The 55,370-nt window shown below is 69.2% G+C and carries 58 protein-coding genes, 1 tRNA gene and 1 other RNA gene (2 of these 60 only partly in view); 25 read left to right on the forward strand and 35 right to left on the reverse strand.

Translation table 11 applies throughout. The features are described 5' to 3' along the window. On the forward strand, positions 1-168 hold the end of the coding sequence (locus tag LQ938_RS09150; RefSeq protein ID WP_223720909.1) for a bleomycin resistance protein. The gene continues 219 nt to the left of window position 1, outside the view; 168 of the gene's 387 nt are visible here — the last part of the coding sequence; the start codon falls outside the window, past its left edge; it ends in the stop codon at positions 166-168. A gap of 27 nt (positions 169-195) precedes the next feature. Here LQ938_RS09150 and gltX read toward each other — a convergent pair whose 3' ends face one another. Further along, positions 196-1,710 carry a glutamate--tRNA ligase gene (gene gltX, locus LQ938_RS09155; protein WP_223720908.1) on the reverse strand — a complete coding sequence of 505 codons (1,515 nt, stop codon included), beginning with the start codon at positions 1,708-1,710 and terminating at the stop codon, positions 196-198. A gap of 65 nt (positions 1,711-1,775) precedes the next feature. Beyond that, complete coding sequence (locus LQ938_RS09160; RefSeq protein WP_223720907.1) at positions 1,776-2,723, reverse strand: LysR family transcriptional regulator; 948 nt, start codon at positions 2,721-2,723, stop codon at positions 1,776-1,778. Between the two features lie 81 nt (positions 2,724-2,804). Between LQ938_RS09160 and LQ938_RS09165 the strand changes: the two genes are divergently transcribed. Further along, the gene (locus LQ938_RS09165; RefSeq protein WP_223720906.1) at positions 2,805-3,863 is read left to right on the forward strand and encodes an aminotransferase class V-fold PLP-dependent enzyme; all 1,059 of its coding nucleotides are present in this window, start codon (positions 2,805-2,807) and stop codon (positions 3,861-3,863) included. On the opposite strand, the gene LQ938_RS09170 is transcribed toward LQ938_RS09165, so the two are convergent. From LQ938_RS09170 to LQ938_RS09190, 5 genes are all read right to left on the reverse strand, one after another. Continuing rightward, a complete protein-coding gene (locus tag LQ938_RS09170; RefSeq protein WP_223721614.1) occupies positions 3,832-5,088 on the reverse strand; it encodes an MFS transporter in 1,257 nt (418 codons plus the stop codon). The genes LQ938_RS09165 and LQ938_RS09170 overlap by 32 nt on opposite strands. Before the next feature lie 5 nt (positions 5,089-5,093). Further along, positions 5,094-5,861, reverse strand: a complete 768-nt coding sequence (locus LQ938_RS09175; protein ID WP_223720905.1) for a fumarylacetoacetate hydrolase family protein — start codon at positions 5,859-5,861, stop codon at positions 5,094-5,096. A gap of 266 nt (positions 5,862-6,127) precedes the next feature. Continuing rightward, entirely contained in the window at positions 6,128-7,234 is a 1,107-nt protein-coding gene (locus LQ938_RS09180; protein WP_223720904.1) for a branched-chain amino acid aminotransferase, read from the reverse strand. Positions 7,235-7,303: 69 nt separating this feature from the next. Then, positions 7,304-8,356 (reverse strand): 3-isopropylmalate dehydrogenase, encoded by a 1,053-nt coding sequence (locus tag LQ938_RS09185; protein WP_223720903.1) that lies wholly within the window; start codon positions 8,354-8,356, stop codon positions 7,304-7,306. Between the two features lie 50 nt (positions 8,357-8,406). Then, entirely contained in the window at positions 8,407-9,939 is a 1,533-nt protein-coding gene (locus LQ938_RS09190; protein WP_223720902.1) for an MFS transporter, read from the reverse strand. Between the two features lie 64 nt (positions 9,940-10,003). Here LQ938_RS09190 and LQ938_RS09195 point away from each other — a divergent pair, with 64 nt between their 5' ends. Next, on the forward strand, positions 10,004-10,549 hold the full coding sequence (locus LQ938_RS09195) for a TetR/AcrR family transcriptional regulator (protein ID WP_223720901.1): 546 nt from the start codon (positions 10,004-10,006) through the stop codon (positions 10,547-10,549). Between the two features lie 58 nt (positions 10,550-10,607). On the opposite strand, the gene serA is transcribed toward LQ938_RS09195, so the two are convergent. The 9 genes from serA to otsA all read right to left on the reverse strand — a co-directional run bounded on the left by serA (position 10,608) and on the right by otsA (position 20,839). Continuing rightward, positions 10,608-12,212: a phosphoglycerate dehydrogenase gene (gene serA / locus LQ938_RS09200; RefSeq protein ID WP_223720900.1), complete on the reverse strand. Its 1,605-nt coding sequence runs from the start codon at positions 12,210-12,212 to the stop codon at positions 10,608-10,610. A gap of 139 nt (positions 12,213-12,351) precedes the next feature. Continuing rightward, complete coding sequence (locus tag LQ938_RS09205) at positions 12,352-12,705, reverse strand: bacitracin resistance protein (protein ID WP_223720899.1); 354 nt, start codon at positions 12,703-12,705, stop codon at positions 12,352-12,354. Next, complete coding sequence (locus LQ938_RS09210; protein ID WP_223720898.1) at positions 12,705-13,280, reverse strand: DNA polymerase III subunit gamma/tau; 576 nt, start codon at positions 13,278-13,280, stop codon at positions 12,705-12,707. The genes LQ938_RS09205 and LQ938_RS09210 overlap by 1 nt, the downstream gene beginning before the upstream one ends. Positions 13,281-13,408: 128 nt before the next feature. Then, positions 13,409-14,434 (reverse strand): ketol-acid reductoisomerase, encoded by a 1,026-nt coding sequence (gene ilvC, locus LQ938_RS09215; RefSeq protein WP_223720897.1) that lies wholly within the window; start codon positions 14,432-14,434, stop codon positions 13,409-13,411. Between the two features lie 86 nt (positions 14,435-14,520). After that, positions 14,521-15,030, reverse strand: a complete 510-nt coding sequence (gene ilvN / locus LQ938_RS09220; RefSeq protein WP_223720896.1) for an acetolactate synthase small subunit — start codon at positions 15,028-15,030, stop codon at positions 14,521-14,523. 1 nt (position 15,031) lies between these two features. Next, positions 15,032-16,834 (reverse strand): acetolactate synthase large subunit, encoded by a 1,803-nt coding sequence (locus tag LQ938_RS09225; protein ID WP_223720895.1) that lies wholly within the window; start codon positions 16,832-16,834, stop codon positions 15,032-15,034. 45 nt (positions 16,835-16,879) lie between these two features. Next, the gene (gene ilvD / locus LQ938_RS09230; protein ID WP_223720894.1) at positions 16,880-18,586 is read right to left on the reverse strand and encodes a dihydroxy-acid dehydratase; all 1,707 of its coding nucleotides are present in this window, start codon (positions 18,584-18,586) and stop codon (positions 16,880-16,882) included. A 73-nt stretch (positions 18,587-18,659) separates the two neighbouring features. Continuing rightward, positions 18,660-19,430: a trehalose-phosphatase gene (gene otsB, locus LQ938_RS09235; RefSeq protein ID WP_223720893.1), complete on the reverse strand. Its 771-nt coding sequence runs from the start codon at positions 19,428-19,430 to the stop codon at positions 18,660-18,662. Next, positions 19,427-20,839 (reverse strand): alpha,alpha-trehalose-phosphate synthase (UDP-forming), encoded by a 1,413-nt coding sequence (gene otsA / locus LQ938_RS09240; protein WP_223720892.1) that lies wholly within the window; start codon positions 20,837-20,839, stop codon positions 19,427-19,429. Before otsA ends, otsB begins: the two co-directional genes overlap by 4 nt. A gap of 114 nt (positions 20,840-20,953) precedes the next feature. Here otsA and LQ938_RS09245 point away from each other — a divergent pair, with 114 nt between their 5' ends. Then, the gene (locus LQ938_RS09245) at positions 20,954-21,211 is read left to right on the forward strand and encodes a hypothetical protein (protein WP_223720891.1); all 258 of its coding nucleotides are present in this window, start codon (positions 20,954-20,956) and stop codon (positions 21,209-21,211) included. A gap of 66 nt (positions 21,212-21,277) precedes the next feature. Beyond that, positions 21,278-21,763, forward strand: a complete 486-nt coding sequence (locus tag LQ938_RS09250) for a hypothetical protein (RefSeq protein ID WP_223720890.1) — start codon at positions 21,278-21,280, stop codon at positions 21,761-21,763. A gap of 53 nt (positions 21,764-21,816) precedes the next feature. Here LQ938_RS09250 and LQ938_RS09255 read toward each other — a convergent pair whose 3' ends face one another. From LQ938_RS09255 to LQ938_RS09265, 3 genes are read right to left on the reverse strand one after another with little or no spacing between them, the layout of a single operon-like run. Further along, on the reverse strand, positions 21,817-23,001 hold the full coding sequence (locus LQ938_RS09255) for an acetyl-CoA C-acetyltransferase (RefSeq protein WP_223720889.1): 1,185 nt from the start codon (positions 22,999-23,001) through the stop codon (positions 21,817-21,819). After that, the gene (locus tag LQ938_RS09260) at positions 22,998-23,651 is read right to left on the reverse strand and encodes a CoA transferase subunit B (RefSeq protein ID WP_223720888.1); all 654 of its coding nucleotides are present in this window, start codon (positions 23,649-23,651) and stop codon (positions 22,998-23,000) included. The genes LQ938_RS09255 and LQ938_RS09260 overlap by 4 nt, the downstream gene beginning before the upstream one ends. Before the next feature lie 2 nt (positions 23,652-23,653). Further along, complete coding sequence (locus LQ938_RS09265; protein WP_223720887.1) at positions 23,654-24,433, reverse strand: CoA transferase subunit A; 780 nt, start codon at positions 24,431-24,433, stop codon at positions 23,654-23,656. Between the two features lie 110 nt (positions 24,434-24,543). Between LQ938_RS09265 and LQ938_RS09270 the strand changes: the two genes are divergently transcribed. Then, entirely contained in the window at positions 24,544-25,326 is a 783-nt protein-coding gene (locus tag LQ938_RS09270) for an IclR family transcriptional regulator (protein ID WP_223720886.1), read from the forward strand. 27 nt (positions 25,327-25,353) lie between these two features. Here LQ938_RS09270 and LQ938_RS09275 read toward each other — a convergent pair whose 3' ends face one another. Further along, positions 25,354-26,241, reverse strand: coding sequence for an alpha/beta hydrolase (locus tag LQ938_RS09275; protein WP_223720885.1), 888 nt, complete (start codon positions 26,239-26,241; stop codon positions 25,354-25,356). After that, positions 26,238-26,990 (reverse strand): 3-hydroxybutyrate dehydrogenase, encoded by a 753-nt coding sequence (locus LQ938_RS09280; RefSeq protein ID WP_223720884.1) that lies wholly within the window; start codon positions 26,988-26,990, stop codon positions 26,238-26,240. The genes LQ938_RS09275 and LQ938_RS09280 overlap by 4 nt, the downstream gene beginning before the upstream one ends. A gap of 71 nt (positions 26,991-27,061) precedes the next feature. Between LQ938_RS09280 and LQ938_RS09285 the strand changes: the two genes are divergently transcribed. The 6 genes from LQ938_RS09285 to LQ938_RS09310 all read left to right on the forward strand — a co-directional run bounded on the left by LQ938_RS09285 (position 27,062) and on the right by LQ938_RS09310 (position 31,338). Further along, entirely contained in the window at positions 27,062-27,496 is a 435-nt protein-coding gene (locus LQ938_RS09285; RefSeq protein ID WP_223720883.1) for a MarR family winged helix-turn-helix transcriptional regulator, read from the forward strand. Continuing rightward, positions 27,493-28,722 carry an MFS transporter gene (locus LQ938_RS09290; protein ID WP_223720882.1) on the forward strand — a complete coding sequence of 410 codons (1,230 nt, stop codon included), beginning with the start codon at positions 27,493-27,495 and terminating at the stop codon, positions 28,720-28,722. The genes LQ938_RS09285 and LQ938_RS09290 overlap by 4 nt, the downstream gene beginning before the upstream one ends. Before the next feature lie 177 nt (positions 28,723-28,899). Next, entirely contained in the window at positions 28,900-29,493 is a 594-nt protein-coding gene (locus tag LQ938_RS09295) for a sulfite oxidase-like oxidoreductase (protein WP_223720881.1), read from the forward strand. Beyond that, entirely contained in the window at positions 29,490-30,215 is a 726-nt protein-coding gene (locus LQ938_RS09300; protein WP_223720880.1) for a ferredoxin reductase, read from the forward strand. Before LQ938_RS09295 ends, LQ938_RS09300 begins: the two co-directional genes overlap by 4 nt. Next, positions 30,212-30,538 (forward strand): DUF6510 family protein, encoded by a 327-nt coding sequence (locus LQ938_RS09305; RefSeq protein WP_223720879.1) that lies wholly within the window; start codon positions 30,212-30,214, stop codon positions 30,536-30,538. Before LQ938_RS09300 ends, LQ938_RS09305 begins: the two co-directional genes overlap by 4 nt. Further along, a complete protein-coding gene (locus LQ938_RS09310) occupies positions 30,535-31,338 on the forward strand; it encodes an SDR family NAD(P)-dependent oxidoreductase (RefSeq protein ID WP_223720878.1) in 804 nt (267 codons plus the stop codon). Before LQ938_RS09305 ends, LQ938_RS09310 begins: the two co-directional genes overlap by 4 nt. Positions 31,339-31,405: 67 nt before the next feature. Here the strand turns inward: LQ938_RS09310 and LQ938_RS09315 are convergent, their stop codons facing one another. The 3 genes from LQ938_RS09315 to LQ938_RS15465 form a co-directional block, all read right to left on the reverse strand. Further along, entirely contained in the window at positions 31,406-33,922 is a 2,517-nt protein-coding gene (locus LQ938_RS09315; RefSeq protein ID WP_223720865.1) for an MMPL family transporter, read from the reverse strand. A gap of 122 nt (positions 33,923-34,044) precedes the next feature. Further along, positions 34,045-35,442, reverse strand: coding sequence for a DUF2252 domain-containing protein (locus LQ938_RS09320; RefSeq protein WP_223720864.1), 1,398 nt, complete (start codon positions 35,440-35,442; stop codon positions 34,045-34,047). 40 nt (positions 35,443-35,482) lie between these two features. Beyond that, positions 35,483-35,605 carry a hypothetical protein gene (locus tag LQ938_RS15465; RefSeq protein ID WP_263317281.1) on the reverse strand — a complete coding sequence of 41 codons (123 nt, stop codon included), beginning with the start codon at positions 35,603-35,605 and terminating at the stop codon, positions 35,483-35,485. Positions 35,606-35,609: 4 nt separating this feature from the next. Here LQ938_RS15465 and LQ938_RS09325 point away from each other — a divergent pair, with 4 nt between their 5' ends. Continuing rightward, entirely contained in the window at positions 35,610-36,197 is a 588-nt protein-coding gene (locus tag LQ938_RS09325) for a TetR/AcrR family transcriptional regulator (RefSeq protein ID WP_223720863.1), read from the forward strand. A 41-nt stretch (positions 36,198-36,238) separates the two neighbouring features. Here the strand turns inward: LQ938_RS09325 and LQ938_RS09330 are convergent. After that, positions 36,239-36,311 (reverse strand) — tRNA-Lys (locus tag LQ938_RS09330). Positions 36,312-36,415: 104 nt separating this feature from the next. Between LQ938_RS09330 and LQ938_RS09335 the strand changes: the two genes are divergently transcribed. Both LQ938_RS09335 and LQ938_RS09340 read left to right on the forward strand, forming a co-directional pair. After that, positions 36,416-37,258, forward strand: a complete 843-nt coding sequence (locus LQ938_RS09335) for an inositol monophosphatase family protein (protein ID WP_223720862.1) — start codon at positions 36,416-36,418, stop codon at positions 37,256-37,258. Beyond that, positions 37,255-37,830, forward strand: coding sequence for a hypothetical protein (locus LQ938_RS09340; protein ID WP_223720861.1), 576 nt, complete (start codon positions 37,255-37,257; stop codon positions 37,828-37,830). The genes LQ938_RS09335 and LQ938_RS09340 overlap by 4 nt, the downstream gene beginning before the upstream one ends. Positions 37,831-37,862: 32 nt before the next feature. On the opposite strand, the gene LQ938_RS09345 is transcribed toward LQ938_RS09340, so the two are convergent. Together LQ938_RS09345 and LQ938_RS09350 are read right to left on the reverse strand one after the other, a co-directional pair. Next, a complete protein-coding gene (locus LQ938_RS09345) occupies positions 37,863-38,039 on the reverse strand; it encodes a multidrug transporter (protein ID WP_223720860.1) in 177 nt (58 codons plus the stop codon). A 97-nt stretch (positions 38,040-38,136) separates the two neighbouring features. Further along, positions 38,137-38,517 (reverse strand): hypothetical protein, encoded by a 381-nt coding sequence (locus tag LQ938_RS09350; RefSeq protein WP_223720859.1) that lies wholly within the window; start codon positions 38,515-38,517, stop codon positions 38,137-38,139. Positions 38,518-38,651: 134 nt separating this feature from the next. Here LQ938_RS09350 and chrA point away from each other — a divergent pair, with 134 nt between their 5' ends. Continuing rightward, positions 38,652-39,845 carry a chromate efflux transporter gene (chrA, locus tag LQ938_RS09355; RefSeq protein WP_223720858.1) on the forward strand — a complete coding sequence of 398 codons (1,194 nt, stop codon included), beginning with the start codon at positions 38,652-38,654 and terminating at the stop codon, positions 39,843-39,845. A 35-nt stretch (positions 39,846-39,880) separates the two neighbouring features. Here chrA and LQ938_RS09360 read toward each other — a convergent pair whose 3' ends face one another. After that, positions 39,881-40,402, reverse strand: a complete 522-nt coding sequence (locus LQ938_RS09360; RefSeq protein ID WP_223720857.1) for a hypothetical protein — start codon at positions 40,400-40,402, stop codon at positions 39,881-39,883. Beyond that, positions 40,399-41,640, reverse strand: coding sequence for a serine/threonine-protein kinase (locus LQ938_RS09365; protein ID WP_223720856.1), 1,242 nt, complete (start codon positions 41,638-41,640; stop codon positions 40,399-40,401). Before LQ938_RS09365 ends, LQ938_RS09360 begins: the two co-directional genes overlap by 4 nt. 186 nt (positions 41,641-41,826) lie before the next feature. Between LQ938_RS09365 and LQ938_RS09370 the strand changes: the two genes are divergently transcribed. From LQ938_RS09370 to LQ938_RS09380, 3 genes are all read left to right on the forward strand, one after another. Continuing rightward, positions 41,827-42,366, forward strand: a complete 540-nt coding sequence (locus tag LQ938_RS09370) for a YaeQ family protein (RefSeq protein WP_223720855.1) — start codon at positions 41,827-41,829, stop codon at positions 42,364-42,366. An 81-nt stretch (positions 42,367-42,447) separates the two neighbouring features. Beyond that, the gene (locus tag LQ938_RS09375; protein ID WP_223720854.1) at positions 42,448-42,888 is read left to right on the forward strand and encodes a hypothetical protein; all 441 of its coding nucleotides are present in this window, start codon (positions 42,448-42,450) and stop codon (positions 42,886-42,888) included. A gap of 86 nt (positions 42,889-42,974) precedes the next feature. Next, complete coding sequence (locus LQ938_RS09380; protein ID WP_223720853.1) at positions 42,975-43,628, forward strand: DsbA family protein; 654 nt, start codon at positions 42,975-42,977, stop codon at positions 43,626-43,628. Positions 43,629-43,760: 132 nt separating this feature from the next. On the opposite strand, the gene ssrA is transcribed toward LQ938_RS09380, so the two are convergent. Next, positions 43,761-44,130, reverse strand: a transfer-messenger RNA (tmRNA) gene (gene ssrA, locus LQ938_RS09385). Positions 44,131-44,602: 472 nt separating this feature from the next. On the opposite strand from ssrA, the gene LQ938_RS09390 reads away from it, so the two are divergent. The 3 genes from LQ938_RS09390 (at position 44,603) to LQ938_RS09400 (ending at position 47,719) form a co-directional block, all read left to right on the forward strand. Beyond that, positions 44,603-45,412 (forward strand): siderophore-interacting protein, encoded by an 810-nt coding sequence (locus tag LQ938_RS09390; RefSeq protein WP_223720852.1) that lies wholly within the window; start codon positions 44,603-44,605, stop codon positions 45,410-45,412. Between the two features lie 51 nt (positions 45,413-45,463). Then, entirely contained in the window at positions 45,464-46,111 is a 648-nt protein-coding gene (locus LQ938_RS09395) for an SIMPL domain-containing protein (protein ID WP_223720851.1), read from the forward strand. Between the two features lie 117 nt (positions 46,112-46,228). Continuing rightward, positions 46,229-47,719 carry an HNH endonuclease signature motif containing protein gene (locus tag LQ938_RS09400; RefSeq protein WP_223720850.1) on the forward strand — a complete coding sequence of 497 codons (1,491 nt, stop codon included), beginning with the start codon at positions 46,229-46,231 and terminating at the stop codon, positions 47,717-47,719. A gap of 67 nt (positions 47,720-47,786) precedes the next feature. Here the strand turns inward: LQ938_RS09400 and smpB are convergent, their stop codons facing one another. From smpB to prfB, 4 genes are all read right to left on the reverse strand, one after another. Beyond that, entirely contained in the window at positions 47,787-48,263 is a 477-nt protein-coding gene (gene smpB, locus LQ938_RS09405) for an SsrA-binding protein SmpB (protein ID WP_223720849.1), read from the reverse strand. 150 nt (positions 48,264-48,413) lie between these two features. Further along, positions 48,414-49,328 carry a permease-like cell division protein FtsX gene (gene ftsX / locus LQ938_RS09410; RefSeq protein WP_223720848.1) on the reverse strand — a complete coding sequence of 305 codons (915 nt, stop codon included), beginning with the start codon at positions 49,326-49,328 and terminating at the stop codon, positions 48,414-48,416. Next, on the reverse strand, positions 49,325-50,368 hold the full coding sequence (gene ftsE, locus LQ938_RS09415; RefSeq protein ID WP_223720847.1) for a cell division ATP-binding protein FtsE: 1,044 nt from the start codon (positions 50,366-50,368) through the stop codon (positions 49,325-49,327). Before ftsE ends, ftsX begins: the two co-directional genes overlap by 4 nt. 78 nt (positions 50,369-50,446) lie before the next feature. Next, a complete protein-coding gene (gene prfB, locus LQ938_RS09420) occupies positions 50,447-51,553 on the reverse strand; it encodes a peptide chain release factor 2 (protein WP_223720846.1) in 1,107 nt (368 codons plus the stop codon). A gap of 26 nt (positions 51,554-51,579) precedes the next feature. Here prfB and LQ938_RS09425 point away from each other — a divergent pair, with 26 nt between their 5' ends. Then, the gene (locus LQ938_RS09425; RefSeq protein WP_374197452.1) at positions 51,580-52,860 is read left to right on the forward strand and encodes an MFS transporter; all 1,281 of its coding nucleotides are present in this window, start codon (positions 51,580-51,582) and stop codon (positions 52,858-52,860) included. Further along, positions 52,857-54,101, forward strand: coding sequence for an FAD-binding protein (locus LQ938_RS09430; protein ID WP_223720844.1), 1,245 nt, complete (start codon positions 52,857-52,859; stop codon positions 54,099-54,101). The genes LQ938_RS09425 and LQ938_RS09430 overlap by 4 nt, the downstream gene beginning before the upstream one ends. 72 nt (positions 54,102-54,173) lie before the next feature. On the opposite strand, the gene LQ938_RS09435 is transcribed toward LQ938_RS09430, so the two are convergent. Beyond that, complete coding sequence (locus LQ938_RS09435; RefSeq protein ID WP_223720843.1) at positions 54,174-54,836, reverse strand: response regulator; 663 nt, start codon at positions 54,834-54,836, stop codon at positions 54,174-54,176. 243 nt (positions 54,837-55,079) lie between these two features. Between LQ938_RS09435 and LQ938_RS09440 the strand changes: the two genes are divergently transcribed. Further along, on the forward strand, positions 55,080-55,370 hold the beginning of the coding sequence (locus LQ938_RS09440) for a sensor histidine kinase (RefSeq protein WP_223720842.1). Its footprint extends 897 nt past the window's final position; the window shows 291 of its 1,188 coding nt (coding positions 1-291); its start codon is at positions 55,080-55,082; its stop codon lies beyond the right edge, outside the window.

Below are 55,370 nucleotides of genomic sequence, written 5' to 3' on the forward strand. Positions count from 1 at the left end.
CGAGCGATCGCGGCGGCCGGGGTCGTCGAGGCATCGACGGGTCGCCCGCGCCTACTTCCGGTGCGCCCGCAGCCGTGGGGGCAGCGCGCCGGGTTCCTCGTCGACCCCGATGGATCGCAGTTGCACCTGATCCAGAACGGGCCGACGCCCGAGTCGGCTCCCGCGTGACCTCGGACCCCTGACCCGTCGCCCGGGTCAGCCGACGCGCTGCACGAGAGCCCCGAGACGACGGATGCTCTCGGACTTGCCGAGCAGCTCGAGGGACTCGAAGAGCGGGGGTGAGATGCGCCGTCCGCTCGCGGCCACGCGGAGCGGCCCGTACGCGACGCGCGGCTTCAGGCCGAGACCCGCGATGAGCGTTTCCTGCAGGTCCGCCTGGATGCGCTCGGTGACGAACTCCGCCTCGGGAATGAGCTCGAGGGCGCCCACCGATGCGACGAGAACCTCGCCGGCGTTGGCGGGCAGTCCCTTCAACGCATCCTCGTCATAGACGACCTCGTCGCGGAACAAGAACCCGAGCAGCCCCGGCACCTCGCCGAGCAACTGCACGCGCTCCTGCACGAGCGGGGCGGATGCGGTGATCAGCGCCTGCTGCTCCCCCGTCGGAGTGTCGCCGATGAGACCGGCCTCCCGCAGGTACGGCAGGATCCGCGTCTCGAAGTCTTCGGGCGACAGCATCCGGATGTGGTCACCGTTGATCGACTCCGCCTTCTTCTGATCGAAGCGAGCGGGGTTCGGGTTCACGTCCGCGATATCGAACGCCGCGACCATCTCGTCGAGTGAGAACACGTCGCGGTCGGGCGCCAGCGACCAGCCGAGAAGCGAGAGGTAGTTGAGCAGGCCCTCGTGGATGAAGCCCTTCTCGCGCTGCAGGAAGAGGTCGGCCTTCGGGTCGCGTTTGGAGAGCTTCTTGTTGCCCTCTTCGCCGAGCACGAGCGGCATATGCCCGAAGCGCGGCACGAAGTCGGTGACCCCCGCCTCGACGAGCGCGCGGTAGAGCGAGAGCTGACGCGCGGTCGAGGGCATCAGGTCTTCTCCGCGGATGACGTGGGTGATACCCATGAGCGCATCGTCGACCGGGTTCACGAACGTGTAGAGCGGCACTCCCCCGGCGCGCACGATCACGAAGTCGGGGAAGGACCCGGCGGGGAAAGTGACCTCGCCCCGGATGAGGTCGACGTAGGTGAGATCTTCGTCCGGCACACGCAGGCGCCAGGCGGGTTCGCGTCCCTCGGCCCGGAAGGCGGCCTTCTGCTCGTCGGTGAGATCGCGGTCGTAGTTGTCGTAGCCGAGCTGCTTCGCGCGACCGTTCGCGACGTTGCGGGCGTCGATCTCTTCGGCGGTCGAGTAGCTCTCGTAGACGACGCCCGCCGCGACGAGCTTCTCGAGCACGCCACGGTAGAGGTCGTGCCGCTCCGACTGGCGGTAGGGCGCGTGCGGGCCGCCGACCTCGACGCCCTCGTCCCAGTCGATCTCGAGCCAGCGCAGGGCATCCAGCAGCTGCTGGTAGCTCTCTTCGCTGTCGCGGGCCGCATCCGTGTCTTCGATGCGGAAGATCAGCTTGCCGCCGTTGTGCCGGGCGTACGCCCAGTTGAACAGTGCCGTGCGGATCAGGCCGACGTGCGGCGTGCCGGTGGGCGAGGGGCAGAACCGCACGCGCACTTCGGCGCCGGTTGCGGTGGTGGTGCGGGGATCTGGTGCGGAAGCCATAGGCATCCAGCCTACCCGCGCGGGGTCGGCGCTCCCGGCGGGATCGGCGCCGGCCGGATGCGGCGTCAGCTGCGGTACGCGCGGTCGTCGCCGATCGCCGCGATCGCTCGGGTGAGGGCCGCGAGGCCCGCGCGGAGCGCCGGTACCCGCTCCGCGTCGTGCGCGGTGACGACGTGCAGCGTGCGTTCCTCACCGGGAAGCGCGATCGCTCGAACGCCCGGCAGGACGGGGAACGATTCGACGGCCAACCGCGGCAGGGTCGCGACGCCGGTACGGCGGGCGACCATGCTCTCGACCGCGACGATGTTGTCGGTCTCGAACGCGATCCGGGGCTCGAAACCGGCACGCGCGCAGGACTCGAGCAGATGCCCCCGGCAGCGCGGGCATCCGGCGATCCAGTCCTCCTTGGCGAGCTCCGCCAGATCCACGGTCGTGCGCGCGGCGAGGCGGTGGTCGGCGGGTACGACCACCAGCAGGTCGTCGGAGCCCACGGTGCGAACCGCCAGCCCGTGGGCGCTCGCCCCGTGCGGATCGTCGCGGTCGCCCGGGTAGCTGAACGTGAGCGCGATGTCGGCTCTCCCCTCGCGGACGGCGGCGACCGCCTCCGGGGGCTCCGCCTCGACGTAGGTCACGGTGAGCCCGGGCGAGCGTTCCGCGAGATCGGCGAGGATGCGCGGCACGATGGTCGGCGATGCCGAGGGGAATGCGACGAAACGCACCCGCCCCGACTGCAGCCCGCGCAGCTCCGAGAGCTCCCCCGACGCCGCCGTCAGGGCGCGGTCGACTTCCGCAGCGTGGCGCGCGAGGACGCGCCCGGCGTCGGTCAGTCGCACCGATCGCCCGACCCGCTCGACGACCGCGAGCCCGAGCCGCGACTCCGCTCGACGCACCTGCTGGCTGACGGCAGGCTGGCTGTAGCCGAGCGCCGCGGCCGCCGCGGTGATCGACCCGGCCTCGGCGATGGCCCGGATGACTCGGAGGTCGGCGAGTTCGAGGTCGGTGTCATCCGTCACGTCGAAACCATAACATCAGCGCATGTTTTCGATCACACACATGTTGTAGACGAATGCGAGACAGCCCGGGATGCTGGACGCATGATCCTCCCCGCCGTCCTCGCCCCGCTTCGCGGCGCGTTCACGGGCGGCGCCGGCTACCTCTCGGCCTGCACCTCGGGGCTCTGGATGCGGCCGACGCACGATGCGATCGTGGCCGATCTGGAACGGGGTGCTCGCACGGGTGCCGACCCGGCGCGGTACGACGCCGCCGTCGTCGAGAGTCGTGCGGCCTTCGCCCGCCTGGTCGGTGTGGCCCCCGGCGCGGTCGCGATCGGATCGCAGACGTCGGTGCTCGCGGCGCTGATCGCCGCCAACCTTCCCGACGGCGCGCAGGTGCTGTGCGCCGAGGGCGACTTCTCCTCCGTGGTGCTCCCGTTCGTGCACGCGGGTCGAGGGATCCGCATCCGCACCGTGCCGCTCGCGCACCTCGCCGAGGCGATCGATGCCGAGACGACACTCGTCGCCTTCTCGATCGTGCAGTCGGCGACCGGAGAGGTGGCGGATGCGGCCGCGATCATCGCCGCGGCGCGGCGTCACCGTGCGCTCACGTTCGCCGACGCGACGCAGGCGATCGGATGGCTGCCTGTCGACGCCACCCTGTTCGACGCGCTCGTCTGCCACTCGTACAAGTGGCTGTGCGCGCCGCGCGGGGTCGCCTTCCTCACTCTGAGCGACGCGTACGTGCGCACGCTCCGCCCCGTGCAGGCCGGATGGTTCGCGGGCGAAGACCCCTGGTCGTCCTGTTACGGCGCCGACGTCGATCTCGCCGGCGACGCGCGCCGGTTCGATGTCTCCCCCGCCTGGCAGGCCTTCGTCGGCGCGGCCCCCGCGCTGACTCTGTTCGCGGATGCCGACCGCCACGCTCTGCACCGCTACACGACCGGGATGGCCGATGAGTTCCGTCGCCGCCTCGACCTGCCTCTCCCCGAACGCCCCAGCACCATCGTCGCCTGGCACGACCCGGACGGGCAGTCGCTCGCGGATCTTCGCGCCGCCGGCATCGTCGCATCCGGTCGCGCCGGGCGGGCGCGGGTCGCCTTCCACATCTTCAATGACGAGGAAGACGTCACCCGCGCCGCACGGGCACTCGGCCGCTGACGCGCCCGAGCGGAGAACACACCGTCACCGTCCCGACCAACACGAGCGCCGTGAGGGCAAGACCGTCGTAGCCGATGTTCGTCAGCACCCATCCGGCGAGCACCGAACCGGCCGCCGCGCTCAGGGTCATCGCGGTGTCGCTGAGTCCCTGCCGGCGCGGGCGCCGGAGAGTGGGCGTCGACTCCGTCAGAAGCGCCGCGCCCGCGACCGTCGCCGCGCTCCAGCCGAGCCCGAGCAGGAGAAGCGCTACGGCGACACCGACCTGCGAGTGCGGGAAGACCGCCGCGACCACGAGCGATGCGGCCAGCACCGCCTGACCGACCAGGATCACGGCGAGCCGGCCGATCCGGTCGGCCAGCCATCCGAACACGGGCGAGAGTCCGTACATGCCGAAGACGTGCAGCGCGATCGTCACCCCCACGACGACCGTGACGTCGCCGCCGTGCACCATGTGCGACAGGTGCACCGGCGTCATCGCCATCACCGACGCCATCACGACGTGACTGCCGGCGACCGCGAAGATCGCGTAGCGCGCCGCGCGCGGGCGATCGACATCGCTGATGCGTCCTGCTCTCGCCGCTCCCGAGGTCGCGATGCGCTGCGCCCAGAGCAGCGGGTCGGGGCGCAGTGCCACCAGATACAGCGTGAGCGCGAGCACCTGTGCGACGAAGGAGAAGAGATACGAGCCGGTCAGGTGCGGCATGCCGAGCGCCTGCCCGACGACCTCGCCGGGACCGACCAGCAGCGGTCCCGCGACCCCGCCGACGGTCGTCGCCCACACCACGACCGACAGATCGCGTGCGCGACGTCGGTCGGTCGCGAGATCGGTCGCGGCGAAGCGGGACTGCAGGTTGCCGGCGTTTCCCATGCCGATCAAGACGACCCCGACCAGCAGCAGGGGGAACGATCGGACCGCGGCGGCCGTAACGACGATCGCGATCCCGACGAGCGCGAGGCCGTTGCCGAGGGTCAGCGCGACGCGGCGACCGCGGCGCCCCGCGAGTCGGGCGAGCGGGATGGCGGCCAGGGCTGCGCCGAGGGTGACGGATGCGGTCGCGAACCCCGACAGTCCGTCCTGACCCGAGAGGTCCGCCGCGAGCAGGGCGCCGAGCGACACGGTCGCGCCGAAGGCGACCCCGCCGAGCACCTGCCCCGCCGCGAGGACTCGGACCGTGCGCCGCTGGGCGCCTTCGATCTCAGAACCGGATGGCGCCGCATCCGGCATCGCGCTCACGCGTCGCGGACGGTGTTGCGCAGAATGCCGAGCCCGGTGATCTCCACCTCGACGACATCGCCCGCGACGATCTCGCCGACGCCCGCGGGCGTCCCGGTGAGGATGACGTCGCCCGGAAGCAGCGTGAAGGCGGCCGAGGCGTAAGCGATCACGTCGGCGACGGAGTGCACCATGTCGGTGAGCGGGGCGTCCTGGCGGACGTCGCCGTTGACCCGGGTCACGACGCGCGCGTCGCCGGACGGATCGAACTCGGTTTCAATGGCCGGACCGATCGGGCAGAACGTGTCGAAGCCCTTCGCGCGCGCCCACTGCCCGTCGGAGCGCTGCAGGTCTCGGGCGGTGACGTCGTTCGCGATGGTGTAGCCGAAGACGTACTCGTGCGCGCGTTCGGCAGGCACGTTCTTCGCGATGCGGCCGATGACGACCGCGAGCTCGCCCTCGAACTCGACCCGCGCGGACTGCTTCGGGCGCACGATCGAGTCGTTCGGGCCGATGACCGAGGTGTTGGGCTTGAAGAACAGCATCGGCTCGGCCGGCACGTCGTTACCGAACTCGGCCGCGTGCGCGCGGTAGTTGCGTCCGACCGCGACCACCTTCGAACGCGGAATGACCGGCGCCAGCAGGGCGATGTCGGAGATGGGGACGCGAACGTCGGTGGTCTCGTACCCGACGAACATCGGGTCACCGGCCAGAACGACCAGTTCTTTCCCGTCGACGATGCCGTAGGTGATGGCGTCCTGGTGACTGAAGCGCGCGATTCTCACCCGCTCAGCCTACCCAGGACGCCGATCTCCGGGACTCCCGCTCTCGGTGCCGCCATACCCACCGCGCTCGGTGCGCCACATCCGGTGTGTCCCACATCCGGTGCCCCCTCGCCTTCTGTGTCCCACATCCGGTGCCCCGTCGCCTTCTGTGTCCCACTTTTTGCCGCTATGGGCGGGTCAGAGCGACAAATAGTGGGACATGGGCTGCAAATAGTGGGACATGGATGCGGAGACGCCACCGCCCGAGGGCACCACCGCGCGAGGGGTCAGGCGTCGAGGCGCAGCAGCCAGCCGTGCGTGTCTTCGCGACGGCCGTACTGGATGTCGGTGAGTTCCTCGCGGAGCGACAGGGCGAGCGAGCCGGTGGGCTGCTCGTCGAAGAAGCCTTTGCCCTTCAGCACGCCGATCGGAGTCACGACCGCGGCCGTACCGCATGCGAACACCTCGACGATGTCACCGGAGGCCACACCCTCGCGCCACTCGGCCAGCGACACGTCACGACCCTCGACCTTGTGGCCGCGGTCGCGGGCGAGCTGGAGGATCGAGTCGCGGGTGATGCCCTCGAGGATCGACTCGGACTGCGGGGTGACCAGCGTGCCGTCCTTCTTCACGAAGACGATGTTCATTCCGCCGAGCTCTTCGACGTTGCCCTCCTGGTCGAGGAAGACGACCTGGTCGCACTCGTTCTCGTAGGCCTCGGACTGCGGCAAAAGGCTCGCGGCGTAGTTGCCGCCGGTCTTGGCCGCGCCCGTGCCCCCCTTGCCGGCGCGCGCGTAGTCCTCGCTCAGCCAGATCGACACGGGCTGCACGCCGCCCGTGAAGTAGGCGCCGGCGGGGCTCGCGATCACGTAGTAGTTCACCTTGTTCGCCGGGCGCACCCCGAGGAACGCCTCCTTGGCGAACATGAACGGTCGCAGGTACAGGCTCTGGTCGGCGCCGCTCGGCACCCAGGCGCCGTCGACCGCGACGAGCTCGCGGATCGACTGCACGAAGTACGACACGGGCAGTTCGGGCAGCGCGAGGCGGCGGGCCGAACGCTGCAGACGTCGTCCGTTCTGGTCGGGTCGGAACGTGTGCACCGAACCGTCCGCGTGCCGGTAGGCCTTGATGCCCTCGAAGATCTCCTGGCCGTAGTGCAGCACCGCGGCGGCGGGGTCGAGCGAGATCGGACCGTACGGCTGCACGCGCGGGCGGTGCCATCCGCCGCCGACCGACCAGCAGACGTCGACCATGTGGTCGGTGAAGTGCGTGCCGAAGCCCGGGTTCTGCAGGATCTGCTCGCGCTCGGCCGCGCTCTTCGCGTTCAGGTTCTTACGCACCAGGAACGAAAGAGGGGCAAGGCCGGCGTCCGGATCGGTATCGAGAAGAGTCATGAGTGTCTCGCTTCATCTGCGCACGACGTGCGCGGTGGTCGGGGGCGGCGACGGATGCTGCGATCCAGGCTACGCCTGGACGCGCTGGGCGATCGCGCCGCCGATCTCTGCGGTGGGGCGCGCGTGGGCGCCGCGGGTCGCGATGTCATCTTCCACGGCGCGGGTGACGCGAGCGGACTCGCTCTGCAGCCCGAGGTGATCGAGCAGCAGCGCGACGGACAGGATCGCGGCGGTGGGATCGGCCTTCTGCTGGCCGGCGATGTCGGGCGCCGAACCGTGCACGGGCTCGAACATCGACGGGAACGCGCCGTCCGGGTTGATGTTGCCGGATGCGGCGAGGCCGATGCCACCGGTGACGGCGCCAGCCAGGTCGGTCAGGATGTCACCGAAGAGGTTGTCGGTGACGATCACGTCGAAGCGGCCCGGGTTCGTGACCAGGAAGATCGTTGCCGCGTCGACGTGCAGGTAGTCTACGGCGACCTCCGGGTGCTCGGCGGCCACCTCGTCGACGATGCGCTTCCAGATCCCACCGGCGTGCACGAGCACGTTGGTCTTGTGCACGAGGGTCAGCTTCTTGCGCCGACGCTCGGCCTGCGCGAACGCGAAATGCACGACGCGCTCGACGCCGAAGGCGGTGTTCACCGAGGTCTCGTTCGCGATCTCGTGCGGGGTGCCGACGCGGATCGCGCCGCCGTTGCCGACGTAGGGGCCCTCGGTGCCCTCGCGGACGACCACGAAGTCGATCTCGCCGGGCGCGGCGAGCGGCCCTGGGGCGCCCGCGTAGAGCTTCGACGGGCGCAGGTTCACGTAGTGATCGAGCGAGAACCGCAGCTTCAGCAGGAGTCCGCGTTCGATGTTCGCGTTCTTCAGTCGGGGATCGCCGGGCACGCCGCCGACCGCTCCGAGCAGGATCGCATCGTGGCCCGCGATCGCGGTGAGATCCTCGTCCGTCAGGGTGTCGCCGGTCTCGAGGTATCGCCCGACACCGAGCGAGAAGCGCGTCTTCTCGAAGGAGACGTCGGATGCGGCGGTCACCGCGTCGAGAACCTTCTCGGCTTCGGCGACGACCTCCGGACCGATGCCGTCACCGGGGATGACGGCGAGCTTCACGACGCGCGACATGGCACTCCTTGATCACGATGCCGCCGGCGCGCAGACGCACCGCGCGGAGTTCAGCGGGTTCGTCCCAGCGTAGTGGCCGCGATGACGGCCGCCACGATCACGAGACCCGCACCGATGAGCGACGTCGCGCCCACTCCCGTGTCGAAGGCGTGCGCCGCGGCGCTGCGCAGCGCCTCGCCCGTCGCCGGCTCGAGCCGATCGGCCGCGGCCATCGCGCCCGCGAGGGTCTCGCGGGCGGCGGTCGCCGCATCCGCCGGCATGCCCGCCGGCAGCTGCAGGTTCGACCGGTAGAGCGCCGTCAGGAGTCCGCCGAGCACGGATGTGCCGAGCACCGCACCGACCTCGTACGCCGTCTCCGACACTGCACTGGCCGCGCCGGCCTTCGCGGGCGGGGCGCTCGAGAGGATCAGCTCGTTCGACACGGTCTCGGCCATGCCGATACCGATGCCGAGAGAGACGAATGCGGCGGCGAGGACGCCCACGGCGTTCGGATCGGTCGAGAGGGCGATGATGATGTACCCCGCGAACGAGAACACCAGCGCCCCCGGGATGACCACCCGCGGCGAGAGGCGCTTCGAGATCGGAACCACCACGAGTCCCGCGACGATCATCGCCGCGAGTCCCGGCACGAGCGCGAGGCCCGCCTGGAGGGGCGACAGACCGATGATCAGCTGCAGATGCTGCGCGACGAAGTAAAGGAACCCGACGAGCGCCATGATGCTCAGGAGGTTGACCGCGAGCGCGCCGCTGAACGATCCGCGCTGGAACAGACGCATGTCGAGCATCGGGTTCGCGACGCGCAGCTGCCGGCGCACGAAGACCACACCGAACGCGACGCCCGCGGCGAACAGCACGCCGACGATCGGGGTCGGGCCGTGGACGGCGAGTTCCTTGATCGAGTAGACGATCGGCACCATCGTGGCCATCGAGAGCACGATGCTGATCGGGTCGATCCGGCCGGGCTTCGGATCGCGGCTCTCGGGCACGAGAAGCGGCGCGAAGATCAGCAGCGGCACGAGCACCGGCACCGCGAGAAGGAAGACGGATCCCCACGCGAAGTGCTCGAGCAGCAATCCGCCGACGATCGGACCGAGCGCGGAGCCGGCGGAGAACATGGACGCCCAGACGGCGATCGCCAGTCGGCGCTGATCACGGTCGGTGAAGATGCTCCGCAGCAGCGACAGGGTCGACGGCATGAGCATGGCGCCGAAGACACCCATGAGGGCTCGACCCGCGATCAACAGTTCCGCCGACGGAGCGAAGGCGGCGAGGGCCGAGACCGTGGCGAAGCCGGTCGCGCCGATGAGCAGCATCCGGCGCCGACCGAAGCGGTCGCCGAGCGTACCCATGGTCACGAGGAGCCCCGCGAGCACGAGCGGATACGCGTCGATGATCCAGAGCTGCTGTGCGCTCGTCGGCTGCAGTTGCAACGCGATCTCGGGCAGGGCGAAGCTCAGCACCGTGTTGTCGACCGATACGAGCAGCACGGGCAGCATCAGCACCGCGAGCGCGGTCCAGCCGCGCCAGCCGACCCGTCGTCCGTGGGCCTGTGCGAGGTCGAGTTCTTCTGTCAGAGTCATCATTTGTATACCGTCCAGCTGGTATAGTAACAGACATCCGCCCTCCCCCGTCGTTACGATCGGATCCATGAGCAGACCACCCCGCGCCCGCGAACTGGTGCTCGACGCGTTCGAAGCGCTGCTCATCGACGAGGGCGAACGTGCCGCCACGATGGAGGCCACCGCACGCGCGGCGGGCGTCTCCAAAGGCGGCCTGCTCTACCACTTCGGCTCGAAGGACGCCCTCGAGGCAGGGCTCATCGAACGCCTCGACGCGCTCGCGCAAGACGACATCGAGCGGATGTCGGTGGCCCCGGACGGACCGGTGGCGTACTTCGTGCGCACCTCGGTCATGTCGGACGATCCGCTGGACCGCGCACTCATCGCCGCATCGCGGCTCGCGCAGAGCGGCCACGCCGCCGCGGGAGCCGCGCTCCGCGCCATCCGGGGGCGCTGGGCGGACGCTCTGCGTCCGCACACGGCCGACGACACCGCGCTCGACCTGGTGATGCTCGTGAGCGACGGGCTGTACTACAACAACGCGCTCGAGACCGGCGGCCTCACCGGGCCCATCCCGACGGGCCCCGCCATGGAGGCCCTCATCGCCTTGGTCGAGCGCTCGACCAAGGACTGACCGGCGGCCGACGACCGCCGCGCGTCGCTCTCAGAGCGCCGCTCTCAGAGCGCCGTGGTCAGGACTCCGTGATGGCGATCTGCCGGAACAGGTCGGCGCCCACGGCCGCCCCGATCTCGTCGAGCAGCGCGTCGGGCACGGGCGAGTCGACCGTCAGCACCGAGAGCGCGCGGCCCGTGGCATCCGGGTGAGCGACCTGCAGACCCGCGATGTTGATGTTGGCGTCACCGAGCAGACGCCCGTAGATCGCCACGATCCCGGGGCGATCCGCGTAGCGCATCACGACGTGGTGGCGTTCGATCGGCACCTCGATCTCGTACCCGTTCACGTCGACGATCTTCGGCACCATCCGGGTGCCGGCGAGGGTGCCCGACACGGTGAGCACCGTACCGTCGGAGAGCGTTCCGCGCAGGATCGTGATGTTGCGGTACAGCGGGCTGTCCGCCTCGACGATCAGTCGGGTCTCGATGCCGCGCTGCTCGGCGAACAGCGGGGCGTTCACGTACGAGACGCTCTCGCTGACGATGTTGGCGAGGATCCCCTTGAGCGCGGCGAGGCGGTAGACGCTGACGTCGTACCCAGCCAGCTCGCCGCGCACCTCGATGTCGAGGTTCGTGAGCGCACCCTGGGCGAGCCCGGAGAAGAACTGCCCGAGCATCTCGACGAGCGCGATGCCGGGCCGCACGAACGGGTCGATGAGACCACCGGCGACGTTAACCGCATCCGGAACCAGATCACCCTCGAGAGCGAGCTTGACCGACTTCGCGACCGAGACACCGGCCTTCTCCTGCGCCTCTTCGGTCGACGCGCCGAGGTGCGGGGTGACGACGACGTTCGGGAGGTCGAGCAGCCTGGCCGCCGGGCCGCCCTGGGCCGGGGGCTCGCTCGTGAAGACGTCGAGGCCGGCACCGGCGATCTCACCGGTGGTCAGTGCGGTGTATAGGGCCTCTTCGTCGATCAGTCCGCCGCGGGCGACGTTCACGATGACCGCGGTCGGCTTCATCCGCTGCAACTGCTCGGTGCTGATCATGCCGGTCGTCTCGGGCGTCTTCGGCATGTGGATGCTGATGAAGTCGCTCTGGGCGAGAAGTTCGTCGAGCGTCAGCAGCTCGACGCCGAGCTGCTGCGCGCGGGCGCTCGTGACGTAAGGGTCGTAGGCGACGACGCGCATGTCGAACGCCTGAAGACGCGCGGCGATGAGCGCGCCGATGCGGCCGAGCCCGATGATGCCGACCGTCTTCTCGAACAGCTCGGTTCCGGTGAACGAGCTGCGCTTCCACGCGCCGGCGGCGAGCGAGGCGTGCGCGGCCGGGATACGGCGCGCGAGGCTCAGGATGTGCCCGATCGTGAGCTCGGCCGCCGACACGATGTTCGACGTCGGAGCGTTCACGACCATGACACCGGCCGTGGTCGCCGACTTGATGTCGACGTTGTCGAGGCCGACACCCGCACGGGCGATGACCTTCAACGCGGGCGCCGCCGCGATGGCTTCGGCGTCCATCTTGGTCGCCGAGCGGATCAGCACCGCGCTGGCATCGGCAAGAGCCGGCAGGAGCACCGAGCGATCTGCTCCGTCCACCTGACGGATCTCGAAGTCCGGACCGAGCGCGTCGATCGTGGCGGGAGAGAGCTCTTCGGCGATGAGGACGACGGGCTTGGTCACGGCGGTGTCCTTAGGCGTGCGGGACGTCGCGGCAGGCGCGACGAAGGGTGTGGATCGGGCCACCGCACGCCACAGGGAGGCACGGCGGAAAGGCCAGCTTAACGGCCCGCACCCGAGGGTTCGGACCGTGTGACGCCCGTCAGCCGCCGTACAGCGAGGTGTTGACGGATGCGTACGCCAGCACGTCGAGCCAGAAGACGGCGACGAGCGCGAGGCCCGTCAGCATCACCAGCACGAACGGGAGAACCCGCCGTCGCCACCCGAGCGCGAAGGCGCCCGCGAACGCGAGGATCGGGAACAGCACCGGCAGCACGAGAACGAACCACCCGTAGCCGGTGAGCCCCTCGACACCCGACGCCTGCTGAGCGAGGAACGACACCGCCGTCCACACCGCCCAGGCGTAGAACAGGCCGAAGCCGCCGGCGATGGTCGCGACGAGCCACACCGGCAAGGCCGAGCGGCGGGTCGGAGCGTCGGACGTCGTGTTCGCCATCAGGCACCCACTCCCACGAGAAGGAACGGCCAGGGCAGCAACACGATCGCGCCCACGATGAGAAGCAGCATCCGGACCCATGTGCGCCCGCCCCGGGTGAGGAAGAAGACCGTGCCGAACCAGATCACCGGCGCGAGCACAGCGAGACCCCAGGTCACGACGTACCCCGTGGAGTCCAGGAAGAGCTGCGCGACGAACTGCAGACGCGAGCCGCCGATGAACCAGCCGACCGCCAGCAGCAGGTAGATCCCGCCGAGCACACCGAGCGAGACGAGCGTCGCGTTGCCGGCCGGCGCTGCGGCGGTGGGCGAGGCGGCAGCGGCGGACACGGCAGGTGATCCTGCAGCGGTCGCGCCTGCCGAGGCCGCGCGTTCGGAGGCAGCGCCGGTACCGGGCGTCGCGTCCGCATCCGGAGTCGCACCCGCGGGGGTCGAGACGGTGGCCTCACTCCCCCGTCCGACCGCCGTGTAGCCCTTCGGGAGTCCGGTGGGCGGCGGTGTCGCGGGCACACCGACGTCGAGCGTCGGGTCGTCGTCGCCGCCCCAGCTCAGGGCGTCATCGTCAAGTCGGGCCATGCCCCCCAGCGTACGCGGAGCAACCCCGCCCCGACCCACCCCTCATTGCGCGAGCCACCCCCTTCCGACCGCCCCGGAAAGGGGTCGGTCGGTCGGAAGGGGGTGGCTCGGCGGAAGAGCGGCCGGGATCAGCGCGCGGCGGAACCCTCGGTGTAGTCCTCGTCCTGCTGCTTCCACGCGAAGAGCGAACGCAGCTCCTTGCCGGTGGCCTCGATCGGGTGCCCGGCAGCCTTCTCGCGGAGGGCGAGGAACTCGGGGGCTCCCGCGTCCTGGTCGTCGATGAAGCGCTTCGCAAACGCGCCCGACTGGATGTCGCCGAGCACGGCCTGCATGTTCTCCTTGACGCGCGGGTCGATGACGCGCGGGCCCGAGACGTAGTCGCCGTACTCTGCCGTGTCGGAGATCGACCAGCGCTGCTTGGCGATGCCGCCCTCCCACATGAGGTCGACGATGAGCTTCAGCTCGTGCAGCACCTCGAAGTAGGCGATCTGCGGCTGGTAGCCGGCCTCGGTCAGGGTCTCGAAGCCGTACTGGACGAGCTGTGAAACGCCACCGCACAGGACGGCCTGCTCGCCGAACAGGTCGGTCTCGGTCTCTTCGGTGAAGGTCGTCTTGATGACGCCGGCACGGGTTCCGCCGATCGCCTTCGCGTACGACTTCGCGAGGTCCCAGGCCTGGCCCGACGCATCGCGCTCGACGGCGATGATGTCGGGGATGCCGCGGCCGGCGACGAACTCGCGACGCACGGTGTGGCCCGGAGCCTTCGGGGCGATGAGGATGACGTCGACGCCTTCGGGAGCGTCGATGTAGCCGAAGCGGATGTTGAAGCCGTGCGCGAACGCGAGGGCCTTGCCCGGGGTCAGCTTGTCCTTGATCGAGTCAGTGAAGATCGAACGCTGGTACTGGTCGGGCGCGAGGATCATGATGACGTCGGCCCACTCGGTGGCGTCGGCGACCGACAGCACCTGGAACCCGTCGTCCTGCGCCTTCGCGGCGGACTTCGAGCCGTCCTTCAGCGCGATGGCGACCTCGACACCCGAATCGCGAAGGTTCTGCGCGTGCGCGTGACCCTGCGAGCCGTAGCCGACGATCGCGACCTTCTTGCTCTGGATGATCGACAGGTCGGCGTCGTGGTCGTAGAAGATCTCAGCCATGTTCGTCTTTCTCTTTCCTTCGTTTCCGAGTGTGTTTGTCCGGTGCGGATCAGCGGTGCGACCCGCATCCGGTGGACGGGAATGAATCAGCCGCGCAGCACGCGTTCGGTGATGCTCTTGCCGCCGCGGCCCATCGCGAGCAGGCCCGACTGCACGAGCTCCTTGATGCCGAAGGGCTCGAGGGCACGCAGGAGTGCGTCCACCTTGCCCTTGTCGCCCGTGACTTCGATGACGACCGCATCCGGGGCATAGTCGACGACCGAGGCGCGGAAGAGGTTCACGACCTCGAGCACGTTCGATCGGGTCGAGTTGTCGGCCTTCACCTTCACCAGCACGTGTTCGCGCTGGACGGATGCGGAGAAGTCGAGCTCCACGATCTTGATGACGTTGATCAGCTTGTTGAGCTGCTTGGTCACCTGTTCGAGCGGAAGTTCGTCGACGTCGACGACGACCGTGATGCGGGACAGACCGGGCACCTCGGTGACGCCCACGGCGAGCGACTCGATGTTGAAGCCGCGCCGGGCGAAGAGCCCCGCGACACGGGTCAGCAGACCGGGCTTGTCCTCGACCAGGAGGCTCAGCACGTGACTGGTCATCTCAGGCCTCCTGATCGAACGTCGGCGCGTGTTCGCGGGCGTACTGGACGTAACTGTTGCTGACGCCCTGCGGCACCATCGGCCAGACCATCGAGTCCGCCGAGACGACGAAGTCGATGATGACCGGACGATCGTTGGTCGCCAGCGCGAGCTCGATCGCCGCGTCGATCTCGTCTTCGCGTTCGACCCGGATGGCGAGGCAGCCGTACGCCTCGGCGAGCTTCACGAAGTCCGGGATGCGAGCGGTGCCGTGTCCGGTGTTCAGGTCGGTGTTCGAGTGGCGACCGTCGTAGAACAGCGTCTGCCACTGGCGCACCATGCCGAGCGAGGAGTTGTTGATGATCGCGACCTTGATCGGGATCTCGTTGATGACGCAGGTCGCGAGCTCCTGGTTCGTCATCTGGAAGCAGCCGTCACCGTCGATCGCCCAGACCACGCGGTCGGGTTCGGCGACCTTCGCGCCCATCGCGGCCGGAACGGCGTACCCCATGGTGCCGGCGCCGCCGGAGTTCAGCCACGAGTTCGGGCGCTCGTACTTAATGAACTGCGCCGCCCACATCTGGTGCTGGCCGACTCCCGAGGCGTAGATCGCCTCCGGTCCGGTCAGTTCGCCGATGCGCTGGATGACGTGCTGCGGAGCGAGGAGCCCATCGGTCGTCGGCGCGTAGCCGAGGGGGAACTCCTCGCGGAGACCGTCGAGGTAGGACCACCACTCCGAGATGTCGGGCTGGGCGCCGTCGATGGCACCGCGGAAGGCGGCTTCGAGGTCGACGAGCACGTCGCGCACGTCTCCGACGATCGGCACGTCCGCGAACCGGATCTTCGAGATCTCGGCCGGGTCGATGTCGACGTGCACCACCTTGGCATTCGGGGCGAACAGCGCCGCCTTGCCGGTCACGCGGTCATCGAAGCGGGCGCCGAGCGCGATCAGCAGATCGGACTCCTGCAGTGCGAGGACGGCGGGGACGGTGCCGTGCATACCCGGCATGCCGAGGTGCTGCGCGTGCGAGTCGGGGAAGGCACCGCGCGCCATGAGGGTCGTGACGACGGGCGCGCCGGTCGCCTCGGCGAGCACCTTCAGCTCGTCGGACGCGTGCGCGCGGATCACTCCGCCGCCCACGTACAGAACGGGCTTCTTCGCCTCGGCGAGCAGCTGGGCTGCCGCCTGGATCTGCTTGCCGTGCGCCTTCGTGACCGGACGGTATCCGGGCAGGTCGATCTTCGGCGGCCAGACGAACGGCGACGACGCCTGCTGGGCGTCCTTCGTGATGTCCACAAGGACGGGACCGGGGCGCCCCGTGCCGGCGATCTCGAACGCCGCGGCGATCGCGCCCGGGATGTCTTCGGGACGCTTGACCAGGAAGGAGTGCTTCGTGATCGGCATCGTGATGCCGACGATGTCGGCCTCCTGGAACGCATCCGTTCCCATGAGGGTCGAGAAGACCTGGCCGGTGATGCAGACGAGCGGCACCGAGTCCATGTAGGCGTCGGCGATCGCCGTCACCAGGTTCGTGGCACCGGGACCGGACGTTGCGATCGCGACACCGATGCGACCGGATGCGGCGGCGTAGCCCTCGGCGGCGTGACCCGCGCCCTGTTCGTGGCGCACGAGGATGTGGCGCACCGCGTCGTCATCCATGAGCGGGTCGTAGACGGGCATGATCGCACCGCCCGGCAGACCGAAGACGTCGGTGACGCCGAGCAGGTCGAGCGAACGGACGACGGCTTCGGCACCCGTCATGATGGGCGCCGAAGAGGAGCGGACAGGCGGCCGTGGAACGGCCGCGGTGGTGTCGGATGACATGGTGATCGACCTCATTGCAGGGAGGATGGGGGCTGAGGGCCCGGTCTATCCAGTGACCGCGCCCTCCGCGGCGGAGTGCACGAGCTTGGAGTACTTGGCCAGGACGCCACGGGTATAGCGCGGGGGAAGCGGCTCCCAGCCAGAGCGGCGGGAGACAAGCTCAGCCTCGTCGACGAGTAGGTCGAGAGTGCGAGCCGCGATATCGACCCGTATCAGATCACCATCGCGCACGAAGGCGATCGGACCAGCGTCGACCGCTTCGGGTGCTATGTGGCCGATGCACAGGCCGGTTGTGCCGCCTGAGAATCGTCCGTCCGTCAAGAGTAATACATCTTTTCCGAGGCCCGCGCCCTTGATGGCGGCGGTGATCGCGAGCATCTCGCGCATTCCCGGGCCGCCCTTGGGGCCCTCGTAGCGGATGACGATGACATCTCCCGCGGAGATCTCGCCGTTGGTGAGCGCGTCCATGGCGCCGCGCTCGCGCTCGAACACCTTCGCCGGTCCTTCGAAGACGGATGCGTCGAACCCTGCGGTCTTCACGACGGCGCCTTCGGGGGCGAACGTGCCCTTCAGGATGGTGATTCCGCCGGTCGCGTGGATCGGGTTGTCGAGCGTCCGGATCACGGTGCCGTCGATCGGGTCGGGGTTCAGCGCTTCGAGGTTCTCGGCGACGGTCTTGCCGGTCACGGTGAGGGCGTCGCCGTGCAGGAGACCGGCGTCGAGGAGAGCCTTCATGAGAACCGGGATGCCGCCGTGGCGGTCGACGTCGGCCATGACGAATCGTCCGAAGGGCTTCATGTCGGCCAGATGCGGCACGTTGTCGCCGATGCGGTTGAAGTCGTCGAGGCTGAGCTCGACCTCGGCCTCGTGAGCGATCGCCAGCAGGTGCAGCACGACGTTCGTCGAACCCCCCAGTGCCATCGCGACCGTGATCGCGTTCTCGAACGCCTTCTTGGTCATGATGTCCCGCGCGGTGATGCCCAGGCGCAGCATGTTCACGACGGCTTCACCGGAGCGGTGTGCGAAGTAGTCACGACGACGGTCCGCCGAGGGCGGCGACGCGGAGCCGGGCAGGCTCATACCGAGCGCCTCGGCGACGGAGGCCATCGTGTTGGCGGTGTACATGCCGCCACAGGCTCCCTCGCCGGGTGCGATGGCGCATTCGATCCGCTTCAGGTCTTCTTCGCTCATCGTGCCGGCCTTGCACGCGCCGACGGCCTCGAAGGAGTCGATGATCGTGACTTCCTTCTCCGTTCCGTCGGAGAGCTTGACCCAGCCGGGTGCGATCGAGCCGGCGTAGAGGAACACGCTGGACAGGTCAAGGCGGGCGGCCGCCATCAGCATGCCGGGGAGCGACTTGTCGCAGCCCGCCAGCAGCACACTTCCGTCGAGGCGCTCCGCCATCATGACGGTCTCGACCGAGTCGGCGATGACCTCGCGCGAGACGAGCGAGAAGTGCATGCCCTCGTGCCCCATCGAGATGCCGTCGGAGACGGAGATCGTGCCGAACTGCAGCGGGTAGCCGCCGCCCGAGTGCACGCCCTCTTTCGCCCCCTGCGCGAGCCGGTCGAGGCTCAGGTTGCAGGGCGTGATCTCGTTCCAGCTCGAGGCGATACCGATCTGAGGCTTATCCCAGTCCTCGTCGCCCATGCCGACCGCGCGGAGCATTCCGCGAGACGTGGTCGCTTCGATGCCGTCGGTGACGGCACGACTGCGGGGCTTGATATCGATGGCTTCGTCGCGGTGGCTCACCGTTGCAGTCTATTCCCGCGACCGCACCGGGATCGCCGTCGTGACGGCGCACAGCGGTGCAGGTGGCGACGACTCAGTGCGCGCGCACGGCCGCGCGCCGCTCGGCCAGGTCGGCGAGCAGGACCGCGAGAGCTGCCGCATCCGGCACCTGCACCGTCGCGGCGGTCGGACCCTCGCCGACGTGCACGCCCAGATCGCCGGGCGCGAGGCTCCGCAGGGCATCTTCGTCGGTCACGTCGTCGCCGGCGAACAGCACGGCCGTCGCGCCGACCCGCTCGCGCAGCGTCGCGACGGCGCCGTCCTTGCCCTCGTGCCGGAAGGCGTACTCGAGGATGTCGTGCCCGTCGCGGCGTCGCCAGTCCGGGGCGCGGTCGGCGACGATCGCACCCACGGCCTCGGCCGCCGCGGCGGCGTCGGCGCGGGTCGCGAGTCGCGTGTGCAGCCCGAGTCCGAACGCCTTGGGCTCGATCCAGGCGCCGTCGATGCCGTCAACCGCAGCCCCCGTGGCCGCGATCAGGTCGTCGCGCAGGCGGGTCGCGTCGGCATCCGCTCCGACCGCGGGCTCGTCATCGCCGAACTCGGCACCGTGCGACCCGGCGAGCAGGAACACGGATGCGGGCGTCTCCTCCGTCACGATCCGGAGGTCGTGGAGCGTCCGCCCCGAGACGAACGCCACCGTCGTCTCGGGCAGCGCCGCGAGGGCGTTCAGCGCCGCGCGGGATTCGGGCAGCATCCGCGCCGCCATCGGCTCGTCCGCGAGCGGGGCAAGCGTGCCGTCGAAGTCGAGCGCGACCAGCAAGTGCCCGGTGCGGGCGAGGCGGTCCAGCTGCTCGGCGGTCGTCATGCGTTCATGCCCTGGTTGGTGCGCGTCGCCGCGAGCGCGGTCAGGAACTCCTGCGACCAGTCCTCCACGTCGTGCTCGCGCACGCGGCGGCGGAGGGCCCGCATCCGCCGCCCCTGCTCGGCCGGGGGCATGTCGATCGCGCGGCTGATCGAATCCTTCAGCCCCTGGATGTCGTGCGGGTTGATCAGCAGCGCACTACCGAGTTCATCGGCCGCGCCCGCGAACTCGCTCAGCACGAGCACGCCGCGATTGTCGACGCGGCTCGCGACGTACTCCTTGGCGACGAGGTTCATGCCGTCGCGAAGCGCCGTGACGAGCATGACGTCGGCGGCGAGGTACAGCGCGACCATCTCTTCGCGGGGAAAGGCCTGATGAAGGTACCGGATGGCGGTGTGGCCCATGGTGTCGTAGTCGCCGTTGATGCGCCCGACGGCGAGTTCGATCTCGTCACGCAACTGCACGTAGGCCTCGACGCGCTCGCGGCTGGGGCTCGCGACCTGCACGAGAGTGACGTCTTCGACACTGACCCGCTCGTCTTGCAGCAGCTCACCGAACGCCTTGATGCGGTGACGGATGCCCTTGGTGTAATCGAGGCGGTCGACGCCGAGCAGCACGCGCTTCGGATTGCCGAGCTCGGCGCGGATCTCCTTCGCGCGGGCCTGGATCTCGGGGCGCTGCGCGAGCTCGACGTACGACTCCGCGTCGATCGAGATCGGGAACGCACGGGCGAGGGCGACGCGCGTCGAGCCGTCTTCCTCGGGAACACGGATGCCGGACGCCTTCGTCTCGTACCGCAGCTGGCGGCGGACCGCGCGGGCGAAGTTGCCCGCGTCGGCGACCCGCTGGAAGCCGATCACGTCGGCGCCCAGCAGCCCCTCGAGTACCTGCCGGCGCCACGGCAGTTGCGAGAAGAGCCCATATGCCGGGAACGGGATGTGGTGGAAGTACCCGATCGTGAGGTCCGGTCGCGATTCGCGGAGGAACTTCGGCACCAGCTGCAGTTGGTAGTCCTGCACCCAGACGGTAGCGCCCTCAGCCGCCGCCGCAGCAGCCGCTTCGGCGAATCGCTTGTTGACCGCCACGTACGCGTTCCACCACTCGCGGCGATAGCGCGGAGCGGCGATCACGTCGTGATAAAGCGGCCAGATCGTGTCGTTCGAGAAGCCCTCGTAGTACAGCTCGACGTCTTCTGCCGACAGCGAGACGGGCACGAGGTGGGTTCCGCCGAAGTCGAACGGCTCGAGTTCCAGGTCAGCCTGACCGGGCCACCCGACCCAGGCGCCCTCGCTCTTTCGCATCACGGGGTCCAGCGCGGTGACCAGACCGCCCGGAGAGGTGCGCCATCCGCCATCCGCGTCTCGATCGACGGGAAGGCGGTTGGCGACGACGACGAAATCGGCCTGAGACACGCAGAAGCTCCTCGGTTCGCGGGGGTTCGTTCAGGCTAACAGCGGGCCGTGCCACGACTGGGTCGGTGGCGTCAAGCGCGGTCCGCAGCTACCCTCGCGCGGTAGCGTGGGCGCATGCGCAAGTACCTCTTCGGCTCGGGCCTCCTCAGTTCTGTGATGAGCGGAATGACCCTCCTCCGCAGCCTCCGAAGCGACGAGGGCTTCACCTGGCGGCAGGCGCTCGCCTGGCTCAGCTGGGGCATCACCCTCGCGCTCGCGATCGGTTCGATCGTCGACACCTTCCGCGCCGGCCGCGGTCACGTCATCCCCGATGACTCCCCGCTGACGCGGTCGGAAGAGAAGAAGCTGCTGAAGAAGCACCTGCGCGGCTGACCCTGGAGTCGCGTCGGCGCGCTGACGGGCGGGGCGTCTGCACGACGGTCCGCTACGGTTCCGAGAATGAGCATCGAAGAAGCCGCATCCCTGCGCGTAGACGAAGACGGGTTCTTCGTTCTCGTCGTCCCCGACGCATACAAGGGGTTCGTGGATGAGGACTGGCGGCTCGATGAACTCCTCGGACACTTCGCCGGCCAGATGAACGAAGGGGCGTTGTTCATCGCCTATCCCGGACCGGACGATGCCGACTCCGCGGTGGCGGTCACCGACCGACCGATCACGGCACCGGTGCTGCGCGAGGCCGTCGGCATCGTGAGAGTCACAGCCAGCGGGCTGTGGCTGACCGACTACACGCAGCTGACCATGGCGGCACAGTTCCACGATGAGTCACCGACCGGCCCCGCAGCCGTTCGTCTGACGACACCCGTGGGATGGCACCGCGTCCTTCTTCGGCAGATCGACGGCGATCCGCGGCTCAACCTGACGATCACCCCGATCGCAGCCGCGATCGAGAGGAAACGGCTCAGTTCCGTGCCCTGGTTCGAGTAGATCGCAGACTCGTCCGGCCCGCCCCTCCACGCCGCAGGATCAGCACACGAGGGTCAGCGGGTGAGGATGAGCGCGTCGCCCTGCCCGCCGCCACCGCAGAGCGCGACGGCCGCGGTTCCGGTTCCCCGGCGCAGCAGTTCGTGCACCGCATGCACGACGAGGCGGTTGCCGGACGCCCCGATCGGGTGCCCGAGCGCGATGCCGCCGCCGTGGATGTTGACGATGTCATCGCCCACGCCGAGCTCACGCTGCGACCTGGCCACGACCGCGCCGAACGCTTCGTTGATCTCGATGAAGTCGAGATCCGACACGGCGAGACCCTGCCGATCGAGCGCCTTCTCGATCGCGCGTGCCGGCTGAGCGTGCAACGAGTTGTCGGGGCCGGCGACCTGACCGCTGGATCCGAGCGCGGCCAGCACCGGCCATCCTTCGGCATCAGCGTGCGACCGGGTCGTGAGAATGACCGCCGACGCGCCGTCAGAGATGGGCGACGAGTTTCCCGCCGTGATCGTGCCGCCCTCTGCGAACGCGGGGCGGAGTCGGCCCAGAACGTCGACCGTCGTGTCGGGGCGGATGCCCTCGTCGGCCGAGACGACGAGGGGGTCGCCCTTGCGCTGCGGCACCTCGACCGACACGATCTCGGCGGCGAAGAGGCCGGCCCGGGCCGCGGCAGCAGCGCGCTGGTGCGAACGCGCCGCGACCTCATCCTGCTGCTCCCGCGTCACCTCGAACGCCGCGTTCAGCCGCTCGGTGGACGCACCCATGCTCACCTGGTCGAAGGCGTCGGTGAGGCCGTCGAATGCCATGTGGTCGAGCGCTTCGATCGAGCCGTACGACCACCCGTCGCGGGACCCCATCAGCAGGTGCGGCGCGCGGGTCATCGACTCCATGCCCGCCGCCACGACGACGCGCGCGTCGCCGGCACGCAGCATCCGCGCCGCATCGATCACGGCCGTGAGACCGGAGAGGCAGACCTTGTTGACGGATGCGGCGTGCACGTCCCATCCGAGTCCTGCGGCGATCGCCGCCTGGCGCGCCGGGTTCTGCCCGGAACCCGCCGAGAGCACCTGCCCGACGAGGACGGCATCGACGGCCTCGGCCGGGATGTCGCCCTGGGCGAGCGCACCACGGATGGCGAGTCCGCCCAACTGCGGGGCGGTGAAAGAGGAGAGCTGGCCCTTGAGCCGGCCTTGCGGGGTCCGTGCCGCAGCAACGATGACCACGTCGTCAGTGTTCATGCATCCACCTTACGTACGTCGGAAATGCGCAGCGGAGGCTGCGTCGCGGCGACGACCTCGTCGACCGTCACTCCGGGCGCGGTCTCGACCAGAACGAGGCCGTTCGGGGTGACGTCGATGACGGCGAGGTCGGTGATGATCCGGTCGACGACCGCGCGGCCGGTGAGAGGAAGGGTGCACGCGTCGACGATCTTCGGGGCACCGTCCTTCGCGACGTGCTCCATCAGCACGATCACCCGGCCCGCGCCGTGAACGAGATCCATCGCCCCACCCGGGCCCTTGACCATCTTCCCGGGGATCATCCAGTTCGCGAGGTCGCCGCTCGCCGACACCTGCATCGCACCGAGGATGGCCGCGTCGATCTTGCCCCCGCGGATCATCCCGAAACTCGTCGCCGAGTCGAAGTACGCCGCCCCCGGCAGGATCGTCACCGTCTCCTTGCCGGCATTGATGAGGTCGGGATCGACGTCCTGCTCGGCCGGGTACGGGCCGACGCCGAGGATCCCGTTCTCCGACTGCAGAACGACCGTCACGTCCGCGGGCACGTGGTTCGGAACGAGCGTCGGCAGCCCGATGCCGAGGTTCACGTACGAACCGTCGGCGAGTTCGCGCGCGGCGCGCGCCGCCATCTGATCGCGGGTCAGCGCCATGGTCAGTTCCCTTCCGGAGCGGAGCGCACGGTGCGCCGTTCGATGCGTTTGTCGATGTCGGGCCCGACCTCGAGCACACGGTGCACGTAGACACCGGGGAGGTGCACCGCATCCGCCTCCAGGTCACCGGGTTCGACGAGGTGTTCGACCTGAGCGATGCAGACCCGACCGGCCATGGCCGCGAGCGGATTGAAGTTGCGGGCGGCCTTGCGGAACACGAGGTTGCCGTGCCGGTCGCCCTTCCAGGCATGGACGAGCGCGAAGTCCGTGACGATGGCCTCCTCGAGCACGTACTCCCCCGGGATGCCGCCGGGTGCGAACGAACGCACCTCCTTTTCGGGCGACGCGACCGCCACACCGCCGGCGCCGTCGTAGCGGCGGGGCAACCCGCCCTCGGCGACCTGGGTGCCGACACCCGTCTGCGTGAAGAACGCCGCGATGCCCGACCCGCCGGCGCGCAGCTTCTCGGCCAGCGTTCCCTGCGGTGTGAGCTCGAGCTCGAGCTCGCCGGAGAGGAACTGTCGTTCGAACTCCTTGTTCTCGCCGACGTACGACGACGTCATCTTCCGGATGCGGTGCGCACCGAGCAGAATGCCGAGCCCCCAGTCGTCGACGCCGCAGTTGTTCGAGACGATCGACAGGTCACGGGTGCCCTGCGCATGCAGGGCTTCGATCAGCTGCATGGGGTTTCCGGAGAGCCCGAACCCGCCGACCGCGAGGCTCGCGCCATCTGGAATGTCGCGGATCGCATCCTCGGCCGTCTGCACTTCTTTGTCGATCACCGTGTCTCCTCCGCACCCCTCGTCGGGCTCATCTCAGCCTGCGCGACGGCCGCGTGTGCGTCTGCGCTCGTGCTTGCCATGTGGATATCGTCGCCCCTAGTGTCCATATCGTGGACAACGATGTCATCCCCGGAACACAGAGCGTCGCCCGCGCGGCCCGGTTGCTCCGGCTCGTCAGCTCCTCCGGTACCGATGGTCTAACGGTCCCGGATGCGGCCGAGCGCGCGGGTCTCACCCGTCCCACGGCGCACCGACTGCTGTCGGCGCTTCGACACGAGGGACTCGTCGACCTCGACGACCGGACGACCCGATGGGTCGCCGGCCCCGAGCTCTACCTGATGGGCACGGTCGCCGCGGCACGATACGACGTGACGGGCATCGGTCGTGACATCGTGCGCTCGCTCGCCGTCCGCACGGAGGAGAGTGCGTTCCTCTCGGTTCGCCGCGGCGACGAGACGGTGTGCATCCTTCGTGAGGAGGGCAGCTTCCCGATCCGCTCGTTCGTGCTGTCGGAGGGCGTCCGATTCCCGCTCGGCGTCGCGTCCGCCGGGCTCGCGATCCTGGCGTTTCTCCCTCCCCACGATGTGGACGCCTATCTGGAACGTCATCCGGACCTCGCCGACCGTTTCGGTAGCGCGCATGCCCCTGTCCGCCTCCGCACGCGCTTGCGGGAGACCGCCGAGCGCGGTTACGCGCTGAATCCCGGGCTGATCGTCGGGGGTAGCTGGGGTCTCGGCGCCGCCGTGTTCGACCGCGACGGGTACCCGCAGTGGGCGCTCAGCCTCACCGGCGTGGAGTTCCGTTTCGCCGGTGAGCGCCGCGCCGAACTGGGCCGCATCCTGCTCGCCCACGCGCACCAACTGTCGACGCGGATCGCCGCGGGCGCTCGCTGAGCGGCATCAGTCGGCCGACAGGCGGAATCAGTCGGCCGATAGCTCGGCGCGGACCGCCTCCGCGACGAGGCGGGCGCCCTGCGGCGACATGACCACCGTGTAGTGGTTGAGTTCGTCGATCCGGTCGTGCCGGATCGACGGATGCTGCACGAGCACGCCCTCGAGATAGTCGCGCGCGTACAGTCCCGGCGGCTCGTTCTGGAGCCCGCGCCCAACCGTGATCAGCCGCGTCGGATGCTGCAGGGCGGCGAGCGCAGACGGCAGCGCCGTGCCGGCGATCATGTCGGCGGTGTCGGCCGCGGCGGTCTCGTACCGGGTCGCGGGCCGCAGCATCCCGGCACCGTCGTCGACGAGGTCCGCCACGAAGTACTGCGCGAGTCCGGCGGGCCACGGCGGCGGGAACGCCGGATGCTGCCGCCAGAAGCCGAGGTAGTCCTCTACGCTCGCGAAGCGCATCGACAGACGAGCCGCCGTCGGCCCGAGGACGCCCGCCATCACGGCATCCGGGTCTCCCCCGAGGGGCACGTCGAGCGGGAGGCCGCCGTCGACGAGCAGCAGGCGCGCGACGCGGGCCGGATGGCGGTGGGCGAGGACGACAGCCACGAACGCCCCCATCGAGTGCCCCACGACGAGCGCTTGTTCGACGCCGAGGGCATCGAGGACGGCCACGAGGTCGTCGGCGTGCGCGGAGAACCCCGCACCTTCCCCGACGTTCCGGCTCTGCCCGCGCCCACGAAGATCCGGCGCGACGAGCCGCATGTCGGCGAGCTCGGGCAATACGAAGTCCCACGCCCGGTGCGACGCGGTGATTCCGTGGACGAGGAGCACGGCGCCCGTCGGCGCCCCCTCGGGATCGTGGACGGCGACGGCGAGTTCGCCGCCGGGTACCGGCACGCGCACCATCCGCTCGCTCATCGCGCCGACCATCCGCCGTCCATCGTGTACGACGCGCCGGTCACCATGCCCGCGTGTTCGGACGCGAGCCACCCGACGAGCGACGCCACCTCAGCGGGCTCGACGAGGCGCTTGATCGCCGACTCGGTGAGCATGACCTTCTGCACCACCTCGCTCTCGGGAATGCCATGCACCCGGGCCTGGGCGGCGATCTGCTTCTCGACGAGCGGCGTCCGGACGTAGCCGGGGTCGACGCAGTTGCTCGTCACGCCGTGCGGACCGCCCTCGAGTGCTGCGGTCTTCGACAGTCCCTCGAGCGCGTGCTTGGCCGACACGTACGCCGACTTGAACGGGCTGGCCCGCAGCCCGTGGACGCTGGAGATGTTGATGATCCGCCCCCATCCGCGCGCGTACATGCCGGGCAGAACCGCGCGGACGAGAAGGAAGGGCGCCTCGACCATGAGGCGGTGGATGAGCCGGAAGTCGTCGGGCACGAAATCCTCGATGGGGGCGACGCGTTGGATGCCGGCGTTGTTGATCAGGATGTCGGCGTCCCGGGTCAGGTCATCGAGCGCACGGGTGTCGGAGAGGTCGACGACCCATGCCTCGCCGTCGACGGTTGCGGCCGCGCGTGCCGCCGCATCCGCATCCCGGTCGGCGATGACGACGTGTGCACCGCGCGCCGCAAGCTCGTGCGCGCACGCGAGCCCGATGCCGCTGGCCCCGCCGGTGATGAGGGCTGTCCGTTCGGCGAGGTCTCTGGTGTGCACGTCGGCCAGCGTACGAGCAGTGGCCGCCCGCGACAACGCTCACATACATACCAAAGGTATATACTTCGGGTATGACACGAGCAGAGGATATCGAGAGGATCGTCATCGCCGCGCACGCGCTCACCCGCGTGGCCGCCATCACGAACCACAATGAGGCGCCGGCCGCGCAGTGGCGCGCGCTGAGCATCCTCCAGAAGGAGGGCCCGCAGCGCATCGGTGAACTGGCTCGCGCGAGTCGCACCACGCAGCCGGGCGTCACCCGCCTCGTCGGCATCCTCGACGAGGCCGGGCTCGTGCGGCGCGAACGCGACAGCGAGGACTCCCGCGTGACGATCGTGGCGATCACGGATGCGGGCGCCGCCGCCATGGACGAGTGGCGCACTCAGCTCGGCCAAGCGCTCGCGCCGCTGTTCGATGACCTCGACGACGAGGAATGGCAGGCCCTCGAGCGCGCCTCGCACATCCTGATGTCCCGCACGGCGATCTCGGCAGGAGCAGCACGATGAGCGGCCACTCCGGTTCTTCGACGATCTGGCGGCAGCCGGCGCAGGTTTGGGCGGTCGCGTTCGCCTCGGTGGTCGCGTTCATGGGAATCGGACTCGTCGACCCGATCCTCCCCGCGATCGCGGACTCGCTGCAGGCGACCCCGGTCGAAACCGAGATGCTCTTCACGAGTTACCTACTCGTCACGGGCCTTGCGATGCTCGTCACGAGCTGGATCTCGAGTCGCATCGGCGCGAAGGCGACGCTGCTGATCGGTCTCGCGCTGATCGTGGTGTTCGCACTGATGTGCGCGCTGAGCGGCAGCGTCGACGCCATCATCGGGTTCCGCGCCGGATGGGGACTCGGCAACGCGCTCTTCATCTCCACCGCGCTCGCGACCATCGTCGGCGCCGCGAGCGGCGGCAGCAGCGCCGCGATCGTGCTGTACGAGGCCGCCCTCGGTATCGGCATCGCGATCGGACCGCTCCTCGGCGGCCTGCTCGGCGAGGTCAGCTGGCGCGGCCCGTTCTTCGGTGTCGTCGCGCTCATGGCGATCGCCTTCGTCGCGGTGCTGGTGCTGCTGCGCGGCCCGCGCGAGGAACGCCGTCCGGTGGCGCTCTCCGCGCCGTTCCGAGCGCTTCGCCAGCCCGCGCTCGCGATCCTCGCGGTCACCGCGCTGTTCTACAACATCGGCTTCTTCACGCTGCTGGCGTTCTCGCCGTTCCCGCTCGGCTTCGGGGCGATGGGCATCGGGTTCACGTTCTTCGGATGGGGCGTGGCCCTCGCGATCACGAGCGTGTGGGTCGCCCCTCTGCTGCTGCGCTTCTTCCGTCGCACGACCGTGATGCTCGTCATCCTGCCGCTGCTCGCGGTCGACCTCGTGGCGGGCGGGCTCCTCGTGGCGACCCCCGCGGCCCTGGTCGCGTCGATCGTCGTCGGCGGACTGCTCCTCGGCGTCATGAACACCGTGCTCACCGAGGCGGTCATGGAGGCGACCGACCTGCCCCGCTCGGTCGCATCGTCGGCCTACTCGGCGGTGCGCTTCCTCGGCGGCGCCGTTGCTCCCCCGCTCGCCGCGCTCCTGTGGCACGCGTTCAACGCCACGGTGCCGTACTTCGTGGCGGCGGCCGCCGTGCTGATCGCGACCGCCACGATCGCCCTCGGTCGCGGTTCCCTCGGCCGCATCGACGTCCGGGAGGCGGATGCCGCCGAGGAGGCCGCCGCAGTCCTCGTCGGCGACGCGACCTGACACCCCGCTCCCGCCCCTCCCCGCCACCTCGCTCATGACCGCGAGACAGCATCCGGGCTTCGAGACAGCGGCTTACGACAGCTGTCTGAACCCCCGGATGCGGTCTCGCGGTCTTCGGGCGGGTCGGCGGGCGACGTTCTAGAGTGAACGCGAAGGGCACCCGGACGAGAGGACGCCATGGCTGAGTTCACCCGCGGTTTCGGAGCACGCCGCCGCACGCCCGATCCGTCCCTTCCGCCCGGCCAGTACCTCACCGACGACTTCCCGGTCCTGTCTGCGGGCCCGACCCCGCGCGTGCCGCTCGACCAGTGGTCGTTCCGCATCCGCACCGAGAAAGGCCCCGACACCACCTGGTCGTGGTCGCAGCTGATGGATCTGCCCATCGAAGACGTGCACACCGACATCCACTGCGTCACGCGGTGGTCGAAGCTCGGCACCTCGTGGCGCGGGGTCTCTCTCGACACCCTCCTGGCCGCGGTCGACACCGACTTCGGATACGCCATGGTGCACTCGTACGGCGGGTACACGACGAACCTCTCGCTCGACGACCTGCGCGGCGGCAAAGCCTGGGTCGCGTTCGAGTTCGACGGTCAGCCCCTCGACCCGGAGCACGGCGGCCCCGCGCGCCTGCTCGTGCCGCACCTGTACTTCTGGAAGAGCGCGAAGTGGGTCACCGGGCTCACGATGCAGAAGCACGACGACCCCGGATTCTGGGAGCAGAACGGGTATCACACGCACGGCGACCCGTGGCTCGAGGAGCGCTACTGGTGATCGTCGGCGGTTGGCTGCCCGGCCTGGTCGAAGCGGTCGTGCAGAGCACGTCGCACGCCCGCATCCTGCAGGTTCGCGTGCCGGATTGGCCGGGAAATCTGCCCGGCCAGCACCTCGACATCCGTTTGACGGCGGAGGACGGCTACCAGGCGGAGCGTTCGTACTCGATCGCCAGCTCCGGAGCGGGCACTCTCGTCGAGTTGGCCGTCGATCGTGTTCCTGACGGCGAGGTGTCGCCGTATCTCGTCGACGATGTTCTGCCCGGCGATGCCCTGGAAGTGAAGGGGCCCCTCGGTAACTACTTCGTGTGGGACCCGACCGACCCCTCCCCCGTCCAGCTCGTCGCGGGCGGCTCGGGCATCGTGCCGCTCCTCGCGATGGCCCGTGCGCGCGCACGGCGACCGGAGGCAGCACCGTTCCGGCTGCTCTACTCGGTGCGATCCGCGGACGACGCGATGTATCGCGACGAGCTCGAGCAGCTCCGGGCCGACGGGCTCGATCTCACCTGGGCCTACACGCGCACGGCGCCGGATGCGTGGGCCGGAACGCCCGGGCGGTTGTCAGCGTCCGTCCTCGCTGACGCCGTCTGGCCCGTCGATCGTCGCTCGCTCGCGTTCGTCTGCGGGCCGACCGGCTTCGTCGAAGCCTCGGCCGATCTTCTCGTGCAGCACGGCTATGACCCCGCGCGCGTGCGCACCGAACGATTCGGAGGGCTGTCATGACGACCATCCATCCCGTACCGGACGGCGCGGATACCGGCGTCAGTCAGCTCGACGGCAACGCGGTCGTGGGAGTCTTCGCGGACGTGTTCTCGGTGGACCCCTCGGTCCTCGTGTTGACGTGCGGGCATTGCGGTGTCGCGGGTCCGCTCGGCGGCACCGTCGTCGAAGACGATGGCCGCTGCGCGATCGTGCGCTGCCGCGCGTGCACCCGTACCCTCCTCACGCTCGTTCGCGCCCCCGACGGCGTTTCGGTGCGGATCGCCGCACTCGCCCAGCTCGACACGCCACATCCATCCGTCCTTTCGCCGGAGGTCTCTCGATGACGACGTCACTTGCTCTCGATCTGACCGGTCGCACCGCCCTCGTCACGGGGTCGACGCAGGGCATCGGAAACGCCATCGCCCGCCGCCTCGCCGAGTCGGGTGCGGATGTGGTCGTCAACGGGCGTGGCGAGAGCCGCGTCGCCGCCGCGGTCGACCAGATCGACGCAGATCTCGGACTCCGCGTGCGCGGGATCGCGGCCGACGTCACCACCGAGCAGGGCGCGGCGCAGCTCATGAACGAAGCGGGCCGAGTCGACGTCCTGGTGAACAACCTCGGCATTTTCGAAGCGATCCCCGCACTCGAGATCGACGACGACACCTGGCGCCGCGCTTTCGAGGTGAATGTGCTGTCGGCGGCGCGACTCACGCGCCTCGCTCTGCCCGCCATGACCGCGCAGAGCTGGGGTCGGGTGATCACGATCGCGAGCGACTCGGCGATCGTGACGCCGAAGGAGATGATCCATTACGGCGTCACCAAAACGGCGCTCCTCGCCCTCACTCGCGGCTACGCGAAGGAGGCGGCCGGCACCGGGGTCACCGTCAACACCGTGATCGCGGGCCCCACGCACACGCCCGGCGTGGAGGACTTCGTGTACTCCCTCGTTGACCCCGATCTTCCGTGGGACGACGCACAGCGCGAGTTCATGCGCACGCAACGCCCCCAGTCGCTCATCGGGCGTCTGCTCGAGCCGATCGAGATCGCGAACATGGTGGCCTACCTCGCGTCGCCGTTGTCATCCGGCACCACGGGCGGTGCCCTGCGCGCCGACGGCGGCTACGTCGACGCCATCCTGCCCTGACCACCAAGACGACGGAGGGCGGATGCGGGCGCTCGCGCCGCATCCGCCCTCCGTCGCTTCAGAGGCCCTAGCGGGCAGCGACCACCGCGTCGTCCGCAGGGGTCGTAGCCGCGTGCGCCGGGTGGGCGCGTTCGAGCGCGGCACCCTCGACGTCGACGTTGGGAAGGATGCGGTCGAGCCAGCGCGGCAGCCACCACGCGGAGCGGCCGAGCAGGTGCATGAGCGCGGGAACGAGCACCATCCGCACGATGAAGGCGTCGAAGAGCACGCCGATCGCGAGGCCGAACCCGAGCGGACGCACCATGCCGAGGTGGCTGAAGACGAATCCGCCGAACACCGAGATCATGATGATCGCCGCCGCGGTGACGACCGCGCGACCGTTGCGCACTCCGGCGACGACCGCCTCACGGGCCGGCAATCCGTGCACGTACGCCTCGCGCATGCCCGAGACGAGGAAGAGCTGGTAGTCCATCGCGAGACCGAAGAGCACGCCCATGATGATGATCGGCCCGAAGCTCAGCACGGGTCCGGGGTCGTGCACGCCGAAGATCCCGGACAGCCAGCCCCACTGGTAGATCGCCGTCACGGCGCCGAGCGCGGCGAAGAGCGAGAGAACGTACCCCGCCGTCGCGATCAGCGGCACGAGGATCGAGCGGAACACGACGAGCATGATGATCAGCGACAGCCCGACGACGACGAGAAGGTAGAACGGCAGGGCGTTCGCGAGCTTCTCGGAGACGTCGATGTTGCCGGATGCCTGGCCGGCGACGCCGAGAGCGATGTCGCCGGAGAGCGCGTCGCTGCCGACGGCCGATCCGTCGAGGGGCGACAGACCGCGGAGGTCGCGCACCAGGGTCTCCGTCGTCTCGCTCGTGGGGCCATCGGCGGGCACGACCTGGAAGGCGAAGAACGTGCCGTCATCCGATACCGCGGCCGGGGCGACAGCCACGACGCCGTCCTGGTTCATCAGCTCGGTGACGATGTCGGCCTGCACCGCGACCTGATCGTCTTCCGCGACCGCAGAGGGCGTCGTCGCGACGACCAGCAGCGGTCCGTTCTGGCCGGCCCCGAACTCCTCGGTGACGGCCGTGAACGCGCGGTACTGCGTCGTGTCGGTCGCCTCCGATGAGCCGTCGGGAAGACCCAGACGCATCGACAGCGCGGGGATGGCGATGACGAGCAGGGCGATGATCGCGAGCGCGGCCGCACCCAGCGCGCGGGGCGTGCGCATGGCACGCGGCGGGCGCGGCGCGTGATCGGCGTGGCCGATCTGCGAGCGCACGCCGCGGCGCAGAACCCGGTTCTTCATGAGTCCGAGAAGAGCCGGCGTCACGGTGATCGACACGAGCACGGCGACGGCCACGCACGCGGCGCCGACGACACCCATCACGCCGAGGAACGGGATGCCGGTCACGAGCAGCGCGACGAGCGCGACGATGACGGTCGTGCCGGCAAAGACGACCGCGTTACCCGCGGTGCCGTTCGCGAGCCCGATGGACTCCTGCACATCGAGGCCGGTCAGCAGCTGCTTCCGGTGCCGGTTCAGAATGAACAACGAATAGTCGATGCCGACGGCGAGGCCGAGCATGATGCCGAGGATCGGTGTGACGGAGGCCATGTCGACGACGCCCGAGAAGGCGAGCGAGCCTGCGACACCGACGCCCACGCCGATGATCGAGCTGATCAGCGGTGTGACGGCCGGCAGGAGCGCGCGCATCATGATGAGCAGCACCAGCGCGGCGATGACGACGCCGATGATCTCGCCCGGACCGATCAGTCCGTCGGTCGAGGAGGCGATGGTCGAGGAGTAGTCGACGCTGACGCCGGGAATGTTCGCGGCGTCGAGTGCGGCGGCAACCTCGCTCTTCGTCTCCTGGGAGAGCGTGAACATGTCTTCGTCGAACGAGACCGTCGCGATCGCGGTCGATCCGTCTTCGGAGACGGTGCGGATGGCGGATGCAGCGTCGAGCAACGTCTGCCCGTCCTCCAGCTGCGGCGCCTGCGCGGCGAGCGTGGCCGCGCTCTCCTCGAGCTGCGCGCGTCCGGCGTCGAGCTGGGCCTGCTGCGCGGCGAACTGGGGTGCAGCGCTCTCGGCGAGCCCCGCGGCCTGCGCCTGGGTGATCGCGGCATCGAGCTGCTGCTGACCGGCGTCGAGCTGGGCACGTGCGTCGTCGAGCTGCGCCCGCCCGTCCTGCAGCTGCTGCTCGCCGGCCGCGAGCGTGTCGGCCTGCTCGGTGCGCTGCGCCTCGGTCGCGAACGGGTCGAGCGTCGCGGAGACGTCGTCGATCGTCGCGACGTCCTCGAGGAGCGCGGCGATGTCGGACTTCTGCGCATCCGTGAACGCGCCATCCTCCGCCTGGAAGACGACCGATGCGCTGGCGCCGGTCAGATCCGGCAGCTCGTCGCGCATGCTGTCGGTCACCCGCTCCGTTTCGGTGCCCGGGATGCTGAAGCTGGAGGCGAGCGAACCGCCGAAGGCGACGAATGCGCCGCCGGCGAGGCCGAGGACGAGCACCCACCCGACGAGAACGAACCACGCCCGGCGCGCAGAGAAGCGCCCTAGGCGGTAGAGAAGCTGTGCCACGACATGCCTTTCACGAGAATGAGCGGGCACGTCGTCGGGCCGCGCTCAGGATATCCGACAGATGTCGCTGATCCGACAGATGTCGGAGAACTCTCAGTGAACGCGCCACCCTGCGCGGTGGGTCACAGGCCGGGCTGAGCGACCAGTCGTCCGCTCCCGACGGCCGCCTCGAAGGCGGCGAAGTCGGCGTCGTTCTGGTCCGCGTAGTCCTTCGCGAAGGCGGCGATAGCACGATCGAACGTGTCGGATCTCCCGAGATAGGCGGCGATGGCTACGCGGTCTCCCGAGCGGCAGTGCGCGCGGGCCAGGGCTTCGCCGCACAGCTGCGCATAGAGGCGCGCGCCGGGTACTGCCATCCGGTCCACGTTCACCGATCCCTTCCAGTCGTGCAGCTGCCGCACGTAGAAGTCGCGGTTCTGCCCGTCGAGCCCCGTGACGCGCTGCCATCCGAGGAAGATGTCGCCGGCAGCCTGCATGAGCCGCTGACCGCGAACGACGCGCTCGCCGTGACTGTCGTACACGCTGTCACCGAGGAACCGTTCGAGCACGGAGGCCTCGGCCTCTTTCGCCTGCAGCAGCAGGGGATCGTTCTGATCTCGCCCCTGGAGCAACACGATCCACGCGCGGGTTCCGACGCTGCCGACACCCACGACCTTCCGGGCCATGTGCAGGTACGTGAACTCGTCGAGCGGGTGGCGCGGGCTCGTCAGGGTGGCCTGGTAGGAGCGCAGCAGGTCGCGCATGATCGACTCCTGCCGGTCGACCGTCGCGCGGTCGGCGAGGTCTTCGATCGGCACGAGGAGGGGAGGATCGGCACGGAACTTCAGCTCCGAGCCGTCGAACTCGACCAGCTTCGTGAAACCGCGCATGCTGTCGCGAGTACGCGCTTTGGCGATGAGGTTCTCGACCTGCGTCACCTCTTTCGACCGCGCACGCTTGGCTCGCTTCTCGCCGCGCAGCCAGCGCAGCATCTCTTCGACGTCGAGCTGGTCGTACCAGGCGTCGAGCACGGTGCCCGAAGCGGCGACCCGGATGTGCTCGCGGTACGCGCGCGCCGCCGTGAGAGCGATCGCGTGGCGGTCGGCATCCGAGAATCCGCGGTGTCGGCCGGCGACCTCGAAGCTCGCCACGAGCCGCTTGAGGTCCCACTCGAACGGACCCGGATGCGTTTCGTCGAAGTCGTTGATGTCGAACACCATGTTGCGTTCCGCGGTGCCGAAGACCCCGAAGTTCGTCAGGTGCGCGTCGCCGCAGAGCTGCACGGTCAGCCAGGAGTGCGGCTGGGAGGCGAGGTCCGACGCCATGATCAGCGCGGCGCCGCGGTAGAACGTGAACGGGGAGACCTGCATCCGTCCGTACCGGATCGGCACGAGCTCGGGCACGCGAGTCGACGCCTGTTCCTCCAGCAGCGCGATCGGGTCCGTCGCCCCCGGCGGCCGGCGCCAGGAGCCGTGCCCCGACCGCGGCAGGCGGCGGCGTGCGGCCGCGCCTCGTGCGCGACGTTCGTCGAATGACGTCATCGTTCTCCCCCGTCTCCGGCCCGCTCGCCCCAGCGGAATCTCACGGTGCGTCACGGATGCAGCGGCGCGCGGATGCCGGCACCTGCGAGCATCCTCCCACCTCGGCGGGACGCGCGCGGTGCGTGGTCAGCATCGCCTGTCGCCCCGATGAGGGCAGAATCATCACCATGGACCCTCGAGCATCCCGCACCCGCGCGAGTCTGGAGAGCGCGCTCCTGACCCTGGCTCGGGAACGTGCGCTCGACGATATCTCGGTCGCCGACATCGTCGAGCGTGCAGGCGTGAACCGCAGCAGCTTCTATCAGCACTACGCCGACAAAGAGATCCTGCTCGCCGACGCCCTCGAGTCAGAAGTCGACCAACTCTCCGAGACGCTGCGCGTGCGCCCGCCGACGGACGGCGCGACGATTCCGCACGAGCTCTTCCTCTATCTCGCGCACATCGCGGAGAACGCGGCGGTCTACCGGTTGGTGCTCGGCGAACACGGCTCACCGCTCGTGGCCGCGCGTCTGCGTGGGCAGATCGAGCAGATCGTGCTCGATACGGTGCCGCTCGCGAAGCCCGATGCGTTCCCCGGCCTTCCCCTCGACATCGTCGCGTCCGGCATCGCCGGCAGCGCGTTCGGCGTGCTGATCGCCTGGCTGGCACGCGATCCGCTGCCCGGCACCGATACCGCGGCGGAGTGGCTGTGGCGCGTGCTGATCGGACCCGGCGAAGGATGGGGCGCAACGGGTGCCACCGCAGAGCAGAAATGAAAAAGCCCCGACGACTGGCGAGAGTCGACGAGGCTAATCCGTGCACCCCCTCGGACTTGAACCGAGAACCCACTGATTAAGAGTCAGTTGCTCTGCCGATTGAGCTAGAGGTGCGTGATTTCGGAGCGGATAGTGAACTTCCGAACCGAGGGTCAACGTTAGCATCCCCGACGCCGCCTGCGCCAATCGAGGTCGCCGTCGCCCGCTATTCTTTCCTCATGAGCCTCGACTCCCCCGCCGATTCCGCTGTGAACGCGCGGGGAGCATTCGCCGCAGATCTCGACCTCGCGTTGCGGATGGCGGATGCGGCCGACCGCACGTCGATGGCACGCTTCGACGCCGCGGATCTCGACATCCGCACCAAGGCCGACTCGACCCATGTGACCGAAGCCGACCTCGCGACCGAGCGCGCGATCCGCGGCATCCTCGCCACTGAGCGCCCGGACGACGCGATCTTCGGCGAGGAGTTCGGACTGCAGGGAGAGAGCACCCGGCAGTGGATCATCGACCCGATCGACGGCACTGCGAACTACCTGAAGGGCGTTCCCATCTGGGCGACGCTCATCGCGCTCGTCGTGGACGGGGTTCCGCGGGTGGGCGTCGTCAGTCAGCCCTCCATCGCGCGGCGATGGTGGGCCGCCGAGGGCGACGGCGCGTGGACCGTGGTCGACGGCACGCCGAAACGCCTGCAGACCTCGAGCGTCGACACGATCGCCGCCTCCAGCGTCAGCTTCCAGAGCATCGCGCAGTGGGATGAAGTCGGCCGCGTCGACGACGTCGTCCGCCTGTCACGCGCCGTGTGGCGCGACCGCGGGTACGGCGACGCGTGGCCGTACATGCTGCTCGCCGAAGGACGCCTGGAGATGGTCGCCGAGTTCGGTGTCAAGGAGTACGACATCGCGGCGCTGCATCCGATCATCACCGAAGCCGGCGGCCGAATGACGGCGTTCAGCGGTTCGGACTCGCTGTCCGAGCTCTCGGTGCTCGCCACCAACCGCATCCTGCACGACCCCTTCCTCGACTTCTTCGAGCAGAGCCCCGCAACGGAGCCCACCCCATGACCCGTCGTCTTCACCTCGCACCGCTCGCCGCCCTCGTCGCGGCATCCGGTCTTCTGCTGGCCGGCTGCGTGGGCGGCGACACCGCGGCTCCTGCCGTCACCACGGCGGCACCCGTGCAGACCACGGCCCCTGCCCCGGTCGCGAGCGCCACCACCACACCGACCGCGGCAGCGACCGCGGTCACCTGTGAGAACCTCATCCCGACGTCGATCCAAGACGAGTTCGCCTCGCACAACTGGACGTACAAGCAGGATGTGTTCCGCGTGGGCGAGCGCACGATCAGTGACGGCATCTCGTGCGTATGGGGCGATTACTCCGTCGCATCCGACCACGTACAGATCTTCGCGTGGGCGCCCATTTCGGGATCGGATGCCGACGCCGCCCAGACCGAACTGCTCGCGGCAGGCTGGCTGCGGGTCGACGACCCGAACGGCACCTACCTGACCGAAGATCCGCAGACGGCGGTCTCGACGGATGAAGACGGGTACGGCCTGACCTACGAGTTCGGCGACGGGTGGGTGACGATGGCCGACACCAAGCAGAGCCTCGTCCTCATCGATCCCCCGGCCTGAGCCGGGAGCGCGCGGGCCCTCGGGTACTCGGGTCAGTCCCGAGGATCGCTTGGGCGCACCGCGGCGTCTTCGGCGATGTCGATGCGCTTCACGCCGTCGTGCTCGCTGACGACGATCCGCGGCTTGGCGTCTTCTTCGGTGGCATTCGGTGCGGCGGTCAACTGGTCGTGGCGCTTCTCGTCATCCGTCATGTCGTTCGTGGTGTCCATTCCCCCACGCTACGGCGGGGAGGCGACCCGCGGTCGGGCCTTGACGACGGAGTGCGACCCGTCCGCGTCGCGCGGCTCGTCCCGACACCGTCATGACTCATCGATCCGAGAGAACGACCGTTTCCGTCGGCCATTCGCCACAGCGGATCACATGCTCCGCCGCGTCGATCGCAGAATCGATCGGCAGCGTGTCCGCATCCGGATAGCTATCCTCCTGACCGTTCTGCAGCCGGAATCCGCTGCTGACCGCGGGGCTCGCCGTCGGACTGACCGCATGTTCCCCGGGATCATCTGCGTCGGCCAAGAGCATCACGAGTGCCCGCGAGGTGTTCGTGAGAAACCCGAGCACGAGGCCGTCGTCTCGCTCGAACCAGAACTCGCAGCGGCCGGCGGGAATCGCTTTCGCGAAGAACGCGCCGACCTGATCGGCGCTGATGCTCGCGCGGTCGGGTTCGACGAACCAAGAGTGGGGCGACACGCTGCCGACTCTAGCGGCACGATCCCCGGAGGCCGGCGCTGCACGGATGGACCACGCAGCGCACCTGGAAGGTCAGCGAGTCCGCGCAGCACCTCATTCACTGCCCGTTCACGCCGCGCTGGTGTGCTGGAAGGATGCGGGAATCGACGCGAGAGGTGTGGGCCGCCTTCGGAAAGCTGGGGCTCACGTCTTTCGGCGGCCCCATCGCCCACCTCGGATTCTTCCGGACCGAGTTCGTCGAGCGACGTCGTTGGCTGAGCGACGCTGACTACAGCGAGCTCGTAGCGCTCTGCCAGTTCCTGCCCGGCCCGGCATCGAGCCAAGTGGGATTCGCGCTCGGCTACTCGCGCGCGGGCCTGCGGGGGGCGCTCGCGGCGTTCATCGCGTTCACGCTGCCCTCGGCGGTGTTGATGGTCGCCGTCGCCTCCGGGTCGTCGCTGATCGGCGGCCCGGTCGGCGAGGGCGCTATCGCGGGACTGAAGGTGGCCGCGGTCGCGATCGTCGCACAGGCCGTGTGGAGCATGACCCGTACTCTGACCCCCGACAAGGCACGAGCGGGAATCGCCGTGGGGGCGGCTCTTCTCGTCCTTCTCCTCGGCAGCACGATCGGCCAGATTCCCGCGATCATCCTGGGCGCGGCGGCCGGAATCGTGCTCTGCCGACGAACCACCCAGGAGGTGCCCGCGACCGGCGCACGCCTCGGGATCTCGCGGCGCGCGGGCGCCGTGTGTCTGGGCGCATTCGTCGGTCTGTTGATCGCGCTCCCGCTGCTCGCGTCATGGACGGGCTCCGGCGCGATCGGACTGCTCGACGGATTCTTCCGCGCGGGCTCGCTCGTCTTCGGCGGAGGCCACGTCTTCCTGCCCCTCCTCGAATCCGAGGTCGTGCAGACCGGCTGGGTCAGCGCGGATCAGTTCCTCGCCGGGTACGGCGTCGCGCAGATCGTTCCCGGCCCACTGTTCACCTTCTCCGCGTACCTCGGCGTTCTCGCCGACGTCGGCCCGGGCGGCATCGCGGGAGCGCTTCTCGCTCTCGCGGGGGCGTTCCTTCCCGGCTTCCTCGTGCTGCTCGGCGTGCTGCCGTTCTGGGACCGACTGCGCACGCGGTCATGGGCTCCCCCGCTTCTCCGCGGCGCCAACGCGGCCGTGGTCGGAATCCTCGCGGCCGCCCTCTACGACCCGCTCTTCGTCACTTCGATCACCGGAGCCGCGCCCCTCGCGCTCGCTCTCGTCGGGTTCGTGCTGCTCACGCGGTGGAGTGCCGCACCGTGGATCGTCGGGCTGCTCAGCGCGATCGCCGGGATGCTCGGCGCGGTCATCAGCGGCTGACCAACGGTTGCTGACCGCGGGTCATCGGCCGGGCGTCACTGGCCGTCGTTCTTTCCTGATTTGTCTTTGTCGGGCTTGTCGTTGCCGGGTGCGGTGCCCCCGTTGCCCGGGGCGTTGCCGCTGTTGCCGGGCGCATCATCGGAGTCGTCGGACTCTTCGCTGGGAGTGACCACGGGCGCCGGCGTGTCGACTGCGTCGTCGGGATCCGTCGTCTCTTCGGGATCGGTCGTCTGCACGGGGGTCACGTCCGGGTCGGTGGTTCCGGCATCGTCCGACGTCAGGGCGGCCAGGTCGGCGCGGAGTACCGCGATCGCGGCACGGATGCGGTCTGCCTCCGCAGCGTCGATCTCGCCGGCCGCGAGGGCGCGGCTCACCTCGGCGTCCAGGGCATCGAGCGTCGAGGCGGCCGCGGCGGTGTCGCCCGCCGCGATCTGGTCCGCGGTGTCGACGACGAACGTCTGCATGGGCGTCGTCGACGCGCCGGGCTGGCAGCCGGTCAAGACGGCCGTCCCGGCCGCGATCAGAAGGAGCGCGGTGTAACGCCGGTGAGCCCTCACGGCGACACCTCGTTCCAGAGTTCGTCGATGTGCGTGTTGATCGGGTCGGGCAGGGTCGGGAAGGACGGCGCCGGAGCGGGAGCCGGGTTGGCCGAGGCGACCCAGGCGATTGCGATCCCCGAGGCGAGCAGCGCAACGACGATCGTGAGGAGAACCGCGGTCCGGCGCGCGCGCCGAGGCGCACCCGTGCCCGGGACGTCGCCGGAGCGACGGCGCGACGGACTGTCGCGTTCGGCGGGTTGCGCCGCCGGGGTGACCGCGGTCGGAAGGTCGGGGCGCGTCGGCAGCTCCGGCGCCACGGGCCCCGGTGTCGCGGAGAGCAGAGCGGTCGACGCGGTTCCGGGCGCGGCCGGCAAGACGAGCGTCGCCTGCGGTTCGCTCGCGTCGTCGGGCCGGGCGGCGATCCGGCGCGCTTCGGCCGCGACCTCGTCCGCGGACGGGCGGCTGTCGGGGGCGATCGTCGTCATCGCGGTCAGCAACTGGCGCCACGCCGGCCCGATGCCGTCGGGAATGGGCGGAGGCTGGGTGAGGCGCGCTACGAGGGATTCGACCGGCGCGCTCCCCGGGTAGGGCGCGCGACCGCTGAGCGTCTCGATCAGCACGAGTCCGAGCGAGTAGATGTCGGCGGATGTGGCGGGTGCCGCTCCCCGCACCTGTTCGGGGCTGAGGTAGGCCGCGGTTCCCACGACCGTCCCGGTCGCCGTCACACGTGTGGCGTCGACGAGCGAGGCGATACCGAAGTCGGCCAGGGTCGCGGTCGGGGTCTGGCCGTCCACGTGCGACGGGCGCATGAGCACGTTCGACGGCTTGAGGTCGCGGTGCACGATGTCGCGCGCGTGCACGACACTGAGCGCGCCGGCGAGGTCGCTGGCGACGCGCGCCGCATCCGTCGACGAGAGTGCTCCGTGCGTCTCTAGGTGGGTGCGCAACGTCGGGCCGTCGATGTATTCCATGACGAGGTACGGCGGGTCGGCGTCGAGTTCCGCGTCGAAGAGCGTCACGAGCGATGAGTGCGTGAGCGAGGCCAGCAGCAGCGTCTCGGTACGCATCCGTCCGCGGTCGCGCGGTTCGATGCTCGTCGAGAACTGCTTGATCGCGACCGTCCGGCCGAGGATCAGGTCGTGCGCGCGGAACACGCGCGCGAAACCCCCTTGGCCGACCACCTCGCCGAGGTGATAGCGGCCCGCAAGGGCGCCGTCACGCGGATCCAGGGGCGCTGTTGCGGTGTCCTCCCCCACATCGATCCTCTCCTGCTCATCGAGCGTCCTGACCGGCACCCGGTCGCGTCGTCGTCGACGCGCGCGTGTGCGGCGTCCCTTCGAGACTTTCTCACATCGGCCGCGGGGTGCGGGGCGCCCTTGACACGCACGACCGCCGTGCCGCGCGGTTCGGCCGCCGCACGGCGCCGCGTAGGCTAGAGGGTTATGGCTGCCGGCGCAACGATCCACACGTTTACGGTCAACCTCGCCGATGTCGACCGCGGCGTCTACGAAGAACTCTCGCTGCGGGTCGCCCGGCATCCGTCCGAGACCGCCGCGTTCATGCTGACCCGCGTGCTCGCGTACTGCCTCGAGTTCGAAGAGGGCATCGCGTTCAGCGAGGGCATCTCGACGACCGACGAGCCCGCCGTGCTGGTGCGCGATCTGACCGGCGCGATTCTCTCGTGGATCGAGATCGGAGCACCGGATGCGGCACGCCTGCACTTCGGCAGCGCGCAGGCCGAGCGCACCGCTGTTTACACGCACCGCGATCCCGCGAAGGTGTCGGCGCCGTGGGCGGGCAAACGCATCCACCGCGCCGACGAGATCACGCTCTACAGCTTCGATCCCGGGTTCGTGGAGGATGCGGCGCGTGTGCTCGAGCGACGCAACACGATGACGGTGTCGATCACCGAGCGTCACCTCTACCTCGATCTGAACGGCACCAGCGTCGAGTCCGACGTGCACGCGCAGCCCGTGGCCTGAGCGGGAGCGCGCGGGGGTTGCGGCGGTAAGGGGACTGCGAAGAGATCACCGCCCGCAGCTCTCGCTCGTAGACTTGCGGAGATGTCTCTCACCGCGGATCACCGACCTCGCCAGCGAGGCTACGGGGTGCGGATGGCGATAGAACTCGTGACGGCTGCGCTTCTGCTCCTGGCGCTCAGCGCCGCCGCTCCCCTCGGGCACCACGATGTCGACCGCGCACCGACCGCTGCGACGGTCGCCGTGGCGGGTCAGCACGTCGTCGCCGCGGGTGAGCACGTTGTCGCCGTAGGCGAGCACGTGATCGTCTCATCGAGTGACTCATCGGCGCTGTGGAGCGCGGGCTGCCTCATCATCGCCGCGTGCTGCAGCATCCTGCTCCTCGCTCTGACTTTCGCGGGGAGAAGGACCGCTCACCGCGCGCTCGTCGCGACGTCGCCGCGCGGTGCGCCGCGTCCGTATCGGCCGTCGTTCCCGGTCCTTCCCGCGCTGACTCTGACTCAGCTGTCGATCAGCCGTACCTGAGCGCCCGGACCCCGCTCGCGGGGCGGTCCGGTGTCCTCGGTGCGAGGACGTTCAGGTGCGGTAGCGATCGAAAGTCGAGGAATGTTGTGCGGAATTATGTGAAGCCGTTGTGGGTGACGGGTGCGGTCGTGGTGGTGCTGGTTCTGGTCGCGGCGATCTGGATGGCGGTGAACCGCCCGGCGCCGGCGGAAAGCGGGGCGGGCCCGGCGAGTGTCGTGCGCGAGGACTCCCGCGTGCTCGATCGCGGCGGCGAAGGAGCGGTGACGGTGGTCGAGTTCCTCGACTTCGAGTGCGAGGCCTGCGGCGCCGCGTACCCGTACGTCGAGCAGTTGCGCGCGGACTACGTCGGAAGGATCACCTACGTCGTCAGGTACTTTCCGCTGCCCGGTCACGTGAACTCGACGAACGCGGCACTCGCGGCGGAGGCGGCGGGTCAGCAGGGCGCGTTCGAGGAGATGTACCACGCCCTGTTCCAGTCCCAGGCGGACTGGGGCGAGGCAGGAGAGTCGCGGGCGGATGTGTTCCGCACGTTCGCCGAAGACCTCGGGTTGGACATGACCGAGTACGACCGCGCCGTGGCCGATCCCGACACGCTCGCTCGCGTCCAGGCGGACTTCGCCGACGGTCGCGCCCTGGGAGTGTCGGGCACGCCCACCTTCTTCGTCAACGGCAGGCAACTGACCGAGTTGACGCAGTGGTCGGATGTGACCGACGCGATCGACGCGGAGCTCGCGCCGTGAGGCGCCGCGCCCGCTCGTGAGGGGTCGAGTCCGCTCATGAGTGTGCCGCGGCCCAATCATCGCTGAGGCGACGAAACAGGGCCTCGGATTCGCGTGATTGCGAGTCCGAGGCCCTCTTCTGTGACAGTGACTGAGTGGAGATGGGGGGAATCGAACCCCCGTCCATCGCTGCAATACGGCGTTTTCTCCGGGCGCAGTCTGTGCAGACGTTCTGCTCGGCTCCGACCTTTGTCACAGACACCTAAGTCGACGAGCCCAGCCTGGGAAGAGTCCCGAACGACGTCCAGACGCCATCGTTCAGCAAGATCCCTAAATGACGCCAGGGTCCGTGGCGGGATCACACACGGTCTGACGGACTATCGGGCTCGCTTACGCAGCGAGGGCGAAGTCAGTGCGCTTGGTTTCGGCACTTATGGTTTTGCAGGGAGCGTTTACGAGATAACCCTGCATCCTCGGCCCGCTTCTCGCAGATTCACAAGCAATGTCGAAACCGATCATCCCCGTGATCCTTCTTCCGAAGGGGCCACTGTCACGCTGTGGAATTGTCACCTCGGCCACCGAAGCACCCGAGCGTTCTACCGTACAACGGATGCGGGTCCCCCGCCATTCCCGCCGTCGCGGTCCGATGGGCGCGCGCCGGCCTCGACGTTTCACCGTCCGCCCGCGGCGAGGTGATCTGCCCGAGCGAGGACGGATGCGGCTGATTCGGTCCTCGCTTCGGCAGATCTCCTCGCTCCGGGCCGGTCGGAACCGCCGGGTCCACCGTCCCCGCATCCGCCCCGGCAGCCGTCCGGGCCCTCGTCTCGAGAGCCGGGGCCAACCCCGTCCGCCCGCGGCGAGGTGATCTGCCCGAGCGAGGACGGATGCGGCCGATTCGGTCCTCGCTCCGGCAGATCTCCTCGCTCCGGGCCGGGCCCCACCGCATCCGCGATCAACCGGCCACCCCGCATCCGCCCGGCGATACGATCGATGCGATGATCCCCTCGCCCCGCACCCCGTCCGCACAGACCACCCTCGACGTTCTCGAGACGGCGTGGCTCACACCGGGACTCGTCCGGGTGACGCTCGGCGGCGAGCAGTTCTCCGCCTTCCCGGACCGGCCGGAGACCGACAAGTACGCGAAGCTCTACTTCCCGCCCGAGGGCAGCACGCTGAAACCGCCCTACGACCTCGCCGCTCTCCGCGAGCAGGTGCCGTTCGACCAGCTCCCCACCGTTCGCACATACACGATCCGCCAGGTCGACCACGACCGACGGACGATCGACATCGACTTCGTCGTGCACGGCGACACGGGGGTCGCGGGGCCCTGGGCCGCATCCGCCCAGCCCGGCGACCGGTTGACGATGTCGTCGCCCGGCGGCGGATACTCCCCCGACCTCGACGCCGATGAGCGCGTGCTGATCGGCGACGAATCCGCCATCCCCGCGATCGCCTCGGCGCTCGAGTCGCTGCCGTCCGGTGTCAGCGCGATCGCGCTCATCGAGACGCGCTCGACAGCTCATCGAGTCACGCTCGCCGGCAACGTGACCTGGGTCGACGAGCAGCACGATGCACCGGGCGCGAATCTCGTCACCGTGGTCGAGGCCCTCCCCTGGCCCGCCGGACGCGTGCAGGTCTTCGCGCACGGCGAACGCGGCGCCATGAAGGCCCTCCGCCCCCTCTTCACCGCTCGCGGCGTCGCGCGCACCGAGCTCTCGTTGTCCGCGTACTGGGCCGCCGGACGCACCGAAGACGCCTTCCAGGCCGAGAAGCGGCTGCCCGTGGGTCAGATCTTCCCGGCCTGAGGTCACGGGTCGATCCGCAGCGCGATCGGCAGCGCCGCGTAGAGTCGCGGCATGAGCGACGTCACCATCACGGTCCGCGGCGAACACGAGGAACGACTCGCGGCGGAGGTCGGCATCGTCCGCGCCACGATCCGCGTGGAAGGTTCCGACCGGCCCCGAGTCATCGAGGAGCTCGCCGAGATCGCCCACCCCGTCCGTGCCGACCTCGACGCACGCCGTGAGAGCGGCGCACTCCTTCGGTGGACCAGTTCTCGCGCGAACGTCTGGACGGAACGGCCCTGGGCGCCCGACGGCGCGAAGCTCGACCCGGTGCATCACGCGTCGGTCGAGATCACCGCGAACTTCGCTGACCCGGCGGCTCTTTCCGCCTGGGTCGACGAGGTATCCATCCTCGACGGCACGCAGATCGACGCCGTCACATGGGAGCTCAGCGAACTGACCGCGGGCGCGGCTCGCGACCGGGTGGCCGCATCCGCCGTGCTCGACGCCGTGAATCGCGCGGCCGCGTACGCGTCCGCGCTCGCGCTCAGCTCCGTGACGCCCGTCGCTATCGCCGACGTGGGCCTGCTCGGCGGAGACGGCACGACCCCCTCCTCGAAGCTGATGCGTTCGATGGCGGCGGATGCGGGCGGCGTCGATCTGCGCCCCGAAGACGTCGTCGTGAGCGCGGCGGTCGACGCTCGCTTCATCGCGCACTGAGCGATTGACTCCTCCTCCACAGGCTTCGATCAGGGCCGACTTATCCACAACTTTTCATGCTTTGACCTGGAGATAACCCGTCGAGTGAATGTCTGACCCCCTCGTCACAATGGAGGAATGACCGCGACGGTTCCCACGCTCCCCCTCCCGCTCACCGCGGTGAGCGGGTTGCTGAGCGAGTCGGTGGCGCCCCTCATCGATCCACGGGCACTCGCCGCGATGAGCGACGATGCCCTCTTGTCGCTCGTCCAGGATGCGGAATGTCTGGGGCGAGCGGTCGACGGCCTCCGCGTCCTCGCCGCGGGAGAAGTCGTCGAGCGCTCGCGGGCCACGCTCGGACCCGAGCGGCTTTCCGCGAAACGCGGCTGCCGCACCCCGGCCGAAGTGCTGGAGCGCGCGGCGCTCGTCTCGGGCCAGACCGCTCGCGCCCGCATCCAACTCGCGACCCGCGTCCAGTCAACCTTCACCCTGACCGGCGAGCTCCTCCCGGGCGCCTTTCCTTCCGTGCGTGAGTCGCTCGCATCCGGAGCGTTGTCGACGGATGCGGCCGCCGCAATCGTCAGTTACCTGGCACCGGTGCTCGAGCGCGGGCACGCGGTCGACGCGATGGCGGGCACCGACCCGGTTCGGACGGCCGAGTGCGAGCTCGTCGCGGCGGCGCTCGCGGGTGAGACCGCCGACGACGTGCGTCTGATGGCGCAGACCTGGGCACTGTTCCTCGATCAGGACGGCGCCCTGCCCGACGAGCGAGGCAACCGCGAGCGCGCTCTGTCGCTCGGTCGCGAGCGCAACGGCACGGTGCCGGTGCGCGGCGCTCTGCTCCCCGAGGTTGCGGCGCAGTTGCAGCGTCTGCTCGACGCGTTCCTCAACCCGAAGGTCGGCGACGGGCCGCGGTTCGTCACCGGTGAGACGGATGCGTCCGGTGGCACGCGGGCGGGTGACGCCGACGCCTCTCCGCACGAGTCCGGTATCTTCCGCGACGATCCCGAACGACGCACTCCCGCACAGAAGCGCCATGATGCGCTGGCTGGCGTGCTGACGAACGCGGCTGCGCACGACAGCATGCCGCGTCTCGGTGGAGCCGCGCCCACGCTCATCGTCGCGGCCACTCCCGATCAGCTGGCCGCCCCGCGCGGCCTCGCCTTCTTGCAGGGCGGCGCACAGACTGGCGCGCCGGTGTCTGCATCCGTCGCCCGACACATCGGTTGCCTGGGGGCCGTGCAGCGGCTCGTGCTGTCACCCGACGGCCGAATCATCGAGCTGGGCAACGTCCTCCGGGTCTTCTCCGCAGCGCAACGCCGGGCGATCACGGTACGCGACGGCGAGTGCGTCATTCCCGGATGCCACGTTCCCGGCGCATGGTGCGAGATCCATCACGTGCACGAGCACTCACGGGGCGGACCCACTCACACCGACAACGGCGTGCTGCTGTGCTGGCACCATCACCGCACGATCGAGACCGGCGGGTGGGAGATCGAGATGCGTCGCGGCGTGCCGTGGGTGCGACCACCCGGATGGATAGACGCCCACCGGGCATGGCGACCCGGAGGGCGGTCGGCGATCCGGGAGTGGGCCAGACTCAGAGCCAGCGGCGGTGCGCCACCGTGATCGGCGTTACCACTCAGAGCCAACGGCGGAGGTCACCCTGATCGGCGCTGCCGCTCGGCCCGATCCTCTACTCGCCGAGTCGGTTCTTCGTGCGCATGGCACGTTCGGCCTCGCGCTTGTCCTGCCGCTCACGCAGGGTCTGACGCTTATCGAACTCGCGCTTGCCCTTCGCGACCGCGATCTCGACCTTCGCGCGGCCGTCGAGGAAGTACAGCTTCAGCGGAACGAGGGTGTAGCCGCCGGCCGATACCGCGTGGGAGATCTTGATGATCTCTTCTTTGTGCAGCAGCAGCTTGCGGGTGCGCTTCGCCGAGTGGTTCGTCCAATGCCCCTGTGAGTACTCCGGGATGTTGACCGCGTCGAGGAACGCCTGCCCACCGTCGATGTAGGCGTAGCCATCGCTCAGGTTCGCCCGGCCCTGACGGAGTGACTTCACCTCGGTGCCGGTCAGGACGAGCCCGGCCTCATAGGTCTTGTCGATCTCGTACTCGTGCCGTGCGCGGCGGTTGGTCGCGATGACCTTCTCTCCGCGTTCCCTGGGCATGACCTTCTCCTCATCAGCGCCGAGCGATCGCACGGCAGCCCATCAGTCTAGCAAGGGGCGGATGCCGCAGCGCACCCCGGCGCGGATGCACCCGGCGATGCCGCATCACGCCCCGCGGGCGCGTGTCCGAGAACCGGCCGCGTGAAGGGGCTACGCGCGCAACCAACGCCTGATCGCGAAACCTGCCGACAGCGCCGCGAGCACCACACCGATCACGATGAGCACCGGGATCACCACCGCGAGATCCCCGTAGTCCACCCATGTCGTCACGAAGGTGATGCGCTCACGCAGATAGCCGTTGACGCCGAACTCGACCGTCGCCCACACGCCGACGCTCGCGAGCGCCGATCCGATGAGGGCGGCGAACACGCCCTCGAGGATGAACGGTGTCTGGATGAATCTGTTCGAGGCGCCGACCAATCGCATGATGCCGAGCTCTTTTCGACGCGCGAATGCCGACAGTCGGATGGTGGTCGCGATGAGCAGCACGGCGGCGATCAGCATCAGGCCGGCGATCCCGACCGCGATGTAGGTGGCCACGGTCAGCGCCGAGAACAGCGGTTCGAGGTACTGCAGCTGGTCCTTCACCTCCTCGACACCGCTCGTCCCGCCGAAGGCCTCGGCGATCACATCGGACTTCGACTGGTCGTTGAGATTGATGGAGAACGTCGCGTTGATCTGGTCGGGCGTGATGATGCTCTCGTACTCGGCGCCGAGCTGATCGATCGCCTTCTCGTACGCCTGTTCGCTCGTCTCGAACGTGTACTCACGGATGAGCGGCGACAACGTCGGGCCGGTCAGCTGAGCGGTCACGGCGTCGATCTGATCCTGCGTGGCAACGCCGCCGTCGCACGTGGTCGCGGTCGACACACTCGCGCACATGTAGACGGCGACCTGGGCGCGGTCCGCCCAGAAATCCTTCATCTTGCCGATCTGCATCTGCATGAGGATCGCGGCGCCGACGAACGTCAGCGACACAAACGTCACCAGCACGACCGAGATGACCATCGAGGCGTTGCGGCGGAGCCCGCTGAGGGCCTCCCCCGTGATCAGTCCGAACCTCATCGGGTGGGCCCCACTTCGTCTTCCGATCCGCCGAGACCGAGTCGGTCCGCGAGCCCGAGCTCGTTCACCTCGACCTCCGGAATGTCGGCCACGGGCACGGGGCGCGTGATGGGCTTCTGAGCGTCGGGCAGCTTCTCGGCGAGGGATGCCGCGGCATCCGCATCCGCCTGCTGCTGAGCCTGCGCGACGGGCTCGACGATCGCCGCCTGCTCGGTCGCCGCGACCGCGGCATCGAGCGTGATCGGCTCGACCTGACCGGTCTCGGCGATCTCGCGGTGCACCTCGAGCACGGCGGTGAGGGCCGCGACCGCCGCCGCACCCCGCTCGACCTGCGGCGCGAGGCGCGGGATGCCGGACGTATCGCCGTAGCCGCCGTGGCGCTCGTCGCGCACCATCTCGCCGTTCTTCAGCTCGATCACGCGTCGCTGCATCTGGTCGACGAATCCGGCCTCGTGGGTCGCCATCAGCACGGTCGTGCCGCCCGCGTTGATGCGGGCGAGCAACTGCATGATGTCGACGGATGTCGCGGGGTCGAGGTTTCCGGTCGGCTCGTCGGCGAGCAGCACCTGGGGACGGTTCACCAGTGCGCGCGCGATCGCGACGCGCTGCTGTTCTCCGCCGGAGAGTTCGTGCGGCAGCCGCTTCTCTTTGCCGTCGAGGCCGACGAGCGCGAGCGCCTCGGGGACGGCCTGCTGGATGAACCCGCGCGAGGAGCCGATGACCTGCAGCGTGAACGCGACGTTCTGGAAGACGTTCTTCGTCGGCAGCAACCGGAAGTCCTGGAACACCGAACCGACGTGGCGACGGAAGTAGGGAACCTTGCGGTTCGGGACGCTGCGGAGGTCCCGTCCGAGCACGACGACACGCCCTTCGCTCGGGACGTCCTCGCGCAGGATGAGTCGCAGGCACGAGGATTTCCCCGACCCGGACGCCCCGACGAGGAAGACGAACTCTCCGCGTTGCACCTCGAAGTCGACGCTCTGCAGAGCAGGTCGAGAGGTGCCGCGATACCGCTTGGTGACGTTTTCGAACCGGATCATGGCTGTGTCAGCCTAAGCGCGGCTCTTCCGGATGCCGTCCGCGACACCCGGGGCCTCCGCATCCGAAAACCGTATGAATCAGTCTTCTTTGCGCTTGCGCCAGCGGATGCCTGCGGCGATGAAGCCGTCGAGGTCGCCGTCGAGAACGACCGCGGGGTTGCCGACTTCGTGTCCGGTGCGCAGGTCTTTCACGAGCTGCTGGCCGTAGAGGAAGTAGGAGCGCATCTGGTCGCCCCAGCTCGCGGTGATGGTGCCCGCAAGCTCCTTCTTCTTCGCCGCTTCCTCTTCGCGCTGCAGCAGCATGAGGCGCGTCTGGAGCACGCGCATCGCGGCCGCTCGGTTCTGGATCTGCGACTTCTCGTTCTGCATCGACACGACGATCCCGGTCGGAAGGTGCGTGATGCGCACCGCCGAGTCGGTCGTGTTGACGGACTGGCCGCCGGGACCCGAGGAACGGAAGACGTCGACGCGGATGTCGCCCTCGGGGACATCCACCTCCTGTGCTTCTTCCATGACCGGGATGACCTCGACCGCCGCGAAGCTCGTCTGGCGCTTGTCGGCGCCGCCGAAGGGGCTGATGCGGGCGAGGCGGTGCGTACCGGCCTCGACCGACAGCGTGCCGTAGGCGTACGGGGCATCGATCTCGAACGTCGCCGACTTGATGCCGGCGCCTTCGGCGAACGACGTGTCCATCACTTTGACGGGGTACTTGTGGCGCTCGGCCCACCGCAGGTACATGCGCATGAGCATCTCCGCGAAGTCGGTGGCGTCATCGCCGCCGGCTCCGGAGCGGATCGTCACGACGGCGGAACGCGCGTCGTACTCTCCGTCGAGCAGGGTCTGCACTTCGAGCTGACCGATGACGTTCTGCAGATCGGCGACCTCTTTACGGGCCTCTTCCGCAGAATCCTCGTCGTCCATCTCGACCGCGAGCTCGATCAACACGTCGAGATCGTCCAGTCGGCGCTCGATCTCTACGATGCGCTTGAGCTCCGTCTGACGGTGGCTGAGCGCGCTCGTGACCTTCTGCGCCTTATCGACGTCGTCCCAGAGGTCGGGGGCGCCGGCCTCCTCGGAGAGACGAGCGATCTCGTTCTGCAACGCCTCGACATCGACCACGGCCTGGATATCGGCGAAGGTCGAACGCAGGGCTTGGATTTCGGGGGCGAGATCGAGTTCGAGCATGACACTCCAGACTAACCTGGATGGACATGTCCGATCACGTCGCTTCCGTCCTGTGGCGGTTCGCGCCGATGATCTACGGCCCCACCGTGCTCTTCTCGCTCGGGGAAGGCGCCGTCATCCCGCTGATCCCGGTGCTCGCCGCCGAACGCGGCGCCGACATCGCGCAAGCGGCCCTCATCACCTCGTTCCTCGTGATCGGACAACTGTTCGGCAACATCCCGGCGGGGTGGGCGGTCGCCCGGTTCGGGGAGCGCGCGACGATGGCCGCCGGCGGGGTGCTCGCGATCGTCGGCGCCCTGGCCATGCTGTACGGACCGTCGACCGCCGTGCTGGCGCTCTCCGTCTTCGTGATCGGATTCTGCGCGGCGATCTTCGGCCTGGCCCGCCACTCGTTCATGACGACACGGGTGCCGGTGGCGTTCCGCGCGCGGTCGCTGTCGCTTCTCGGCGGATCGTTCCGCCTCGGTACCTTCATCGGACCGTTCGTGGCCGCGGGACTCCTGGCGACCATCGGCGACGAACTTTCCGCCGTCTGGTTCTTCCTCGGCTGCCTCGTCGCGACGATCCTGCTGGTGCTGCTCGGACCGGATCCCGAGCGCGCCGCCCCCGCGGGCGCGGCGTCGAACGCTCCCGCGGCCCGGTACGACGACACCGGAGAAGCGGTCTCGGGTTCGATCCCGACATCCGAGCGCGTCGGCGTCTTCCGCACCATGTGGCAGCACCGCGGCGTGTTGTCGCGGCTGGGACTCGCCGGCGCATCACTATCGGCCATCCGCTCGGCCCGGCAAGTGGTCCTGCCGCTGTGGGGTCTCTCGCTCGGCCTCGACGCGCAGACGATCGCGCTCGTCGTGGGCATCTCCGGCGCGGTCGACTTCGCCCTCTTCTATGCGAGCGGACAGGTGATGGACCGGTTCGGGCGACTGTGGGCGGCGCTCCCGGCGACGCTCCTGATGGGGACGGGTTTCCTGGTGCTCTCGGTGACGCACGAGTTCGACAGCGCCGTCATCTGGTATGCCGTCCTCGGTGGAGTGCTGGGGCTCGGCAACGGCTTGTCGAGCGGGATCCTGCTGACTCTCGGAGCGGATGCGGCGCCCCGCAGCGACCCGGCACCGTTCCTCGGGTCGTGGCGTACGCTGACCGACGCGGGCGGCGCTGTCGCCCCGCTGATCGTGTCGGCGCTGACCGCGGCGGTTTCACTGTCGGTTGCGACCGGCGCGATGGGGCTCCTGGGATTCGTCGGCGCTGCCGCGTTCATCCGCTGGGTGCCGCGGTTCGTTCCCCGACGCGGAGGAGAAGAAACGCCGTGACCGAGTTCAATTGGGCGGGAAACCTGGCCTACTCCGTCGACGCTGTCGCCGAGCCGTCGACGCGCGACGAGCTCCGCACGCTCGTCGCTTCGGCATCCGCCGTTCGGGCGCTGGGTTCGCGTCACTCCTTCAACCGCATCGCCGACACCGCCGGGTTGCTCGTGTCGACCGCGGGCCTGCCCGCGCGCGTATCCATCGACGCCGCGCGTCGGATCGCCCGGGTCGCCGGAGGCATGCGGTACGGCGAGGTCGCCCGCGCTCTGCAGGCGAACGGCTGGGCTCTCGGCAACCTCGCCTCCCTCCCCCACATCTCGGTCGCGGGCGCCATCGCCACGGGCACCCACGGCTCAGGCGACCGCAACGGTTCACTGGCGACGGCCGTTGCGGGTGTCGAGATCCTCACCGCCGACGGCGACATCCGGATGCTGCGCCGCGGCGAGCCCGGATTCAACGGCGCCGTGGTCTCTCTGGGCGCGCTCGGGATCGTGCTCGACGTCGATCTCGACATCGAGCCGGCCTACGAGATCGCCCAGACCGTGTATGAGCGGGTCGCGTGGGAGGACGCCCTCGTCGACCTCTCCGCCGTCACCTCGCTCGGGTACAGCGTCAGCATGTTCACGACCTGGCGCGACGCCGACACGGTCGACCAGGTGTGGGTGAAGGCGCGAACGGATGCGGGGCCCGCACCCGCGTCCGTGCTGGGCGCGTCGCCCGCGTCGGCTCAGCGCCATCCGCTGCCCGGGGAGGCCGCCGACAGCACGACCCCGCAGCGCGGCGTCGCGGGTGCGTGGCTCGACCGGCTTCCGCACTTCCGCCTCGAGTTCACTCCGTCGCGCGGCGCCGAACTGCAGACGGAGTACTTCGTCTCTCGCAGAGATGCGCCCGACGCGATCCGCGCGCTCAAGGTCTTCGCGCCGCGCCTCGGGGACCTGCTGCTCGTGAACGAGGTGCGCACGATCGCTGCCGACGAGCTGTGGCTGAGCGGCGCGTACGGCCGCGACACCGTCGGGCTGCACTTCACCTGGCGGCCGGATCAGCCCGCCGTCGAGGCGCTTCTCACCGAGATCGAGGCCGCACTCGCTCCGTTCGACCCGCGCCCGCACTGGGGCAAGGTGTTCACGATGCCGACCGACGTCATCCGCTCGCGCTACCCGCGGATCGACGACTTCGCCGCACTCCGAGCGGAGTTCGACCCGCGGGGTGTCTTCCGGAACGACTACGTCGCCGCACTCGGGCTCTGAGAAGTATGCATCCCCCGCGGGCCGCCGCTGCGGCGAACGCCGCGCCCGCCGTCACCCGCGCCGGGGATCAGCTCACTCGAAAGTGATGATCCCGGCGCGCGCGGCGCGGATGAGCACCTGAACGCGGTCTCGCACATCCCACTTCGCCATGATGTTGCTGAGGTGCGATTTCACGGTCGCTTCCGAGACGCTCTGCTGTCTGGCGATCTCCGCATTCGAGAGACCGCGCGCGAGAAGTGAGACGACGGCGCGCTCCCGCGGTGTGAGCCGTTCCGCATCGGACAGACGTACGAGCTGCCCAACGCCCACCGACGCGGACACCGACGCGACGAGCATGCTCGCGACGGCCGGCGAGAGGACCCGCAGCCCGCGTGCGATATCGCGGAGCGCGGCGACGATATCCTCCGGCTCGGAATCCTTCAGCAGATAACCGCCCGCCCCCGCTTGCAGCATCGGCAGGATCGCGTCGAGTGAACCGAACGTCGTCAGCGCGAGCACCTTGGTGGCGGGATGATCGCGGGTGATGATCCGCGTCGCTTCCGCCCCACCCATGACGGGCATCTGAGCGTCCATCAGCACGACGTCCGGGGCGAGCGACGCGACCGCTGCGAGCGCGTCGGCCCCGTTCGCAGCCTCTCCGACCACCTCGATGTCGTCGGCCTCGCTGACGAACACCGTGAGGGCGCGACGGATCAGCGATTCGTCGTCGACCACGAGCACCCGAAGTTCTTGCACGCCTCCCACGATAGGACCCCGCCCGCACCCCCGACGAAAGGGGGAGAGAGCGCTCGCCTTCCGACGGAAGCGGTGCCGCCTGACCTCCCGCGATGCTGAACAGATCACATCGAACAGGAGGTGAGCATGTACTCGACCAATGGACTTTGGACCGCACTGTGCCGACTCTTCGGTGTCTGCAACTGACGCTCGCGGAGTGCTGCACGCTCACATCGCGTGAGCGCACCTTTGCATAATGGAGCGATGACCGTCCCGCCGCACGACTCGCGCAGACGACAGGTGTCGTTGCGCGCGTTGTGGGCGTCGTTGCGCACCGATGCGGCGTTCACGCGCGTCGAGCGGTGGGCACTGTGGAGCCTCATCGGCGCGGGCTTGGTGGCCGGCCTGGTACTGACCGCCTCGGCGGGGCTTCCGGGTGAGGATGCCGTCTTCCAGACGCTTCTCACCCTCGCCTTCGCACTGGTTCTCTGGCGACCGAAGGCGTTCGGGGCGGCACTGCTCATCCTGCTCGCGGTCTCCCCCGCCGTCGACGCT

Source organism: Microbacterium sp. cx-55 (genome assembly GCF_021117345.1).
Lineage (GTDB): Bacteria > Actinomycetota > Actinomycetes > Actinomycetales > Microbacteriaceae > Microbacterium.

Excerpts from the sequence above, each read along its gene's own strand:
- LQ938_RS09255 (WP_223720889.1), bottom strand. The coding sequence starts at position 23,001 with ATGAACACTGACGACGTGGTCATCGTTGCTGCGGCACGGACCCCGCAA.
- LQ938_RS09345 (WP_223720860.1), bottom strand. The coding sequence starts at position 38,039 with ATGGACACCACGAACGACATGACGGATGACGAGAAGCGCCACGACCAG.
- ilvC (WP_223720897.1), bottom strand. The coding sequence starts at position 14,434 with ATGGCTGAGATCTTCTACGACCACGACGCCGACCTGTCGATCATCCAG.
- LQ938_RS09290 (WP_223720882.1), top strand. The coding sequence starts at position 27,493 with ATGAGCGGCCACTCCGGTTCTTCGACGATCTGGCGGCAGCCGGCGCAG.
- LQ938_RS09310 (WP_223720878.1), top strand. The coding sequence starts at position 30,535 with ATGACGACGTCACTTGCTCTCGATCTGACCGGTCGCACCGCCCTCGTC.
- LQ938_RS09340 (WP_223720861.1), top strand. The coding sequence starts at position 37,255 with ATGACCCGTCGTCTTCACCTCGCACCGCTCGCCGCCCTCGTCGCGGCA.
- LQ938_RS09195 (WP_223720901.1), top strand. The coding sequence starts at position 10,004 with ATGAGCAGACCACCCCGCGCCCGCGAACTGGTGCTCGACGCGTTCGAA.
- LQ938_RS09320 (WP_223720864.1), bottom strand. The coding sequence starts at position 35,442 with ATGACGTCATTCGACGAACGTCGCGCACGAGGCGCGGCCGCACGCCGC.
- LQ938_RS09425 (WP_374197452.1), top strand. The coding sequence starts at position 51,580 with ATGTCCGATCACGTCGCTTCCGTCCTGTGGCGGTTCGCGCCGATGATC.
- ilvN (WP_223720896.1), bottom strand. The coding sequence starts at position 15,030 with ATGACCAGTCACGTGCTGAGCCTCCTGGTCGAGGACAAGCCCGGTCTG.
- LQ938_RS09185 (WP_223720903.1), bottom strand. The coding sequence starts at position 8,356 with ATGTCGCGCGTCGTGAAGCTCGCCGTCATCCCCGGTGACGGCATCGGT.
- LQ938_RS09285 (WP_223720883.1), top strand. The coding sequence starts at position 27,062 with ATGACACGAGCAGAGGATATCGAGAGGATCGTCATCGCCGCGCACGCG.
- LQ938_RS09260 (WP_223720888.1), bottom strand. The coding sequence starts at position 23,651 with ATGGCGCTGACCCGCGATCAGATGGCGGCGCGCGCCGCGCGCGAACTC.
- LQ938_RS09165 (WP_223720906.1), top strand. The coding sequence starts at position 2,805 with ATGATCCTCCCCGCCGTCCTCGCCCCGCTTCGCGGCGCGTTCACGGGC.
- LQ938_RS09305 (WP_223720879.1), top strand. The coding sequence starts at position 30,212 with ATGACGACCATCCATCCCGTACCGGACGGCGCGGATACCGGCGTCAGT.
- LQ938_RS09205 (WP_223720899.1), bottom strand. The coding sequence starts at position 12,705 with ATGGCGAACACGACGTCCGACGCTCCGACCCGCCGCTCGGCCTTGCCG.
- LQ938_RS09275 (WP_223720885.1), bottom strand. The coding sequence starts at position 26,241 with ATGAGCGAGCGGATGGTGCGCGTGCCGGTACCCGGCGGCGAACTCGCC.
- LQ938_RS09375 (WP_223720854.1), top strand. The coding sequence starts at position 42,448 with ATGTCTCTCACCGCGGATCACCGACCTCGCCAGCGAGGCTACGGGGTG.
- ftsE (WP_223720847.1), bottom strand. The coding sequence starts at position 50,368 with ATGATCCGGTTCGAAAACGTCACCAAGCGGTATCGCGGCACCTCTCGA.
- LQ938_RS09335 (WP_223720862.1), top strand. The coding sequence starts at position 36,416 with ATGAGCCTCGACTCCCCCGCCGATTCCGCTGTGAACGCGCGGGGAGCA.
- smpB (WP_223720849.1), bottom strand. The coding sequence starts at position 48,263 with ATGCCCAGGGAACGCGGAGAGAAGGTCATCGCGACCAACCGCCGCGCA.
- gltX (WP_223720908.1), bottom strand. The coding sequence starts at position 1,710 with ATGGCTTCCGCACCAGATCCCCGCACCACCACCGCAACCGGCGCCGAA.
- LQ938_RS09210 (WP_223720898.1), bottom strand. The coding sequence starts at position 13,280 with ATGGCCCGACTTGACGATGACGCCCTGAGCTGGGGCGGCGACGACGAC.
- LQ938_RS09325 (WP_223720863.1), top strand. The coding sequence starts at position 35,610 with ATGGACCCTCGAGCATCCCGCACCCGCGCGAGTCTGGAGAGCGCGCTC.
- LQ938_RS09225 (WP_223720895.1), bottom strand. The coding sequence starts at position 16,834 with ATGTCATCCGACACCACCGCGGCCGTTCCACGGCCGCCTGTCCGCTCC.
- ftsX (WP_223720848.1), bottom strand. The coding sequence starts at position 49,328 with ATGAGGTTCGGACTGATCACGGGGGAGGCCCTCAGCGGGCTCCGCCGC.
- LQ938_RS09390 (WP_223720852.1), top strand. The coding sequence starts at position 44,603 with ATGATCCCCTCGCCCCGCACCCCGTCCGCACAGACCACCCTCGACGTT.
- LQ938_RS09370 (WP_223720855.1), top strand. The coding sequence starts at position 41,827 with ATGGCTGCCGGCGCAACGATCCACACGTTTACGGTCAACCTCGCCGAT.
- LQ938_RS09400 (WP_223720850.1), top strand. The coding sequence starts at position 46,229 with ATGACCGCGACGGTTCCCACGCTCCCCCTCCCGCTCACCGCGGTGAGC.
- LQ938_RS09245 (WP_223720891.1), top strand. The coding sequence starts at position 20,954 with ATGCGCAAGTACCTCTTCGGCTCGGGCCTCCTCAGTTCTGTGATGAGC.
- LQ938_RS09395 (WP_223720851.1), top strand. The coding sequence starts at position 45,464 with ATGAGCGACGTCACCATCACGGTCCGCGGCGAACACGAGGAACGACTC.
- LQ938_RS09180 (WP_223720904.1), bottom strand. The coding sequence starts at position 7,234 with ATGACTCTTCTCGATACCGATCCGGACGCCGGCCTTGCCCCTCTTTCG.
- LQ938_RS09170 (WP_223721614.1), bottom strand. The coding sequence starts at position 5,088 with ATGCCGGATGCGGCGCCATCCGGTTCTGAGATCGAAGGCGCCCAGCGG.
- LQ938_RS09295 (WP_223720881.1), top strand. The coding sequence starts at position 28,900 with ATGGCTGAGTTCACCCGCGGTTTCGGAGCACGCCGCCGCACGCCCGAT.
- chrA (WP_223720858.1), top strand. The coding sequence starts at position 38,652 with ATGCGGGAATCGACGCGAGAGGTGTGGGCCGCCTTCGGAAAGCTGGGG.
- LQ938_RS15465 (WP_263317281.1), bottom strand. The coding sequence starts at position 35,605 with ATGATTCTGCCCTCATCGGGGCGACAGGCGATGCTGACCACGCACCGC.
- LQ938_RS09250 (WP_223720890.1), top strand. The coding sequence starts at position 21,278 with ATGAGCATCGAAGAAGCCGCATCCCTGCGCGTAGACGAAGACGGGTTC.
- prfB (WP_223720846.1), bottom strand. The coding sequence starts at position 51,553 with ATGCTCGAACTCGATCTCGCCCCCGAAATCCAAGCCCTGCGTTCGACC.
- LQ938_RS09190 (WP_223720902.1), bottom strand. The coding sequence starts at position 9,939 with ATGATGACTCTGACAGAAGAACTCGACCTCGCACAGGCCCACGGACGA.
- otsB (WP_223720893.1), bottom strand. The coding sequence starts at position 19,430 with ATGACGACCGCCGAGCAGCTGGACCGCCTCGCCCGCACCGGGCACTTG.